This is a genomic window from Micromonospora sp. BL1 (assembly GCF_003667485.1).
In the GTDB taxonomy this organism is placed as follows: domain Bacteria; phylum Actinomycetota; class Actinomycetes; order Mycobacteriales; family Micromonosporaceae; genus Micromonospora; species Micromonospora tulbaghiae.
This window is the reverse complement of the sequence record NZ_RCVK01000241.1, coordinates 57,672-114,747: the sequence shown is the minus strand read 5'-3', so window position 1 is coordinate 114,747 and position 57,076 is coordinate 57,672. Positions and strand designations below refer to the sequence as shown.

Annotated in this window: 54 protein-coding genes (2 of these 54 only partly in view); 20 read left to right on the top strand and 34 right to left on the bottom strand. The window is 71.3% G+C overall.

Annotation, left to right across the window (positions count from 1 at the left end):
- On the bottom strand, positions 1-523 hold the start of the coding sequence (locus EAD96_RS16295; protein WP_158614801.1) for a hypothetical protein. Its footprint begins 581 nt before the window's first position; the window shows 523 of its 1,104 coding nt (coding positions 1-523); its start codon is at positions 521-523; its stop codon lies beyond the left edge, outside the window.
- A 405-nt stretch (positions 524-928) separates the two neighbouring features.
- Here EAD96_RS16295 and EAD96_RS16290 point away from each other — a divergent pair, with 405 nt between their 5' ends.
- Both EAD96_RS16290 and EAD96_RS16285 read left to right on the top strand, forming a co-directional pair.
- The gene (locus EAD96_RS16290) at positions 929-2,974 is read left to right on the top strand and encodes a caspase family protein (protein WP_158614800.1); all 2,046 of its coding nucleotides are present in this window, start codon (positions 929-931) and stop codon (positions 2,972-2,974) included.
- 187 nt (positions 2,975-3,161) lie between these two features.
- Complete coding sequence (locus EAD96_RS16285; RefSeq protein WP_121684907.1) at positions 3,162-3,518, top strand: nuclear transport factor 2 family protein; 357 nt, start codon at positions 3,162-3,164, stop codon at positions 3,516-3,518.
- A gap of 27 nt (positions 3,519-3,545) precedes the next feature.
- On the opposite strand, the gene EAD96_RS16280 is transcribed toward EAD96_RS16285, so the two are convergent.
- Entirely contained in the window at positions 3,546-3,917 is a 372-nt protein-coding gene (locus EAD96_RS16280) for a nuclear transport factor 2 family protein (protein WP_121684906.1), read from the bottom strand.
- Positions 3,918-4,119: 202 nt separating this feature from the next.
- Complete coding sequence (locus tag EAD96_RS16275; RefSeq protein ID WP_121684905.1) at positions 4,120-5,712, bottom strand: beta-1,3-glucanase family protein; 1,593 nt, start codon at positions 5,710-5,712, stop codon at positions 4,120-4,122.
- Positions 5,713-5,883: 171 nt separating this feature from the next.
- On the opposite strand from EAD96_RS16275, the gene EAD96_RS16270 reads away from it, so the two are divergent.
- On the top strand, positions 5,884-6,324 hold the full coding sequence (locus tag EAD96_RS16270; RefSeq protein ID WP_120569386.1) for a hypothetical protein: 441 nt from the start codon (positions 5,884-5,886) through the stop codon (positions 6,322-6,324).
- A 34-nt stretch (positions 6,325-6,358) separates the two neighbouring features.
- Here EAD96_RS16270 and EAD96_RS16265 read toward each other — a convergent pair whose 3' ends face one another.
- From EAD96_RS16265 to EAD96_RS16255, 3 genes are all read right to left on the bottom strand, one after another.
- Positions 6,359-8,074, bottom strand: coding sequence for a tetratricopeptide repeat protein (locus EAD96_RS16265; protein ID WP_233585869.1), 1,716 nt, complete (start codon positions 8,072-8,074; stop codon positions 6,359-6,361).
- A 243-nt stretch (positions 8,075-8,317) separates the two neighbouring features.
- Complete coding sequence (locus EAD96_RS16260; protein WP_121684903.1) at positions 8,318-8,848, bottom strand: hypothetical protein; 531 nt, start codon at positions 8,846-8,848, stop codon at positions 8,318-8,320.
- 121 nt (positions 8,849-8,969) lie between these two features.
- Positions 8,970-9,977 (bottom strand): acetylxylan esterase, encoded by a 1,008-nt coding sequence (locus EAD96_RS16255; RefSeq protein ID WP_121684902.1) that lies wholly within the window; start codon positions 9,975-9,977, stop codon positions 8,970-8,972.
- A 78-nt stretch (positions 9,978-10,055) separates the two neighbouring features.
- On the opposite strand from EAD96_RS16255, the gene EAD96_RS16250 reads away from it, so the two are divergent.
- Genes EAD96_RS16250 through EAD96_RS16225 form a run of 6 tightly spaced genes read left to right on the top strand, consistent with a single transcriptional unit; the run spans position 10,056 to position 17,940 of the window.
- Positions 10,056-10,991, top strand: coding sequence for a sugar ABC transporter permease (locus EAD96_RS16250; RefSeq protein WP_233585868.1), 936 nt, complete (start codon positions 10,056-10,058; stop codon positions 10,989-10,991).
- Entirely contained in the window at positions 10,988-11,926 is a 939-nt protein-coding gene (locus EAD96_RS16245; RefSeq protein ID WP_233585866.1) for a carbohydrate ABC transporter permease, read from the top strand. The genes EAD96_RS16250 and EAD96_RS16245 overlap by 4 nt, the downstream gene beginning before the upstream one ends.
- A gap of 37 nt (positions 11,927-11,963) precedes the next feature.
- Positions 11,964-13,607, top strand: coding sequence for an extracellular solute-binding protein (locus EAD96_RS16240; RefSeq protein ID WP_121684900.1), 1,644 nt, complete (start codon positions 11,964-11,966; stop codon positions 13,605-13,607).
- Positions 13,608-13,613: 6 nt separating this feature from the next.
- On the top strand, positions 13,614-15,140 hold the full coding sequence (locus EAD96_RS16235) for a xylan 1,4-beta-xylosidase (RefSeq protein WP_121684899.1): 1,527 nt from the start codon (positions 13,614-13,616) through the stop codon (positions 15,138-15,140).
- Positions 15,137-15,829 carry a hypothetical protein gene (locus tag EAD96_RS16230; RefSeq protein ID WP_121684898.1) on the top strand — a complete coding sequence of 231 codons (693 nt, stop codon included), beginning with the start codon at positions 15,137-15,139 and terminating at the stop codon, positions 15,827-15,829. The genes EAD96_RS16235 and EAD96_RS16230 overlap by 4 nt, the downstream gene beginning before the upstream one ends.
- Entirely contained in the window at positions 15,826-17,940 is a 2,115-nt protein-coding gene (locus EAD96_RS16225; RefSeq protein ID WP_121684897.1) for an alpha-glucuronidase, read from the top strand. The genes EAD96_RS16230 and EAD96_RS16225 overlap by 4 nt, the downstream gene beginning before the upstream one ends.
- 10 nt (positions 17,941-17,950) lie before the next feature.
- On the opposite strand, the gene manD is transcribed toward EAD96_RS16225, so the two are convergent.
- The 6 genes from manD to EAD96_RS16200 all read right to left on the bottom strand — a co-directional run bounded on the left by manD (position 17,951) and on the right by EAD96_RS16200 (position 23,027).
- On the bottom strand, positions 17,951-19,159 hold the full coding sequence (gene manD, locus EAD96_RS16220; protein ID WP_121684896.1) for a D-mannonate dehydratase ManD: 1,209 nt from the start codon (positions 19,157-19,159) through the stop codon (positions 17,951-17,953).
- Between the two features lie 88 nt (positions 19,160-19,247).
- Entirely contained in the window at positions 19,248-19,418 is a 171-nt protein-coding gene (locus EAD96_RS31205) for a hypothetical protein (RefSeq protein ID WP_013287071.1), read from the bottom strand.
- The gene (locus EAD96_RS16215; protein ID WP_233585865.1) at positions 19,415-19,669 is read right to left on the bottom strand and encodes a hypothetical protein; all 255 of its coding nucleotides are present in this window, start codon (positions 19,667-19,669) and stop codon (positions 19,415-19,417) included. The genes EAD96_RS31205 and EAD96_RS16215 overlap by 4 nt, the downstream gene beginning before the upstream one ends.
- A gap of 191 nt (positions 19,670-19,860) precedes the next feature.
- Positions 19,861-21,021 (bottom strand): alkaline phosphatase PhoX, encoded by a 1,161-nt coding sequence (locus EAD96_RS16210; RefSeq protein WP_121684895.1) that lies wholly within the window; start codon positions 21,019-21,021, stop codon positions 19,861-19,863.
- A 108-nt stretch (positions 21,022-21,129) separates the two neighbouring features.
- Positions 21,130-21,981, bottom strand: coding sequence for an SgcJ/EcaC family oxidoreductase (locus EAD96_RS16205; RefSeq protein ID WP_121684894.1), 852 nt, complete (start codon positions 21,979-21,981; stop codon positions 21,130-21,132).
- A gap of 38 nt (positions 21,982-22,019) precedes the next feature.
- Positions 22,020-23,027, bottom strand: a complete 1,008-nt coding sequence (locus tag EAD96_RS16200; protein WP_121684923.1) for a sigma-70 family RNA polymerase sigma factor — start codon at positions 23,025-23,027, stop codon at positions 22,020-22,022.
- A gap of 454 nt (positions 23,028-23,481) precedes the next feature.
- Here EAD96_RS16200 and EAD96_RS16195 point away from each other — a divergent pair, with 454 nt between their 5' ends.
- On the top strand, positions 23,482-24,921 hold the full coding sequence (locus tag EAD96_RS16195; protein WP_233585863.1) for an RICIN domain-containing protein: 1,440 nt from the start codon (positions 23,482-23,484) through the stop codon (positions 24,919-24,921).
- A gap of 102 nt (positions 24,922-25,023) precedes the next feature.
- Here the strand turns inward: EAD96_RS16195 and EAD96_RS16190 are convergent, their stop codons facing one another.
- A complete protein-coding gene (locus tag EAD96_RS16190; protein ID WP_120569375.1) occupies positions 25,024-25,923 on the bottom strand; it encodes a LysR family transcriptional regulator in 900 nt (299 codons plus the stop codon).
- An 81-nt stretch (positions 25,924-26,004) separates the two neighbouring features.
- On the opposite strand from EAD96_RS16190, the gene EAD96_RS16185 reads away from it, so the two are divergent.
- Entirely contained in the window at positions 26,005-27,003 is a 999-nt protein-coding gene (locus EAD96_RS16185) for a DMT family transporter (protein WP_121684892.1), read from the top strand.
- A gap of 99 nt (positions 27,004-27,102) precedes the next feature.
- On the opposite strand, the gene EAD96_RS16180 is transcribed toward EAD96_RS16185, so the two are convergent.
- The 8 genes from EAD96_RS16180 to EAD96_RS16145 all read right to left on the bottom strand — a co-directional run bounded on the left by EAD96_RS16180 (position 27,103) and on the right by EAD96_RS16145 (position 35,342).
- The gene (locus EAD96_RS16180) at positions 27,103-27,684 is read right to left on the bottom strand and encodes a hypothetical protein (RefSeq protein WP_121684891.1); all 582 of its coding nucleotides are present in this window, start codon (positions 27,682-27,684) and stop codon (positions 27,103-27,105) included.
- Between the two features lie 122 nt (positions 27,685-27,806).
- The gene (locus EAD96_RS16175; protein WP_121684890.1) at positions 27,807-28,814 is read right to left on the bottom strand and encodes a lytic polysaccharide monooxygenase; all 1,008 of its coding nucleotides are present in this window, start codon (positions 28,812-28,814) and stop codon (positions 27,807-27,809) included.
- A gap of 185 nt (positions 28,815-28,999) precedes the next feature.
- Positions 29,000-29,692, bottom strand: coding sequence for an urea ABC transporter ATP-binding subunit UrtE (gene urtE, locus EAD96_RS16170; protein WP_121684889.1), 693 nt, complete (start codon positions 29,690-29,692; stop codon positions 29,000-29,002).
- A complete protein-coding gene (urtD, locus tag EAD96_RS16165) occupies positions 29,692-30,468 on the bottom strand; it encodes an urea ABC transporter ATP-binding protein UrtD (protein ID WP_121684888.1) in 777 nt (258 codons plus the stop codon). Before urtD ends, urtE begins: the two co-directional genes overlap by 1 nt.
- Positions 30,465-31,649: an urea ABC transporter permease subunit UrtC gene (gene urtC / locus EAD96_RS16160; protein ID WP_121684887.1), complete on the bottom strand. Its 1,185-nt coding sequence runs from the start codon at positions 31,647-31,649 to the stop codon at positions 30,465-30,467. The genes urtD and urtC overlap by 4 nt, the downstream gene beginning before the upstream one ends.
- The gene (gene urtB, locus EAD96_RS16155; protein WP_121684922.1) at positions 31,646-32,533 is read right to left on the bottom strand and encodes an urea ABC transporter permease subunit UrtB; all 888 of its coding nucleotides are present in this window, start codon (positions 32,531-32,533) and stop codon (positions 31,646-31,648) included. The genes urtC and urtB overlap by 4 nt, the downstream gene beginning before the upstream one ends.
- A 77-nt stretch (positions 32,534-32,610) precedes the next feature.
- Positions 32,611-33,855: an urea ABC transporter substrate-binding protein gene (gene urtA, locus EAD96_RS16150; protein WP_121684886.1), complete on the bottom strand. Its 1,245-nt coding sequence runs from the start codon at positions 33,853-33,855 to the stop codon at positions 32,611-32,613.
- Between the two features lie 404 nt (positions 33,856-34,259).
- Positions 34,260-35,342: a substrate-binding domain-containing protein gene (locus EAD96_RS16145; protein ID WP_121684885.1), complete on the bottom strand. Its 1,083-nt coding sequence runs from the start codon at positions 35,340-35,342 to the stop codon at positions 34,260-34,262.
- 96 nt (positions 35,343-35,438) lie between these two features.
- On the opposite strand from EAD96_RS16145, the gene EAD96_RS16140 reads away from it, so the two are divergent.
- The gene (locus EAD96_RS16140) at positions 35,439-35,903 is read left to right on the top strand and encodes a MarR family winged helix-turn-helix transcriptional regulator (protein WP_121684884.1); all 465 of its coding nucleotides are present in this window, start codon (positions 35,439-35,441) and stop codon (positions 35,901-35,903) included.
- Between the two features lie 8 nt (positions 35,904-35,911).
- Here EAD96_RS16140 and EAD96_RS16135 read toward each other — a convergent pair whose 3' ends face one another.
- The 7 genes from EAD96_RS16135 to EAD96_RS31010 all read right to left on the bottom strand — a co-directional run bounded on the left by EAD96_RS16135 (position 35,912) and on the right by EAD96_RS31010 (position 40,742).
- Positions 35,912-36,652 carry an urease accessory protein UreD gene (locus tag EAD96_RS16135; protein ID WP_121684883.1) on the bottom strand — a complete coding sequence of 247 codons (741 nt, stop codon included), beginning with the start codon at positions 36,650-36,652 and terminating at the stop codon, positions 35,912-35,914.
- Positions 36,652-37,410, bottom strand: coding sequence for an urease accessory protein UreG (ureG, locus tag EAD96_RS16130; protein ID WP_121684882.1), 759 nt, complete (start codon positions 37,408-37,410; stop codon positions 36,652-36,654). The genes EAD96_RS16135 and ureG overlap by 1 nt, the downstream gene beginning before the upstream one ends.
- Positions 37,400-38,092, bottom strand: a complete 693-nt coding sequence (locus tag EAD96_RS16125) for an urease accessory protein UreF (protein ID WP_121684881.1) — start codon at positions 38,090-38,092, stop codon at positions 37,400-37,402. The genes ureG and EAD96_RS16125 overlap by 11 nt, the downstream gene beginning before the upstream one ends.
- The gene (locus EAD96_RS16120) at positions 38,092-39,795 is read right to left on the bottom strand and encodes an urease subunit alpha (protein WP_121684880.1); all 1,704 of its coding nucleotides are present in this window, start codon (positions 39,793-39,795) and stop codon (positions 38,092-38,094) included. Before EAD96_RS16120 ends, EAD96_RS16125 begins: the two co-directional genes overlap by 1 nt.
- Positions 39,792-40,187: an urease subunit beta gene (locus tag EAD96_RS16115; RefSeq protein WP_121684879.1), complete on the bottom strand. Its 396-nt coding sequence runs from the start codon at positions 40,185-40,187 to the stop codon at positions 39,792-39,794. Before EAD96_RS16115 ends, EAD96_RS16120 begins: the two co-directional genes overlap by 4 nt.
- A complete protein-coding gene (locus tag EAD96_RS16110) occupies positions 40,184-40,486 on the bottom strand; it encodes an urease subunit gamma (protein ID WP_091427589.1) in 303 nt (100 codons plus the stop codon). The genes EAD96_RS16115 and EAD96_RS16110 overlap by 4 nt, the downstream gene beginning before the upstream one ends.
- Positions 40,487-40,577: 91 nt before the next feature.
- Positions 40,578-40,742 carry a hypothetical protein gene (locus tag EAD96_RS31010; RefSeq protein ID WP_158614799.1) on the bottom strand — a complete coding sequence of 55 codons (165 nt, stop codon included), beginning with the start codon at positions 40,740-40,742 and terminating at the stop codon, positions 40,578-40,580.
- A gap of 87 nt (positions 40,743-40,829) precedes the next feature.
- Here EAD96_RS31010 and EAD96_RS16105 point away from each other — a divergent pair, with 87 nt between their 5' ends.
- The 3 genes from EAD96_RS16105 to EAD96_RS16095 all read left to right on the top strand — a co-directional run bounded on the left by EAD96_RS16105 (position 40,830) and on the right by EAD96_RS16095 (position 43,366).
- Positions 40,830-42,077, top strand: a complete 1,248-nt coding sequence (locus tag EAD96_RS16105; protein ID WP_199733193.1) for a hypothetical protein — start codon at positions 40,830-40,832, stop codon at positions 42,075-42,077.
- A 65-nt stretch (positions 42,078-42,142) separates the two neighbouring features.
- On the top strand, positions 42,143-42,661 hold the full coding sequence (locus tag EAD96_RS16100) for a hypothetical protein (RefSeq protein WP_121684877.1): 519 nt from the start codon (positions 42,143-42,145) through the stop codon (positions 42,659-42,661).
- A 195-nt stretch (positions 42,662-42,856) separates the two neighbouring features.
- Entirely contained in the window at positions 42,857-43,366 is a 510-nt protein-coding gene (locus tag EAD96_RS16095; RefSeq protein WP_233585859.1) for a hypothetical protein, read from the top strand.
- A 169-nt stretch (positions 43,367-43,535) separates the two neighbouring features.
- Here EAD96_RS16095 and EAD96_RS16090 read toward each other — a convergent pair whose 3' ends face one another.
- Positions 43,536-43,949 (bottom strand): hypothetical protein, encoded by a 414-nt coding sequence (locus EAD96_RS16090; RefSeq protein WP_121684875.1) that lies wholly within the window; start codon positions 43,947-43,949, stop codon positions 43,536-43,538.
- Positions 43,950-44,046: 97 nt separating this feature from the next.
- Between EAD96_RS16090 and EAD96_RS16085 the strand changes: the two genes are divergently transcribed.
- Positions 44,047-46,731, top strand: a complete 2,685-nt coding sequence (locus EAD96_RS16085; protein WP_233585844.1) for a LuxR family transcriptional regulator — start codon at positions 44,047-44,049, stop codon at positions 46,729-46,731.
- Positions 46,732-47,093: 362 nt separating this feature from the next.
- Here EAD96_RS16085 and EAD96_RS16080 read toward each other — a convergent pair whose 3' ends face one another.
- Positions 47,094-48,167 carry a LacI family DNA-binding transcriptional regulator gene (locus tag EAD96_RS16080; RefSeq protein WP_233585837.1) on the bottom strand — a complete coding sequence of 358 codons (1,074 nt, stop codon included), beginning with the start codon at positions 48,165-48,167 and terminating at the stop codon, positions 47,094-47,096.
- A gap of 207 nt (positions 48,168-48,374) precedes the next feature.
- On the opposite strand from EAD96_RS16080, the gene EAD96_RS16075 reads away from it, so the two are divergent.
- From EAD96_RS16075 to EAD96_RS16060, 4 genes are all read left to right on the top strand, one after another.
- Positions 48,375-49,646 carry an ABC transporter substrate-binding protein gene (locus tag EAD96_RS16075; RefSeq protein ID WP_121684872.1) on the top strand — a complete coding sequence of 424 codons (1,272 nt, stop codon included), beginning with the start codon at positions 48,375-48,377 and terminating at the stop codon, positions 49,644-49,646.
- A gap of 64 nt (positions 49,647-49,710) precedes the next feature.
- Positions 49,711-50,643, top strand: coding sequence for a carbohydrate ABC transporter permease (locus EAD96_RS16070; RefSeq protein WP_030500465.1), 933 nt, complete (start codon positions 49,711-49,713; stop codon positions 50,641-50,643).
- 130 nt (positions 50,644-50,773) lie between these two features.
- On the top strand, positions 50,774-51,553 hold the full coding sequence (locus EAD96_RS16065) for a carbohydrate ABC transporter permease (protein ID WP_199733195.1): 780 nt from the start codon (positions 50,774-50,776) through the stop codon (positions 51,551-51,553).
- Positions 51,554-51,597: 44 nt separating this feature from the next.
- Entirely contained in the window at positions 51,598-52,992 is a 1,395-nt protein-coding gene (locus tag EAD96_RS16060; protein WP_121684921.1) for a GH1 family beta-glucosidase, read from the top strand.
- Positions 52,993-53,448: 456 nt separating this feature from the next.
- On the opposite strand, the gene EAD96_RS16055 is transcribed toward EAD96_RS16060, so the two are convergent.
- The 4 genes in view from EAD96_RS16055 to EAD96_RS16040 are tightly spaced (at most 43 nt apart) and all read right to left on the bottom strand, a layout consistent with a single transcriptional unit that may run on beyond the window.
- Positions 53,449-55,434, bottom strand: coding sequence for a discoidin domain-containing protein (locus EAD96_RS16055; RefSeq protein WP_158614798.1), 1,986 nt, complete (start codon positions 55,432-55,434; stop codon positions 53,449-53,451).
- 43 nt (positions 55,435-55,477) lie between these two features.
- Positions 55,478-55,660 (bottom strand): hypothetical protein, encoded by a 183-nt coding sequence (locus EAD96_RS16050; protein ID WP_121684869.1) that lies wholly within the window; start codon positions 55,658-55,660, stop codon positions 55,478-55,480.
- Between the two features lie 19 nt (positions 55,661-55,679).
- Complete coding sequence (locus EAD96_RS16045) at positions 55,680-56,546, bottom strand: carbohydrate ABC transporter permease (protein ID WP_121684868.1); 867 nt, start codon at positions 56,544-56,546, stop codon at positions 55,680-55,682.
- 11 nt (positions 56,547-56,557) lie between these two features.
- Positions 56,558-57,076: the 3' portion of a carbohydrate ABC transporter permease gene (locus tag EAD96_RS16040; protein WP_233585827.1), read on the bottom strand. It continues 453 nt past the right edge of the window; only the last 519 of its 972 coding nucleotides appear in the window; its start codon lies off the right edge, out of view — the gene reads right to left on this strand; the stop codon is at positions 56,558-56,560.

Genomic DNA, 57,076 nt, shown 5'->3' with positions numbered 1-57,076 from the left:
TGAGCCAGCGGTCCCGGCCCAGTTCGTCGGCCAGCCATCCGGGTATCCGGGGGCGTTGCAGCGCACCGCGGCGCCCGCGCCGTCGGCGGTGGCCGTCGACCGTCGCCGCGTTGAGGCGCCCGGCGATCCAGGCCTCCAGGTTGTGGACCGGCCGGTCGGCGTGGGTCAACAGGTCCTCGACCACTGCCTCGACGTCGTCGTGGAACCGGTCGAGGCACTCGTCGGCGAGGCGTTCGACCGAGACGGAGCAGCCGGCATGGCCCCGGCGGCGCTCGAACCGGCGTGTCACGCGGGCGAACACGATCGGCCAGACGAGGTCGTACGCCGCCCGGACGATCACTCGACGCTCCGTCCCCTCGGCGGTCGCCGCCGCGGCGGCGAGGGTGCCCTCGCGGGCCAGCGCCGTCAGCGCCGGCACGCCGGGATCGACGGCCTGCCGCGTCTCACCCGGCGCGGCGGCCCGGCGGACGGCGGGCATCCGGGCCGCGTCCCGTTGCTGGGACTGCACTGCCGAAGCACCCACTGCGGCTCCTTCCAGAGCGGATTCGTCAGGGATGGTCTCCGATCGCGCCGGGACCGGCGGGATCGGACGGACACAGCCTGCCCCCGGCGCGGGGCGCCGCGCGACCACGCCACGGCACCGAGGGACCCGAGGCGCCACATTCGGTCTCTTCAGTGGATCGATCCACATCGGATGGACCTGAGGGCGAGGGCCAGCCCGCGTTGTCGGAGAGTCGTCCGGTGGCGAGCCGTGAACCAACTCGGCCAACCCCCCTCCGACGTCCTCCTGTCCCCGATGTGGGGTCTTGCGCAACTGGTCGATCTGTGCCGTGAGATCGACGGCGGTGATCGAGGCGGGCGGTCCGTCAGATACCGGTGTCACCTCCGACGAACCATCCGCCGGATCCAGGGAAGAGGCAGGCAACCCGTGTCGTCGCTGTACGCACTGCTGGTGGGCATCAATTCGTACCGGGCACCTGACCTGCGCCGCCTCCGCGGGTGCCGCAACGACGTCGGGCGGGTGGAACAGCTCCTCGGAGCCCGGAACGGATCCGGCCCGACGGCGCGTGTCCGGACACTGCTCGACGAGCAGGCGACCCGGGCGGCGGTCATCGCGGCGTTCCGCGAACACCTCGGCCAGGCAGGCCCCGGCGACACCGCGCTGTTCTGGTTCAGCGGGCACGGCTCGCTCTCGCCGCTGCCGCCGGAGCTGTGGCACCGGGAACCCAGCGGCTGGTGCCAGACACTCGTCTGCCACGACAGCCGGGCCGGCGGGACCGGGACGCCCGACCTCCTCGACTGTGAACTCCGGGTGCTGATATCGGAGGTCGCGTCCCGCGGCGTGCACGTCGCCGTCGTCCTCGACAGTTGCCACTCGGCCGGTGCCACGAGGACCGGTCCCAGCATGGACCCGCAGACCGGCGAGGTGATCCGGCTCGCGCCGGTGGCCCCGCGCTGGGTCGAGCCCGCCACCCGGCCGCCCGCGCTGGAGTCGTTGCTGCCGGAACTCGTCGGTGCCGCCGCTCTCGGCGACAGCCGCGCCGCCGGTGCCCGCGACGTCGGCCCGGACCCGGCCGACGCCGACCACGTGGCGCTCACGGCGTGTCGCGACGACCAGCAGGCGTACGAGACCGGGCCGTGGAACCGGCGCAACGGCATCTTCACCGTCGGCCTGCTCGACGCCGTCGAGCGGTTGGGCCCGGGCGCCACCTACCGCGAGCTGATGGTCGCGGCCCGGTGCGCCGTCGAGAACGCCAGGGACCACCAGGTGCCGACGCTGTACCCGGCTGACCGCGACATCGTCGACCAGCCCTTTCTCGGTGGCGCGTTCCGGACGCCGGCGAGCGCGCTCGTCATGCGGTACCACCGTGGCAGTTGGGAGATCAACGCCGGGTCGATCCACGGGATCAGGGCTGCGGCGGGCGACGACGTCCGCGTCGCCATACACCTCGAGAGCCCGGTGCGCGAAGCCCGAGTGGTCCGGGTGCGCACCGACCTGAGCGTCGTCGAGCCCCTCGGATGGACACCCGACACCGGCCGCCAGTACGACGTGGTGCTCTCCCGGGTGCCCATGCCCGCGGTCTCGGTGGCGGTCGGGGGGACGAGCCGGGACGACCCGGAGACCGCCCGGGCCGTGATCGAGGCGGTGCAGAACGCGGGGCCCGACAACTCTCCCTCACCGCACCTGCGGGTGGTCGCGCTCGACGACACGGAGACGATGCCGGACCTGCGGGTCTCCACGAACGGCGGCCGCATCCGCGTGCTGTCCTTCGACGGCACGCCGTTGACGGACGACCTGACCCGAGCCGAGGTGTACACGGCCGTGGACCGGCTGGAGCACATAGCCCGCTGGCGCACCGTCCGGAACCTGGCCAACCCGGTCTCCCGGCTCGCCAACGCCGTCAAGATCGAGGTGGTCGCGGCGGAACCCGGCGAGGACAGCGCACCGCGGGACCGGGCGCCGTACCAGCCCGGCGACGACGGCACCGTCCTGTTGACGTACACCCGTTCCGACGACCAGTGGATGCCGCCCCTGGTCTTCATCCGGCTGCGAAACACCAGTTCCCGGTCCCTCTACTGCGTGCTGCTCGACCTGACCGACCGGCACGCCATCCACCCACACCTGTACCCGGGCCGGATCATCGCGCCCGGGAACTGCGGTGCGGCCTTCGACGGTGGCCTGGTCGCCTTCCAACTGCCGGACGACCGCGCCGTCGAGCCCGGCGCCGAAGCGCGTGACTACCTGCAGTTGTTCGTGTCGGAGGAGGAGTTCCCGACCACGCCGTTCCACCTCGGCCCACTGGGCACCCCGGGGGCCGCCGACGCGAACCGGAGTCGCTCGGTGTCGTTCACCGGCATCCTCGACCGGCTGGGGATGACCGCCCTTCACCGCGAGGCGGTCCGCCCGCCCTCTGCGGCACCGGACTGGGCGAGCAGCATCCTGACGGTGCGCACCCTGGTCCCGGAGGTCTAGTGGGCGATGAATGGAAACGGCGCGCGCATGCGCGGGTCTTGCCGCGCTCCGTTGGACTCCTCTGAGGTGGCCGGCCGGGTCATGCTGACGTTCGGTTGTGCCGCGGACACCGTACTGGTCCGGCATTGCCGTTCTGCCGCGAGCTAACCCGCTTGTCGTGGTGCGGGGCGCCGGAGAGGATCGGTGAATGGATCTTCGTGCTGCGGAACGGCGGCTCCAGGCCGCTCAGCGTGCCGCCGATGTCGAGTCCCTCGACGCGCTTCTGCACCCCCGGGTCGTGGGTGCCGGACCGGACGGCACGGTCTTCACCAAGGAGGATGATCTGGAGAGCTACCGCTCGGGGGCCCTGCGGATCACCGGCCTGGTGGAGGAGTCGCTCGACGTCCAGGACGACGGTGAGACCGGGGTGACCCGCACGGTCGCTGCGGTGGAAGCGGTTCAGGGCGGGGCCGTCGTGTCCGCGCGGTTGCGCTACACCCGGCTGTGGGTGCGTGAGGACGGCAACTGGCGGGTGTTGGCCGCCACCTTCGTCCCGGTCCAGTGAGCGCTCCGCCCGCGGCCGGTCGAACGCTCAGGCTCCGGCGGTCGGTTCCACCGTGTAGTGGATGGTCTGCGCGACGATCCAGCCGTCCTCGATGACGTACGAGTCGGCGCCGTCGCGGACCCGCGCGCCCGGTGCGTCAGCGGTCCACTCCAGGAACCCGATCCGATCCTCGATCAGCACCGTCGTGTAGGTGAAGTGGGCGCCCGGAAGCTCCGCGCTCAGCCACTGCGCCAGTTTCCGCACCCCGTCGTGTCCCCGGAACACTCCCCTGCGATCGAGGACGACGCAGTCCGGCGACACGTTGCGCTCGATGTCCTCGGCGAACCGGCCCTCGTTCGACAGGCGCAGATGCTCGTCGAGCACCTCGCGCGCCGGGCGCGCCCGCAATTGCTCGGTCATTCACCGAAGCCTCTCGTGCATGGACGACTCACGCCATCATCCAACGCCGGGCGGGCGCCGCGTCGCCGATCGCGGATCCTCGCCGCGCGGTCGCAGGGAGCAGGCGGTGCCCGCGCCGGCTCGCCGGGTGGTCGACGCAATCGTCACCCTGCCGGCGGCGGGGACGACTCGCGGTCGGCCCCCGCCGCCGTCGCACGGCCGGTCAGCCCTTGCGCCATTTCTGGTTGGCAGTGCCCCCACAGTCCCAGAGCTGGAGCCTCGCGCCGTCGCCACTGTTCCAGTCCTTGATGTCGACGCACTTGCCGGCCTGCAGATTGACCAGGTCGCCGGCCGCGTTCAGGGTGAACTGCTGGGCCCCGGTGCCGTTACAGGTGTAGAGCTGCACCACCGCCCCGTTCGCGGTGGACCCGGCGTCGATGTCCATGCACTTGTTGTTCTGGCTCTTCAGCGCCGTGCCGCTGAACGTCCACTTCTGCGCGCCGGTGTTGTTGCAGTTCCACATCTGCAGCGGCGCGCGGTCGGCGAAGTTGGAGCTCGGTACGTCGATGCACTTGTTGTTCCAGGTGCTGACCACGGGCACCCCGGTGGTCGGGGTGCCGCCGCCACCGCCGGTGAACGGGCTGAGGATCAGTCCGGCCGCACGGGGGTCGCCGTCGTGCACCAGCGACTCGAATCCGCCGACGTCGTCGAAGGCGAACGCGTACGCCCGGCCGTCGGTCATGTTGGCGTGGATCAGGCGGGCGTACTGGTTGGTGGGGTTGTTGCGGTAGAAGCCGGCGGCGTCGGTGCTGGGCTGGGTGTCGACGGTGCCGAGCGTGCCCCGGTTGAGGGCGGCGCAGAGCGTACGCGAGATCGGGCCGACAACCTGGTCGTTCGGCGCGGGCAGGTCGCCGTCGCAGCCCCACACGCTGGCCGACGAGGGCCGGTTGAAGGAGGCCACCACCTGGCCGCTGCCGTTGGTGAAGGTCATGGTGTTGCCCGAGGTCCGGCCGTAGTACCGGATGGCCGGCTGGTCGGCGAACGGCGCCACGGTCAGCGTCTTCGTGGTGTACGCGTTCCACGCGGAGGCGATGTAGGAGTCCAGGTAGGTGGCGCTGAGCAGGCCGGCCCCGGCCGCCTTGCCCGGAGCCAGCACGCGCAGCACGGTCCCGTCCGAGCGGGTGTGGACGGTGCCGGCCCAGCCCGGCTGTGCGCGGATGCCGTCGATGACCGCGTTGCGCCCGTTGGCCACCACGTCGCCGGTGCGCTTGGTGACGCCGTTGGCGCCGGTCACGGTGACCGCGTGCGGGATCGCGAACATGTCGACCTGGGAGCTGTTGAGCCACAGCCCGGAGTCGTTGTAGGTGAACTCGCTCCAGTCGAAGAGGATGTCGCGGTTCGCGTCACCGGCCGCCCAGGGCGCGGGCTGCACCAGCCCGTCCGGGGTGAGGAAGAACTTCAGTTTCTGCCCGAGCGCGAAGTAGGCCCGGCCGGAGAAGCCGCGGGGGAACTGGATCGTGGTGCTGCCGCCGTTGCCGGGGCCCGGTATGGAGACGTCCGGCGCGGGCAACGGCGGGATCTGCCCGCCGGTCCACGGCACGAAGGCGCCGCCGGAGGTGACGTAGCCGAGCCGGCCGGAGAACAGTTGGACGCCGATGACATACAGGTAGACCGGGTCGCTGCGGCCGGTGGTGTTGGTGACGGTGACCGGCAGCAACGCCGGTCCGACCGCGTGGGCGGGCGTGGCGACGACGGCGCCCGCGAGCCCGGCGAGCATGGCGGACGCGGCGGCGAGCAGCCTTCTTCGGAGACGCATGGCGACACCTCGCTGGAGACTGGGGGACGGGAGAGCGCTCTCTCAGCAGGGTCCAATTGTTAATATTGTTTGTCAATAGGCGGTTGCCTATGGATCAGGGCCACGGCGAAGGTCACCGGTTGATTAAGATCCACTCCGGAACAGTCGACTGTGGATTGGGTGGGTAGGTTCATGAAGCGCGTACTTTCGATGCTGACGGCGCTGGTGACAGTCGGGGCGGGCCTGACGGTCGGCGCCCCCGCCGCCCAGGCGGCCGGCTCCTGCTCGGGGACCATCACCTACAGCCAGGTGCAGTCGTCCGGGCTCGGTGAACTGGTGATCTACTACAACAGCAGCAACGGCGGCACCAACAGCGCCTGCTTCTACCACCGCGGCGCGGCGTACGGGAAGTCGGCGCCCACCTTCGTGCAGATCTACCGCTGCGCGGAGCGGTCGGGCGAGGGCGCGCACTGCACCCGTTCGGGCGGCACGGACACCAACTCCGGTGACTTCAGCTACTACGCCGGCCCGGTCGCCGTCACCGGTACGGCGAACTACTGCGTCGAGGCGGTCGGCTACATCGGATGGGCCGGTCAGCGCCACCAGATCTACAGCCGCCGCCAGGGCTGCTGACTCCGCTCCCACCCGCACCCGGCCCGCGGCCGGGTCAGTCGGCCGGCGCTCGGCGGCAACGGGCGAGTTCGGCGCGCAGGTCGCGGCGCAGGGCACGGTCCAGCCCGGGCTGGGCGAGCGCCTCGGTGAAGTCGCGGGCCGCCTCGTCCCACCGGCCCAGCCGGGCCAGGGCCGTGCCCCGGTTGTATCGCGGCACGGGGGCGGCCGACAGCGCCACCGCCCGGTCCAGGTCGGCGAGCGCGGCGGCCACGTCGCCGCGCTCGAACCGGACGGCGGCCCGGTTCGTCCACGCCTCCACCAGCTCCGGGTCCCCACTCAGAGCACTGGTGAACAGCTCGTCGGCCTCGGCGGGCCGGCCGCGCTCGGCGCGGACCAGGCCCAGGGTGCACAGCAGCGCGGGCTCCTGCGGCACGTCGGCCAGCCCGGCCCGCGCGGCGGCCTCGGCGGCGTCGAGCGCGCCGCGCTCCACGTGCAGGTTGACCAGGGTGATCCGGGCGTCGAGGTGGCCGGGCTCGATGGCGAGCACCCGCTCCAGGTCGGCGCGCGCCCGCTCGGGGCGGCCCCGCTCCTGGTGGAGCACGGCCCGGTTGTAGTACGCCTCGGGCAGGTGCGGTCCCAGCCGGATGGCGGCGTCGTAGTCCCGGATCGCGGCTCGGGTCCGGCCCGCCACCCGGTACAGGGCGGCGCGGTCCACGTAGTACTCACAGTTGCCGGGGTCCTGGGCGATCACGGTGTCCAGATCGGCCAGCGCCCGCGCCGGGTCGCCCAGCGCGAGGTGAACCTGCGCCCGGTTGTGGCGCAGCCGGGCCAGGTCCTGCGGGCGCTCGCCGGGGCCGAGCGCGGCCGTCAGCCGGGCCAGCCCGTCGTCGACCAGCCGTAGCGCCCGGGCGGGCCGGCCCGCCCGGCTGTCCAGCAGCGCCAGGCCCTGCTCGTAGAAGACCGTCGACAGCAGCCGCCGGCGGGGGTCGGCCAGCCCGGCGGCGAGGCGCAGCGCCCGTTCCAGCCAGAGCCGGGCCTGTGCCGGGTCCTGGTCGGCCGCCGGCAGGTGCCGGGCGTACAGCATGGCTGTGGCGTACGCCGCCGACATGGTGATCTTCGGGTCGTCGGTGGCGGTCCGCGCCTCGTCGTAGAGGTCAAGCGCCTCGGCGGCCCGGTTCAGGGCAGCCAGTGCGGTGGCCAGGCCGGTGGTGAACGCCCACCAGTGCCTCAGGTCGCGGTCGGGGGTGACCGCCGCCCGCCCGCGCCGGGCGACCCGGGCCGCGTGGTGGTAGTAGCCGGCGGCCAGGCTGTCGCCCAGGGTCCGCCGCAACGCCTGCGGGGTGCGCTCGTCGGGCGCCGGGTCGGGGGCCCCGTCATCGCGGAGGTCGAGGCGAACCGGGGTCGGCCCGAGCCGGCGGGCCAGCGCGTCCAGCAGCTCGGCGGTCGTCTCGTCGGCGGAGGCGACATGGTCGAATCGGACGGTCACGGGCCGCCGGAGTGTGCCGGCCCAGGCCGCCACCAGCTCCGCCGCGCCGTAGGCCAGGCAGGCGGTCCGGCGGGCGGGGTGGAAGCGGATCGGCTCCTCCTCGGCGGCCGGCCGGGCCGCCGGATCGAGTCGGGGAGCAATCGCCCGCAGCTCGACCGCGTGCCGCGCCGCCAGGCGGGGCCGGTCGGCGGCGACCCGGCCGAGGAAGGCCGAGACACCGGCGTACGGCCCGTGGTCGCGGTGGCAGTCGTAGCGCTCCGGCCCGCCGCTCACCGCCGGACCCACCGCCGCAGGGGCGGGCGCCCGGGAGCGCCCGCCGTGCCGGCAGCTACCAGCACCACTCGATCCACAGCCGGCGTGCGCCGGACACCAGGCGGAGCGCAGTCGTGCGACGGACGGTCATCTTCCTCACAAGAACCTCCGATGTGATCCACCTCAGGGCTGGCCCAGAGCTTAATACTCATCGATGAAAATAAGAAAGGTGTTCGCGATTCGCGGCGGACCTCCACCAACCGCCAGGCAGTGCGCCTAGGTGAGCGCGTGCACCAGCGCGGTCGCCGCTCCGATCAGGAGGGTCACGCCGGTGCCGGCACCGACGACGGCGCTGAGGGTGAGGTCGTACCGCCGGGCGACGGCGACGCCGGCGACCGCGACCAGGGTGACGAGCACGGCCCAGATCGCGAGGGCCGGATACCCGAGCAGTGGCGCCAGGGGGAAGAAGTGCAGGCCGACGATCAGGGCGACCCACGCCGGAACCAGGGACGCGCGGCCGGTCCGCTGGAGCCAGATCGCGCCGGCGGCGCAGAGGACCACCTCGATCAGGACGATCACCCCGAAGACCGGCCCCGTCCTGTCGTCCACGGAGCTGCCCTCGTCCCAGGTGCGTACGGCGACGACGCCGCCGGCGATCGCTGCCGCCAGGGACAACACCGAGCCGACGCCGAGCCACGGACGCCACGCCTTCGGCGGCGCCTCCTGCGCCCAGCCGAACCAGGCCATCCCGAAGACTCCGAAGATCGCGGCGGTGGCGGCGGCGTTGGCCGTGAACTCAGCATCCATCGGCGCAGTCTATGGGCGGACGACAAGTCGCTCCGGAGAGTGCCGGCGCAGGCGTCACGACGCCTGGTCCGGGACGCCGGCCCAGGTCCAGGCGCTGCGCTGCCCGCATCCGGTGAGGCCGTCAGCCGGCCGCCGTCCCGGCGGGACGGATCACCGCGTCGAGCCAGCGCAGCTGCCGCCGGACGTGGACGGCCTCCCCACCCTCGTGGCCGTTGAACGGGTACGTGTGCATCTCCCGTGGCGGAGTGGCCGACGCGGCGGCGGCGTACTGGTTGTAGGCGGCGAAGCCGGTGCTCGGCGGGCAGACCTCGTCCCGCAGGCCGATCCCGAAGTGCGCCGGAGCGGTGGCCCGCCGGGCGAAGGTGACGCCGTCGACATAGGACAGCGTGTGCCGGACCTGCTCCTCCGCCTCGCGGTGCACCGCCAGGTAGCGGGCGATCTCGCCGTAGGGGGAAGCCTCGGTGAGCTCGATGGCGCGCTGGATGTCGCACAGGAACGGGGCGGTGACCAGGAGCGCGGCGAGGCCGTCGACGAGGCCCGCCGCCGCGAGCGCGAGTCCACCACCCTGGCTGTTGCCCACCGCGGCGACGCGGGCCGGGTCCACCCCGGGCAGTTCGCGGACGGCGTCGATCGCGCGGACCGCGTCGGTGATCAGGCGGCGGTAGTGGTAGTCGTCCGGGGCCAGGATTCCCCGGGTGGCGGGGCTGGGCCCGCCGGGCGCGTCGTGCGGGTCCGGGGTGTCCCCGCGGCTGAACAGTCCGGCCTGTCCCCGGTTGTCCACCAGCAGGTGGGCGTAACCGGCCACCGGCCAGGTGAGCCGCTCGCCCGGCAGGCCCCGGCCGCGTCCGTAGCCGGGGTACTCCACCACGGCCGGCAGTGGCGCCTGCACGCCCGCGGGACGGGTGTACCAGGCCCGGACCGGTTCGCCGGCGAAGCCGGCGAACGTCACGTCCCACATGTCGACCAGCCGCAGGTCGGTGGGTTCGGGACGGACGCGGACGAGCGGCGGGGTGGCCGCGGCGGCGGTGAGGGTGGCGCGCCAGAACCGGTCGAAGTCGGCGGGCTCGACGACGGCCGGCGTGTAGCGACGGAGCTGGTCGAGGGAGTTGTCAATCGACGCTCTTGACACGTGATAACGATACCCATAAATTTCCGAAAGGCTTACGGCGTATTACCGGAAAGTTCCGGTCGATGGTCAGGCGGGAGGATGAGCTTGGCATCCCCGATCCCGCGCGGTCGCCGTACGCCCTGGCGGCGGGCCCTGCGCCGGGACTGGCAGCTCTATTCGCTGGCCGTCCTGCCGCTGCTGTTCTTCCTGACGTTCCGCTACCTGCCGATGCTGGGCAACGTGATCGCGTTCCGGCGCTTCCAGCCGGGCGGCAGTCTGTTCGGCGAGTACTGGACCGGGCTGCGGTACTTCCGGCTGTTCTTCACCGACCCCACCTTCTGGAACGTGTTCACCAACACGCTCGTGCTGGGCGCGCTGACCCTGGTGTTCTGCTTCCCGCTGCCGATCGTGCTCGCACTGCTGCTCAACGAGGTGCGCAACCGGGCCCTCAAGCGGTTCGTGCAGTCGGTGTCCTACCTGCCGCACTTCCTGTCGATCGTGATCGTGGCGGCCATGGTCCTCCAGCTGCTGTCGGTGGACGGCGCGGTGAACCAGATGCTGCGGGTCGTGGGCGGCGAGCCGGTCCCGTTCATGCAGCAGGCGGGATGGTTCCGGACGATCTACGTCTCCTCGGAGGTCTGGCAGACGGTCGGCTGGGGCACCATCCTCTACCTCGCCGCGCTCACCACCGTCGACGGCGACCTGTACGAGGCGGCCCGCATCGACGGCGCCAACCGGTGGCGGCAGACGTGGCACGTGACGCTGCCGGGGATCCGGCCGACGATGGTGACCCTGCTGATCCTCAACATCGGCACCTTCATGGCCGTCGGCTTCGAGAAGATCCTGCTGCTGTACAACCCGCTCACCTACCCGACGGCGGACGTGATCTCGACCTACCTGTACCGGGTGGGCATCGTCTCCGGGAACCTCAGCTACGCCGCCGCGATCGGCCTGTTCGAGTCCGTGATCGGGCTGACGCTGGTGCTGTCGGCGAACGCGATCTCCCGGCGCACGGTGGGGACGAGCCTGTGGTGAGCACGCAGGACCGTACCCGGACCCCTACGCGGGAACCGGCGGCCCGGCCGCGTGGCCCCCGGCCGACCCGGGGCTACCGGGTCTTCCAGGTGGTGAACGCCGTCGTGCTGACCGGCGTCGTGGTGGTGACGCTGTACCCGTTCCTCACCATCGTGGCCCGCTCGCTCAGCGACAACGCGTACATCGTCGCGGGCGAGGTGAACCTCGTGCCGCGGGGGTTCAACCTCACCGCGTACCGGGTGGTGACGTCCGACCCGACGTTCTGGGTCAGCTACCGCAACACCGTCTTCTACACGGTGGTCGCCACGCTCATCTCCGTCGTGCTGACCACCTGCTACGCGTACGTGCTGTCCAAGCGGCACCTGCGGGGCCGGACCGCGCTGGTCGGGATCGCCGTGTTCACCATGTTCTTCACCGGCGGCCTGATCCCCAACTACGTCCTGGTCACCAGCCTGGGGTTGAAGAACACCGTGTGGGCGATCGCCCTGCCCAACGCCATCAACGTGTTCAACCTGCTGGTGATGAAGGCGTTCTTCGAGAGCCTGCCGGTCGAGCTGGAGGAGGCCGCCGCCGTCGACGGCCTGAACACGTACGGCACGCTGCTGCGGATCGTGCTGCCGCTGTCGAAGGCCATGGTCGCCACGATGGTGCTGTTCTACGCCGTCTCGTTCTGGAACTCCTGGTTCGCCGCGTTCCTCTACATGGACCGTCAGGACCTGCTCCCGGTGACCGTCTATCTGCGCAACCTCATCGCGGGCGCGACCGACGCCACGCAGACCGGCGGTGGCCTCGGCAGCGCCGGCGACGTCGTGCAGTCCGCCGCCACCATCCAGTCCGTGACGATCGTGCTGACGATCCTGCCGATCCTCGCGGTCTATCCCTTCATCCAGCGCTACTTCGTCTCCGGAGTCATGCTCGGCGCCGTGAAGGGATAGCCGCCCACGCACCCCCCACCACCGGAAGGAAGAACTCATGGCCCAGCTGTCCCGGCGCCAGGTGCTGCTCGCCACCGGCGCGGCCGCCGTCGTCTCCCTGGCGGGTTGCGGCGACGACACCCCCGACAAGAAGGACCTCGACCGCAACCGTGCCGGCGCGATGGAGAAGTACGGTGTCGGGGACCAGTTCAAGGCCACCGAGCCGGTCACGTTCTCGATCCTCTACAACAACCACCCGAACTACCCGCTCAAGCCGGAGTGGCTGTTCTGGACCGAGCTGGCCGGGCGGACGAACGTCAAGCTGGACCCGGTAGCCGTGCCGCTGAGCGACTACGAGCAGAAGCGCAGCGTGCTGGTCGGCTCCGGCGACGCCCCGCTGATCATCCCGAAGACCTACCACCCGCAGGAGAACTCGTACGTCTCCTCCGGCGCGATCCTGCCGGTCAGCGACTACCTCGACCTGATGCCGCACTTCAAGGACAAGATCGAGCGGTGGAAGCTCCAGCCGGAGATGGACACGCTCCGGCAGGAGGACGGCAAGTTCTACCTGCTGCCCGGGCTGCACGAGAAGCCCTGGCAGGACTACACCCTCGCGGTCCGCACCGACGTGCTGGAGCAGCTGAAGATCCCGTCCCCCACCACATGGGACGAGGTGTACGCCATGCTCAAGGCGATGAAGGCGGCCCACCCGGACGTCATCCCGTTCTCCGACCGCTTCGGCAAGCCCAACCCGGCCGGCAACCTGCTGAACATGCTCGCCCTGGCACACGGCCTGCCCGGCGCCGGCTGGAACTACCAGCCGACGGCCTGGGACGCCGGGGCCGGGAAGTACGTCTTCACCGGCGCCTCGGACGGCTACCGGCAGGTGGTGGAGTACCTGCACAAGCTGGTCGCCGAAGGGCTGCTCGACCCGGAGACGTTCACCCAGACCGACGACCAGGCCCGGCAGAAGCTCGCCAGCGGCAAGTCCTTCGTGATCAGCACGAACGCGCAGACGCTGGTGAACGACTACCGCCCAGACATCGCGAAGATCAACCCCAACGCACGGCTCGGCAAGATCCTCTTCCCGGTCGGACCGGCCGGCCCGGTCAACGCGGCGAGCCGGCTGGAGAACGGCGTGATGATCTCCAGCAAGGCCCGCGAGGGCAAGAACTTCGTGGCCATGATGCAGTTCGTCGACTGGCTCTGGTACTCCGACGCCGGCCAGGAGTTCGCCAAGTGGGGCGTCGAGGGCACCACGTACACCAGGGACGCCTCGGGCAAGCGCACCCTCGCCCCGGACGTCAACGTCATCGGGCTCAACCCCAAGGGAACCAAGCATCTGCAGAAGGACTTCGGCTTCTACAACGGCGTCTTCGCGTACGGCGGCAAGCTCGACCTGGTGCAGTCGTTCTTCTCGCCCGAGGAACTGGAGTTCCAGAAGGAGATGAACGCCCGCAAGGCCGCGCCCTGGGTGACTCCGCCACCCGCGCCGCTCAGCGACGAGGAGCGGGAGCAGACGACGCTCTGGGCGACCGCGCTGAAGGACCACGTCACCCAGAACACGCTGAAGTTCGCCCTCGGCCAGCGGCCGCTGAGCGAGTGGGACGCCTACGTCTCGGAGCTGAAGGGCAAGAACGCGCAGGCCTACATCGACCTGGTCAACAAGGCGTACGAGCGGTACCGCAAGAGCCACGGCTGAGCGGCGATGCGCGGCACCGTTCCCGAGCGGCCCGTCGGCCGGCTGACCGACGCCTGGCGTACCTGCGTCGGCACCGGCCGGTTCGACCTGGCCCTGCGACGCGACTATCAGGACTCGCTGGCGCTGGTGCAGCGGGACATCGGTTTCCGGCACATCCGCGGGCACGGGCTGCTCAGCGACGGCGTCGGGGTGCACCGCCCCTACGACTATCGGGGCGAGCGCCGGGTGCGGCACGCCTTCACCTACGTCGACCAGGTCGTCGACGCCTACCTCGAAATGGGCATCCGGCCCTTCGTGGAGCTGGGGTTCATGCCCTCGGCGCTCGCCTCCGGCGACCGGACGGTGTTCTGGTGGCGAGGCAACGTCACGCCTCCCCGGTCGTACACCGAATGGGGTGACCTGGTCCGCGCCACGGTGGCCCACCTGGTCGACCGGTACGGCCTCGACGAGGTGCGCGGCTGGCCCGTCGAGGTGTGGAACGAGCCCAACCTGCCGGCGTTCTGGGCGCGCGCCGACCAGGACGCCTACCACCGCCTGTACGAGGTGTCGGCGCACGCCGTCAAGGACGTCGACGCGGCGCTCCAGGTCGGTGGCCCGGCGCTGTCCCCCGGTGCCGACGAGTGGCTGAAGCCCTTCGCCGAGTTCGTCACCGACCGGGACGTGCCGGTCGACTTCGTCAGCCGGCACGCCTACACCTCCGGCCCGGCCCGGCACCTGCCGTTCGGCACCCGGCAGACCCTGGCCCCGGCCGCGGACCTGCTGGAGCAGTTCGCCGCGCCCCGCCGGCACCTGGCCGGCACCGCGCTGGCCGACCTCCCGGTGCACATCACCGAGTTCAACTCCTCCTACCGGCCGGACAACCCGATCCACGACACGGCCTTCCACGCCGCCTACCTCGCTCCGGTGCTGGCCGGCGGCGGGGACCTGGTCGACTCCTTCTCCTACTGGACCTTCAGCGACGTGTTCGAGGAGGAGGGGGTGCCGACCGCGCCGCTGCACGGCGGCTTCGGCCTGCTCACCCACCGGCAGATCAAGAAACCCACCTACCACCTGTACGCGTTCATGGCCCGGCTCGGCGACGAGGTGCTCGCGCGCGGGCCGGACCACCTCGTCACCCGGCACCCCGACGGCCGGGTCGCGGTGCTGGCCTGGGCCCCTGTCGACGTCACCGGCCGGGAGCCGGCACCAGAGGGGCACACCGTGTCGCTGTCGGTGCCGATCGGCACGCCGGGCACCGCGTCGGCGTTCCTGCTCCGCTCCTCGGTGAGCGAGGACGCCGGCAACGCCTGGGCGGCCTGGCGGGAGATGGGCAGCCCGCACTCGCCCCGGCCCCGGCAGCTCGACGCGTTGCGGGAGGCCGCCGAGCCGGCCCGTACCCATCAGGCCCTGCCGGTCGCGGGCGGGCGGGCGGACCTCGACCTCTTCCTCGCCCGGCACGAGGTGACCCTCGCCGAGCTGACTGCGGTGGTGGACGAGACCCCGCCGTGGTGGGACGACGACCGGTTGCTCGACCCACCCGGGGAGCGATCATGAGCGCCAGCCCGGCCGGCGGGCTGCGGGAGTTCGGCGACGGGCCGCTGTCGCGGGCCGCCGCGACGGTCCACATCCTGCTCGTGGTCGAACTGCTGCTCCTGGTGAGCATGCTGCCCGGCCTGGCCGTGCTCATGCTGCTCGAACGCGACAGCAGCAACCTCCCGCTGGTCGCCGCCGCCGCGCTGCCGGTCGGTCCGGCGGTCTCGGCCGCCCTGTACACGCTGCGGCACCAACGCCCCGACCTGACCGATCTGCGTCCCGCGGCCGCGTTCCGCCGGGCCTACCGGGCCAATCTGCCGGGCGTGCTGCGCGTCTGGGCGCCCACGCTGCTGTGGCTCGCAGTCATCGCGGTCAACCTGGCGAACCTGCCCGCCGCCGCCGTCCCCGGCTGGTGGGCGGTGCCGCTCGTGGCGGTCGGTGCGGGGGTGGTCCTGGTCGGCCTCAACGCGCTGGTGATCGTCTCGTTGTTCACCTTCCGCACCCGCGACGTGCTCCGGCTCGCCGTCTACTACGTGGCGCGCAAGCCCGGCGTCACGTTCGGCAACGTCGTGCTGCTGGCCGCCGCCGCCGGTGTCACAGCGGTGTTCTCCGAGGCGGTGCTCGCCCTGCTGGCCGCGCTCCTGGTGCTGGGGCTGCTGCGGGTCGGCGGCCCGATGATCGACGACATCCGGGCGGAGTTCACCGCATGAGCGTTCCGGTCACCGGCCGGGCGTCGGCCGCCGCCGCCGGCGAGTCGACCTGGCACGCCGCCTGGCTGCCGCCCGCGGCGTTCCGCGAACTCGGCTCCCGGCCGGTGCTGGTGCACGGCGACGGCCTGCTGGTCGACACGGTCCTCGACGAGGTGAGCCGGGCCTGCGCCCGGTACGGCGGGCGGGTCTGGCACGGTCCACCGTGGCAGGTGGACGCCGACCTGGTGCTGGCCCTGCGCGAGGCCGGCCCGGTGCCGAACGCGGCTGCGGAGGCGGCCCGGCTCGGTGCGACACCGGCGGTGAACGGCTCCGGCGACGGCGGCCTCGGCGACGAGGGGTACCTGCTGGCGCGGACGAACGGCGTGACCGTGGTGCTGGCCGACGCGCCGGCCGGCCTGCTGTACGGGATGTTCCACGTGGTCCGGCTCGGCGCGGCGGCCTTCGACGACGACCTTCCGGCGCGCCGGCACCGGCCGGCGCTGGACCGGCGGATGCTCGACCACTGGGACAACGTGGCCGTACACCCGGTGTCGGGCCAGGTCGAGCGGGGCTACGCCGGCGGCTCCCTGTTCTGGCGCGACGGCGCCGCCCGGCGCGAGCCCGCCCGGCTCCGGGACTACGCCCGTCTGCTCGCCGCCTGCGGCGTCAACGCGGTCTCGGTGAACAACGTCAACGTGCACGACACCGAGGCACTGCTGCTGACCGACCGGCTCGGCGACGTCGCGGAGATCGCCGAGGTGCTCCGCCCGTACGGCATCCGGGTGCATCTGTCGGTGACCTTCGCCGCCCCGGTGGTCCTCGGCGGCCTGCCCACCGCCGACCCGCTGGACGACCGGGTCCGGGCCTGGTGGATCGACGCCACCCGGCGGGTCTACCAGCGGATCCCCGACTTCGGCGGCTATCTGGTGAAGGCCGACTCCGAGGGCCGGCCCGGCCCGTTCGCGTACGGGCGTGACCACGCCGACGGCGCGAACCTGCTCGCCGAGGCGCTCGCCCCCCACGGCGGCGTGGTGCGCTGGCGGGCGTTCGTCTACGACCACCACCAGGACTGGCGGGACCGGTCGACCGACCGGGCCCGGGCCGCCCACGACCATTTCGCGCCGCTGGACGGACGATTCGCCGACAACGTGATCCTCCAGGTGAAGTTCGGCCCGATCGACTTCCAGCCACGCGAACCGGTGTCCCCGGTGCTCGCCGCGATGCCGGCCACCCGGTTGGCGGTGGAGGTGCAGGCGACGCAGGAGTACACCGGCCAGCAGCGGCACGTCTGCTACCTCGGGCCCTGGTGGAGCGAGGTGCTGCGGTTCCGCCCCCGGGGCGAGGCCGGCGGCACGATCGCCGACGTGGCGGCCGGGCGGGCGGGCGCCGGTGGCGGTCTGGCCGCCGTGGCCAACGTGGGCGACGACCCGTTCTGGACCGGGCATCCGCTGGCGCAGGCGAACCTGTACGCCTTCGGCCGGCTCGCCTGGGATCCGCTGCTGGATCCCGGCGCGATCCTCGACGAGTGGATCGACCTGACCTGGCTGCCGGTCACCACGGGCGATCCGGAAGCGGTGCGGCGGACGATGCACGCGATCATGGACGATTCCTGGCGCACCTACGAGCGCTACACCGCCCCGCTCGGCGTGGGCTTCATGGTGCGGCCCGGACACCACTACGGCCCGGACGTGGACGGGTACGAGTACACCCCGTGGGGCACGTACCACTTCGCCGACCGCGACGGCGTCGGGGTGGACCGGACCCGGGCGACCGGCACCGGCTTCACCGGCCAGTACCCGCCGCCGTGGTCGGAGGTGTACGAGTCACGGGAGCGCTGCCCCGACGAGCTGCTGCTGTTCTTCCATCACGTCCCGTACGGGCACGTGCTGCACAGCGGCCGCACCGTCATCCAGCACATCTACGACACGCACTTCGCCGGGGTCGAGGAGGTGGCGGCGATGCGGGAGCGGTGGCGGCTCCTCGCCGGGGCGGTCGACCCGGCCGTCCACGACCGGGTGGCCGAGCGCCTCGACGAACAGCTCCGCAGCGCCGTCGAGTGGCGGGACCAGATCAACACGTACTTCTTCCGCAAGTCCGGGGTGCCGGACGCGCACGGTCGCCGCATCCACTGAACCGGCACGTTCACCAGGGGTGCACGGTGCCGTCCGCCAGCCGGTTCACCGGCAGGTAGGCCGGCGCGTACGGGTAGCGGGCCGCGGCCTGTTCGTCGATGTCCACCCCGAGCCCCGGGGTCTCGGCCGGGTGCAGGTATCCGCCGTCATAGTGGTAGCCGTGCGGGAACACCTCGTCCGTCTGCTCGGTGTGCCGCATGTACTCCTGGAGGCCGAAGTTGGGGATGGCGATGTCCAGGTGCAGCGCGGCGGCCATGCAGACCGGCGAGAGGTCGGTGGCGCCGTGCGAGCCGCTGCGGACGTGGTGCAACGCGGCGAGGTCGAAGATGCGCCGCAGGTGGGTGATCCCGCCGGCGTGGACCACAGTGGTGCGGACGTAGTCGATGAGCTGTTCCCGGATGAGCTGGGCGGCGTCCCAGATGCTGCTGAAGACCTCGCCGACGGCGATCGGCGTGGTGGTGTGCGAGCGGATGAGCCGGAACCCCTCCTGGAGGTCCGCCGGGACGGGGTCCTCCATCCAGGTCAACGCGTACGGCTCCAGGCTCCTGCCGAGCCGCGCCGCCTCGATCGGGGTGAGCCGGTGGTGCACGTCGTGCAGCAGTCGGAGGGTGGGGCCGAACTCCTCGCGGACCCGGGCGAACACGCCCGGCACGTGGGCCAGGTACGCCTCCGTCGACCAGGTCGTCTCGGTCGGCAGCGCGGCGTCGGCGGGCTCGTAGAACATCTTGTCGGCGCTGACGCCGTACGTCCGGGGCAGGCCGGGCACGCCGCACTGCACCCGCACCGCGCGGTAGCCGAGGTCGACGAAGCGGGCGACCTCGGTCAGCACCTCGTCGGCGGTCTCGCCGTTGGCGTGGCCGTACACGGTCACGCCGTCGCGGGACCGGCCGCCGAGCAACTGGTAGACCGGCAGCCCGGCGACCTTGCCCTTGATGTCCCACAGCGCGGTGTCCACGGCGGCGACGGCGCTCATCGTGACCGGCCCGCGCCGCCAGTACGACCCCTGGTAGAGGTACTGCCAGGTGTCCTCGATCCGGGCCGGGTCCCGCCCGATCAGCAGCGGCACGACGTGGTCGCGCAGATAGGACGCGACTGCGAGTTCCCGGCCGTTGAGGGTGGCGTCGCCGACGCCGGTGACTCCCTCGTCGGTGACGACCTTCAGCGTCACGAAGTTGCGGCCGGGACAGGTCACGATGACCCGGGCATCGACGATTCTCATCCGGTCTCCCCTGCGGTCGGCACGCCGGTCACCACAGGATTATCCATCATCGTCGATCGACGAGGGGGCCGGTGCGGGGCCGGACCGGTCAGGCCGGTTCGGGTACGCCCCCGGGCTCCCCGTCGTCGGGCATCGGCTCGACCGGCGCCTCGGGCAGCTCGCCGGGCGTGTCCGGGAGGAGTTCGCCGGGGTCGTCCGGCACGTCCTCACGCGGGTCGATCGGCGGGTACACCTCGGGATCGAGGTCGGGGTTGGTCATCGGCCCAGTATCCGACGCCACCGCCCGGACCGCCCGCCGAGCGCACTCGCCGGCGTCTCCCCGGGTGACGCGTCCGCCCGCTTGCGCAACCACAGCCACACCCCCGCCGACAGGCACGCCGCGCCCCCGATCGCGACCGCCGTCTCGGCCGGTTCGGAGAGATCGTCGAGGAACGGGAAGGTGCGGGTGGCCGCCATCGCCAGCAGCCCGATCAGCAACAGGAGGCCGGCGGCAACGCGCTGGATAATCATGTGCTTCATTGGATCATGACCTCGCCACAGCCGCAGGCGCCGTCGCCCCGGTCGTTGCCGCGCCACCGCGAGCAGGCCGCCGTCCCGGCGTCCGCCGGACACCGGGCCGGCCGGGCGGAGAACGTGCGAGCCCGGCGGTGACCGGGCTCGCGCGCAGGTGATCGACGGCGGTCAGCGAGGGCGGGAGCCGGTCAGCGGCGGAACGGCCCGGTGACGCAGTAGGTGACGCCGCCGGAGGACGAGCCGGTCGTGCCGCGCTGCGACGAGAAGTACAGCCGGTCCCCCGCCGGGGTGAACGCCGGCCCGGTGATCTCCGAACCGCTCTGTCCGGTGATCCGCAGGAAGACGGAGATCTTGTCGTCCGGCGTGATCATGCAGATCTCCATGTTGCCGCCGTCCTCGGCGACGTAGAGGTCACCGGCCGTGGACCCGGTGATGTTGTCGACGCCGGTCAGCGGAGCGGTGCCGGGGCTGACCAGGTTGTCGTCGTAGGCGAGTTCGTACGTGCCGGCGGCCAGGTTGACCTGCCACACGCGGTTGTCGCCCTTCGTGGTGAACCAGACGGTGTCGTCCGCGTAGTGGCAGCCCTCGCCACCGTTGAACGTCTTCGCGCCGGACACCTGCTGCCGGGTCGGGGTGGGCGAGCCGTCCGGGTCGGGCACCGTGGCCCAGGTGAACGTGCCGGAGGTGGCCGTACCGGCGCGGAAGACCTGGAGGGTTCCGGCGGACAGGTCGCCCCAGGTGGCCGGCACGAAGCGGTAGAACTTGCCGTCGGTCTCGTCCTCGGTCAGGTAGACGACCCGGCGGACCGGGTCGGCCGCGGCCGCCTCGTGCTTGAACCGGCCCATCGCGGGACGCGCCACGGCGGTCCCGCCGAGGGGGTACGTCTCGAAGACCCGGCCCAGGGACACCTCCTCGCAGGAGAGCCAGGTGTTCCACGGCGTCTTCCCCCCGGCGCAGTTGCTGTTGGTGCCGGAGAGGATCCGCGACGCCCCGACCACGGCACCGCTGGAGTTGAAGACCAGACGTGAGGCGCCGCCGCCCGCGCCGGCCGCCACCTCGGAGTTCGACACGTAGATCCAGCCGGAGCCGTTGGGGAACACGGCGCCGCCGTCCGGAGCGTCGTGCCAGGTGTACGACGTCCCCGGCACCGTCCGGCGGGAACGCGCGACGATCGAGCTGGTGAACCCGGCCGGCAGCTGGATGCCGTTGGCGTCGGCGGCCTGGAGCCCACCGTAGGGCCCCGCCGCGTTCTGCGCCGGGGCTCCGTACGCGGCCGACCACGCCGTGAACGGCAGGGCGACAGCGCCCGCACCGAGAACAGTGGCCCGCAACATCGCTCGACGATCCATGGAACCTCCTCCGTAGGTTCCCCAGATCCGACCGTGCGGAGCTTACGCACACCGATCCGTTGGATGAACGTCGATGGGCGGCTCGGTGTGCGACGTCGTGCCGCGCCGCTACGGACGCAGATCCGTCAGTGCCGCCCCGGTCGAGGGGTCGTACGGGTAGGAGAGGTGCTGGTGGGTCATCAGCCATGCCCCGTCGCGCCGCTGGAAGACCCGGGTGCCCCGGGACCAGCTCTCGATCGGCGGACCACCGCTCGGGCGTACCGAGACGCGGTTGAGGCCCCACGCGACGGCGAGGTCGCCGTCGACCACGATCGTCAGGTCGGGCACGTCCCAGGCGACTGATCCGTCACCCGACGCCGCCAGACCCGCCGCGCAGACCTCGCGGACCGCGTTCACGCCGACGTATCGCAGCGGCTGGTCGTGCTCGTACGAGACCACGTCGTCGGCTACGGCATCCATCAGGGCATCGAGATCCTTGGCCGCGGTGCCCTCGAACCAGCGCTGGTGGAGCCGGCGTACCTCCGCCTCGGCGGCTGCCGCGTCCGGGGCCGGCTCGGCGGCGGGATCGGCCAGCGGGAAGGAGTGGTGTTCGTGAGTGACGACCCACCGGCCCTCCCGCCTGCGCAGGCCCAGGGTCAGCCGCAGGCGGTTCTCCGGACGTGCGGCGAAGTCGGCCGCCGTGCCGCAGCGCAGGAGCGCGTACGCGAAGGCCACGTCCTCGCCGGCTTCGACGTCCAGCGACTCGACCTCGAACGACGCGCCCTGCGCCTGCCACCTGAAGAACGGCGGCCAGATCTCCCGGTAGGCGTCCAACCCGCGCACGCCCTCGTACGGCGGCGGCACGTCGAACATCACCATGTCCTCGGCGTGGTCGGCCAGGACGCCGGCGAGGTTCCCGTCATGAACCGCGGCGGCCCAGCGCTCGACCAGGGCCCGGATCTGTTCTTCGTTGCTCGGCATGTCGGCTCTGCCCTTCGTGGCCGGTGAACCCGTCGGGACTACAACCCCGGCCGGACCGCGAACTCATCGCCTCCGCGCGAACTTTCCGGCAGCCGATCCGGTAGGTCGAAGGCAGGCAGGCGCGCGTCGAGGAACGAGACGACCTCGGCCACCCGGCGCCCCCGCAGCACGAGCAGGTCCAGCCCCGCCGGCAGGTAGGCGGCGGCCGCGTCGTTCCACAGGTACGTCCCGTACGCGAGCTGCCCGTTGGCACTCGTCGGCAGGAACCGCCACCTCCGCCCTCCCGTCACCTCGGCCAGGAAACCGCGGATCCGCTCATGGCCCTCGTACCAGGCGGTCAGCGGCGGCATCGAGTACCGCGCGTCCTCCGTCAGCATCGCCACGATCGTCTCGACGTCCCCGGACTCCCACGCCGCGGCGTACCGCCCGGCCACCTCCCGCTGCCCCGCGTCGCCCAGGTCGGCGAGGATCCGCTGCTGACTGTCCGACGGCGTCAGCCCGGCGACGATCCGGCGGGCGCGCTGCATCGCGCTGTTGACCGCCGCGACGGTGGTGACCAGCATCCGGGCGGTCTCCTCGGCGGAGTAACCGAGGACGTCACGCAGCAGCAGAACGGCACGTTGCCGCGGCGGCAGATGCTGCAACGCGGCGACGAACGCGAGTTCCATGGTCTCCCTCGCGATGGCGCGGGTCTCCGGATCCGGTTGAACGGACGGGGCAAGGCGGTCCGGATACGGTTCGAGCCAGGTCACCTCGGCCCGGGACACGCCCGGAGCGGTGAAATCGGTCGGCAGTTCACGCCGCCCGCGCGAGTGGAGGAGAGACAGCGCGCGGTTGGTGGCAATCCGGTAGAGCCACGGCCGGACCGACCCATGACCCTCGAACCGGTCGACTGCCCGCCACGCCCGGTCCAGGGTGTCCTGGACCGCGTCCTCCGCGTCGTGGAAGGAACCGAGCATCCGGTAGCAGTGCGCCCGCAGCTCGTCCCGCAGCGGTGCGACCAGACGGCTGAAGGCCGCGCCGTCGCCAGCACGCGCCGCCGCCAGCAGCGTCGCCGTCACGTCCTCGCCCGACGGACCGGCCTCCGCCGATGGTTCGCCCCGGCTCACCCGCCTCAATCTAGTGCGGGGCACCGTCCCGGGTGCCCGGTCTCTGCGCCCGCCCGGCACAGGCCGGGTGGGCCGGGGCAAATAGGGAACGACCTTGATCGATGCCTTGACTCTCCAGATGAGACCGCTAACACTTGTCTGCAACACGCACTTAACAATGAGCACACATCTGCCCGCCTCGTCGTGACTGGCTTGAGCGTGATCCGGCGATGTTAGCGCTAACAAACTCGGACCCGGGGCAGCAGCGGCTTCGGCGATCAGCCTGATGCCCGAACCCAGAGAGGCCAGATCGGTGACTCACCACTTCCTGACGCGGACCACGTCGTCGCGGGGCCACACCGCCGGACCACCACGGAGCACCCGGTCGTTTCGCCGGCTGCTGATCGTGCTGGTGACCGCGACGACGGCGATGGCCGGCGGCATCGTCATCTCGTCGCCGGCCATCGCCGCCACCAACCAGTTCCGAGGCATGAACTGGGCCGTGCTGGGTGACAACTTCAGCACCGGCCCCCTCGTCGTGCAGGGCCTGAGCACCTCCGACAGCAACGCGACGGTGCGGGCCAAGGCCAACGCCCTCTATGACGACATGGCTTCCACCATGGGGGTCAACACCGTCCGGCTGCCCATCAACACCCACACGGTGGGGACGGCGTGGTGGGAGGCCTACCGAGGTGCCGTCGACGCCGCCACCGCCCGCGGGTTCAAGGTCATCCTCGCCTACTGGGAGGACGGCGCCGCCTCCGGCGGCCGGATCACGAACCTCGCCGCGTGGAACGCGATGTGGTCCACGGTGACCAACACTTACGGCTCGAACCCCGACGTCTACTTCGAACCGATGAACGAGCCCCACGGTTACAGCTCGACGGAGTGGCGCAACGTCGCGGCCGACTGGCTCAGCTACCACTACTCGGCGGTGCCCAGCCGGGTGCTCATCGGGGGCACCGGGTTCAGCCAGGACCTGCGCGACATCTGCAACGACACCCGCTTCGCCTCGACGCTGCTGTCCTTCCACCACTACGCCTTCTTCTACGGCGAGATGACCTACGACGCCTTCCGGAGCCACATCCAGACCCGCCTCGGCAACTGCGCGTCGCGGGCGGTCGCCACCGAGTTCGGCGCACCCATGAACGACGGCCGCAACTACGCCGACGCGAACAGCACCGACAACTTCGTGCGCCACATCCGCGCCATGGCCCAGGTCATGCGCGACAACCGGATGGGCGGCACGTACTGGCCCGCGCTCGGCGGCAAGCCCGGCACCATCGGCTACGACTGGTACTCGATGTACTCGCTCAGCGGTAGCGGCACCGACCTCAGCCTGACCGTCCGCAACACCTCCGGCGCCGACCAGATCCGGTACGCGTGGGGCGACACCATCGGGGGCGGCCCCACGACGCCCCCGCCGTCGACGGGAACGTTCTACCGGATCACCGTGCGGCACAGCGGCAAGGCCATGGACGTCCAGCAACCGAACACCGACAACGGCGCGCGCGTCGGCCAGTACACGTACAACGGCAACACGTGGCAGCAGTGGCAGTTCCAGGACGCCGGCAGCGGCTACTGGCGGCTCGTCAGCCGCAACAGCGGGAAGTGCCTCGACGTGGTGAGCGCGTCCACCGCCGACGGCGCCGAGCTGATCCAGTACACCTGCGGCAGTGGCGCCAACCAGCAGTTCCAGATGGTCACGGGCGGCAGTTACTTCCAGCTCCGGGCACGGCACAGCGGCAAGTGCGTGGACGTACCGGCCGCATCGACCGCGGACGGTGTGGTCCTCAAGCAGTACACGTGCAACACCGGTGCCAACCAGCAGTGGTCGCGTACGACCGTCTGACGGGCCCGCCGGCTGTCGATGGCCTTCCGCGATGTCAGATCGCCTGCGGCAGCGGGCGGTGGCGGGTCCGCGGCTGCCGGTGAGGCGTAGCCTCCCCCGGTCCTACCGCCCGCTCGCGGCGCCGGCCGACTCCCACAGCGCGGCAACCGCCGTCCGTACCGCCGGGGTGTGCTCGACCGCGTCGTGCACCACTACGTGTATCGACCGGATCGGCGTCGGGCGGACCACCCGGACGCGGGTCACGTCGTCGGGCAGGTGTACTGCCCCGAGCGCAGGGAGCACCGTGAGGCCGATGCCGGCCGCCACGAAGGCGAGCGCGGTCGGGTAGTCGTGCGCCTCGACGCGGAAGGCGGGGCTGAACCCGGCGGCGGTGCAGGCCTCGATGAGGTTGGCGCGACACCAGCCGCGGGCGAAGTCGTTGTCGATCCAGCGCTCGTCGGCGAGGTCGGCCAGGTCCACTTCCTCCTGCCCGGCGAGGCGGTGCCCGGCAGGAAGGACGGCCACGTAGGGGTCGTCGAGGAGGTGACGAGTGGTGAAACCCGAGCCGGGGTCGAAGCCGTTGCCTGCCACGACCACCTGGACGTCAGCGCGTTCCTCGCGGCTGTCCGGAATGTGTTCGCGCAACTGCAGGTCGAGCCGGACTCCGGGGAGCTCGGTGAGGATGCGCCGCACCACGAAAGGCATCCAGGCGCCGCCCACTGACGCGAAGTACGCGATGGACAGCGCGCCGGTGCGTCCGGTGCGCAGGTCGGCGATCAGCGACTCGGCCGCTCCGATCCGAGCGAGCACCCGGTCTGCTTCGGCGGCGAGGGCATGCCCGGCGGCCGTCGGTCGCAGGCCGCGTCCCACTCGGGCGAGGAGGGTCAGGCCTGTCTCGCGTTGGAGTGCGGTGAGGTGCTGGCTGATCGCGGAGGGGGTGTAGCCCAGGTTGGCGGCGGCGGCCTGGACGGACCCGGAGGCCACGACGGAGCGGAAGACGCGGAGGCGGTGGACGTCGAGCACCTCACGACAGTAAAGCCCCACTGAATGGTTGTGAAGAAATAGTCGCTGGTGCTCAACATTCGGGCGCATGAGGATCGTGACATGAGGAGTGCACCGCTGACCGCCGCCCCGAGCCGGCCGACTGCCACCGAGAGCGACCACGCCGGCACGGCGTACCCCCGGTCCTGGCCGACGGTCGGTGCCGCCGGTGTCACCGTGATCCTGTGGGCATCGGCGTTCGTCGGCATCCGCATCGCCGGGCACGACCACTCCCCCGGCGCCATGGCGTTGGGCCGCATGGCAGCGGCGTCCGTCGCGCTGAGCGCGTTCATGGCGGTAAACGCCGGCGTCCGACGCCGCAGCACGCGACCGCAGCACGCTCAGCCCGGGCCGGACGCCACGGCTCCCCGCCGGACGGCTCTGCCCCGTGGCGGAACCCTCGCGCTGATCGCGGTCTGGGGCGCGGCCTGGTTCGGCGGATACAACGTGGCGCTCAACGCCGCCGAGCGGCTGGTGGACGCCGGGACGGCGGCACTGCTGGTGGCGGTCGCGCCCATTCTCGTCGCGGTCGCCGCGGTCCTCGTTCTCAACGAGCGGCTCAGCGGCCGGCTCGGCGTCGGGGTGGCGATCGCTTTCGCCGGCGTCGCCCTGATCGCGGCCGGCGGCTTCACCGGACACGCCGACAAGGCCGGCGTCGCCCTGGCGGTGCTCTCCGCCCTCCTGTACGCCTTCGGCGTACTGCTCCAGAAGCGCCTACTGGCGCGGGTGGACGCCGTGACGATGACCTGGCTCGGCGCGCTGGCCGGGACCGCGGCCCTGCTGCCGTTCGCCCCCACGCTCCTGGCAGAACTCGCCACGGCCCCACCGGCGGCCACCCTGGGCATGCTGTACCTGGGCGTGTTCCCGACCGCTGTCGGCTTCCTCACCTGGGGCTACGTCCTGTCCCGCTGGACCGCGGGTCGCACCACCGCCGCGACCTACCTGGTGCCCCCGGTGACCGTCCTGCTGTCGTGGACGCTGCTCGGCGAGGTGCCGGCACCGCTAGCACTGGCCGGCGGCGCGCTGTGCCTGAGCGGCGTGGTCCTCGCCACGCGCCGCTGACGTCGATGCTCTCGCGCCGATCGGCGGCTGTCGGGAGGCGCCGGCGGGTGCCGTACTGCAGATCGCGTCCCGGAATCGGTGACCCGGCGGTCGGCGTGGTCAGAGGCCGGCGGCGGCGTCGTACCGGCGCCGCAGGTCGGCCATCTCCGATGCGGGCAACGCTTCCCTGAGTGCCAGTTCCTCGTACTTGTCGGGGAACATCTCCCGCAGCCGGTCGACGAACCTGACGTCGGCGGTCGCCTCGACCACCTCGATGCCGGGAGGCTGGGTGGTCATGTCCATGATCAGCGGGCCGACGAGTTTGACCGCCCCGTCCCACTGGCGCTTCTGCTCGGCGACGCCGCAGAGGTGGAAGCCGTAGACCGTCCGGACGTCGGCCAGTGTGGCGGCCCCGGCGGGCTCGTGGCCGTAGACGTGGACTCCGCAGACGACCTTCGGCGCGGCCTGCTCTCCGGCCGGCGCCTGTGGGGCGGTGTGCCCGGCGTGACCGTGATGTGTCGGGTCCGCCTGCTCGAGGGTCGTACGCATCCGGGCCAGGATCTCCTGGCGGAGAGCTGCCGGGTCCGTCTTCGGGGTGGTCGAGGTGACCACGGCGGCCACGCCGATCGACGCGGCCAGCAGGCACACCTCGATCCACACGAACGCGCTCCGGTACCAGCCGCTGAGTACCCGGGGAATCATTGTCGTTCCTCACCTCGTCGCGGTTCCTGATGGTGGCGGAGGGCAGCGGCCGACACACTGCCGGCACGGCGATGCCCCGACGGTGGGGTGGCGCAATTCGCGCCACCCCACCGCAGACGCTGTTACCGGACGGTGCAGGTGAGGGTGGGTGTGGAGTTGGTGCCGTTCCAGGAGGCGTTGAAGCCGAAGCTGGTGGTGGCGTTGGCGCTCAGGGAACCGTTGTAGGCGACGTTGGACGCGGTGACCGACGAACCGCTGGAGGTGACCGTCGCGTTCCAGGAGTTCGTGATGCTCTGGCCGTTGGGCCAGGTCCATGCCACAGTCCATCCGGAGATGGCGGCGTTGCCGGCCCGGACGGTGACCTCGGCACCGAATCCACCGGACCACTCGTTCGTCTTGCGGAAGGTGGCGGTGCAGGCACCGTTTCCGGCCGGCGGCGGGGTCGTCGGCGGCGGGTTGCCGCCGCCGCCGAAGATCACGTCACTGCACAGGTAGTACGGCTGGTCGAGGTGGGACGCCTGCCAGATGGTGTAGACGACGTGCCGTCCGGTGCGGCTGCCCGCGTTCACCTGTGCCTCGTAGAGCCCGGTGGTCGGGTAGCTGCCGGTGCGGAGTACCAGTTCGAGGCTGTTCCAGGTGAGGGGCTGCGTGGTCGGGTCGAAACCCTGCTTGGTGATGTAGATCAACATGTAGTCGGCGCCGTGCTTGGCGCCGTCGGTCAGCGTCAGCGTGAAGTTGTTCGGCATCGGCTTCGCGGTCCACGCGCCGACCGCGTCGAGCGAGGCGTACAGGCCACCCTGGGTGCGGCCGCCGCTGCACAGCTGTCCGTCGGGCACGGCGGCCTGGTGGTTGCCGCCGACGTTCTCGCGGTACAGGCCGTTCCAGTTCCACATGGTGTTCGGGTTGGCCTGCCACGCCTGCCAGCACATCGGGTCGGTCTGGGCCATCGTGGGGTTGAGGTGGTCGGAACCCCAGCGCTCGTAACATCCGTAGTTGCGTGACGGCGGGTTGGTGACCGATCCGTGCGCCGAGGCCGGACCGGCCTGGTTGACGGCGACCATCGTGAACGAGGCGACGAGAACTGCGACCGCGCCCAGTCCCAGACGGCGTACTGTCCGTGAGATTTTCATGATGCTCCAGTGGATGCGCCGGCGCCCAGTGGCCCTCGCTGGGTGCCCACCCCGGAGAAGGTGACGCCGATCGATTCAAGCCGTCCCAGGGGTGGACGGCACTGCTGCCCAGCAGCGCATGGCGACTCCCAGCCACGATGTTAGTAAAGACGGCTGTCAATGTAAATCGATACCGACGCACCGGATCAGACCGCGAGGGCCGCGCGCACCTCCCGCTCCGCCGTCACTCCCCCGTCGCCGTGCGAGGTGACCCGGCCGGATTCGAGGACGTGGTAGCGGTTCGCCACCCGCAGCGCGAACCCGAGGTGCTGCTCGACGAGCAGCACGCTGAAGCCGGACTGCCGGGTCAGCTCGACGATCCGCTCCTGGATCTCGGCGACCACCGACGGCTGGATGCCCTCGGTCGGCTCGTCGAGCATGAGCAGCCGCGGCCGGGTGATCAACGCGCGGGCGATGGCGAGTTGCTGACGCTGACCACCGGAGAGCAGCCCGGCCCGCCGCCGCAGCAGCGGACGCAGCGCCGGGAACAGGTCCAGCACCTCCGCCGTCGCCACCACTCCGTCGCGCCGGGCGTCCGCGACGAGGCGCAGGTTCTCCGCCGCCGTCAGGTGCGGGAAGCACTGCTGGCCCTGCGGGACGTACGCCATGCCGCGCGCCACCCGCTCGTGCGGCGCGAGGCGGGTGACGTCCTCGCCGTCCAGCTCGACGGTGCCGGCGGCCGGGCGCAGCAGGCCCGCCGCGACCCGCAGCAGGGTGCTCTTGCCGGCGCCGTTGTGCCCGAGCACCGCGGCCACCCCGTCGGGTGGGACGGCGAGGTCCACGCCGTGCAGCACCCGGGAACGCCCGTATCCGGCGTGCACCCCGCGCAGGGTAAGCATCATGCCTCCAGACCGCTGGGGACCGACCCGGCGTCGACCGGGTGGCCGAGGTAGACCTCCTGCACGCGCGGATCCGCCTGGACCTGCGCCACGGTGCCCTCGCTGAGCACCTTCCCCGCGTGCAGCACTGTGACGCTGCGCGCGAAGCGACGCAGGAAGTCCATGTCGTGCTCGATCACCACCACCGTGCGGTCCCGGCTCACCGTCTCCAGCAGGGTGCCCGTGGCGTCGCGCTCCTCGTGGCTCATCCCGGCGACCGGCTCGTCGAGCAGCAGCAGCCGCGCGTCCTGCACCAGCAGCATGCCGATCTCCAGCCACTGCTTCTGGCCGTGTGCGAGCGTGCCGGCGAGCCGGTCGGCCCGGCCGGTCAGCCCGATGGTCTCCAGCGCGGCGGCCACCTCGTCGGGGATCCGCCGTCGACGCCGGGCCAGGGTGGCCCAGCTCCGGCGGGCACCCGCGGCGATGTCGAGGTTCTGCACGACCGACAGCTCCTCGAAGATGGTCGACGTCTGGAACGTCCGGCCGATGCCGAGCCGGCTGATCCGGTGCACCGGGCGACCCAGCAGCTCCTGGTCGCCGAAGCACACCGAGCCGGTGGCCCGCACCAGACCGGTGATCGCGTCGACCAGGGTGGTCTTGCCGGCACCGTTCGGCCCGATCAGGAACCGGATGTCACCGGCCGGCACGTCCAGCGAGACGCCGTCGACGGCGGTGAAGCCGTCGAAGCTGACCCGCACGTCACGGACGGACAGCCCGGCCAGCCGGTCGCCGCTCACCGGTCCACCTCCGCCCGCTCGGCACGCCGTCGGCCCGGCGCCGGCCGGCCGCGCCGGCTCCGCTGCCCGCCGGCGTCGCGGCGGCGGGCCAGCGCCCACAGCGACGCCAGGCCGCCGGGAAGGAACGCCACCACCACCACGAAGAGCAGACCCTGCAGGTACGTCCAGGTGCCCGGGAAACGTTCGGAGAGGGCGGTACGCGCCCAGGCGACCGCCACCGCGCCGAGCACCGGCCCGAGCAGCGTGGCCCGGCCGCCCACCGCCACACCGATGACGAACTCGATCGACGGGACGATGCCGATGAGGGCGGGCGAGATGATGCCCACCGCCGGCACGAACAGCGCGCCGGCGAGGCCCGCCATACCCGCCGCCACCACGTAGGCGACGAGCTTGACCGACGCCGGGTCGTAGCCGAGGAAGCGGACCCGCTCCTCGCTGTCACGCACCGCCACCAGCAGATCCCCGTAGCGGCTGTGGACGATCTGGCGGGCCAGCGCGAGCAGCGCGAGCAGGACGCCGGCGATGATGAAGTAGACCATCCGCTGGTTGACCGGGTCGTCCAGGTCGTAGCCGAAGAAGCCCTGGATGTCGGTGAGCCCGTTGGTGCCACCAGTGGTCCCCTGCTGCCCGATCAACAGGATCACCATGGCGGCGGCGAGAGCCTGGCTGAGGATCGCGAAGTACGCGCCCCGTACCCGGCGGCGGAACACCAGCGAGCCGAGCCCGAAGGCGACGGCCATCGGCAGCAGCACCGTGGCCGGCAGCGCGAACCACGGGCTGGCGAACGGCCGCCACCAGACCGGTAGTTCGTCGAGCTGCCCGTACAGCTGCATGAAGTCGGGCATCCCGCCGGGACCCGCGTCGGCGAGCTTGAGGTGCATGGCCATCGCGTAGCCACCCAGGCCGAAGAAGACGCCCTGGCCGAGGGTGAGCATGCCGCCGCGCCCCCAGGCGATGCCGATGCCGACGGCCACCATGGCGACGCACAGGTACTTGGCGAGCAGGGCCAGCCGGAAGTCCGACAGCGCCAGCGGCGCGACGGCGAACAGCAGCGCCGCGCCGAACGCGAACCCCGCCGCAGCACGCAGCCGGGACCGGCCACCGGACCGGCTCGCAGGCGCGGTGCCGGCCGGGGCCGGTGCGTCGGCGGTGCTCGGTGGCGCGGGTGTCACGGCGGTCATGCGAGGCTCCTGGTCCGCAGGGTGAACAGGCCCTGTGGCCGCCACTGGAGGAACGCGACGATCGCCACGAAGACGATCACCTTGGCGACGCTGAGGGTCGTGAGGTACTCCCCGGTGGCCTGGAGGACCCCGAGGGCGAAGGCGACGATCACGCTGCCCTTGAGCTGACCGATCCCGCCGACCACGACGACCAGGAAGGCGTCGATGATCAGGTTGGTGCCCATGGTCGGGCCGATCGGGCCGAGCAGGGTGAGCGCCACCCCGGCGAGCCCGGCCAGGCCCGAGCCGAGAAAGAAGGTCGTGCGGTCGACCCGGGCGGTGGGGACGCCGGACACCGCGGCGAGGTCGCGGTTCTGCACGACCGCGCGGATCCGGCGCCCCAACGGGGTGAACCGCAGCGCCAGGGTGAGGGCGGCGACGGCGGCGAGGGCCAGGGCCAGGATGAACAGCCGGTTGTTGGCGACCGTCAGCCCGCCGGGCAGGGCCACGTTGCCGGTGAGCAGGTCGGGCGCGCGGGTCTGCACGTTCGGACTGCCGAAGACGTCCCGGGCGAGCTGTTGCAGCATCAGGGACACGCCCCAGGTGACCAGCAGTGTGTCCAGGGGGCGGGCGTAGAGCCGGCGGATCAGCAGGATCTCCAGCAGCACCCCCATCGTGCCGGCGACCACGAACGCCACCGGCAGCGCCACCAGCAGCGACAGGCCGGCGCCGGTGATGCTCTGTTGCAGCACGTACGTGGTGTAGGCGCCGGCCATGATGAACTCGCCGTGCGCCATGTTGATGACGTTCATCTGGCCGAAGGTCAGCGCCAGCCCGAGCGCGATGAGCAACAGCACCGCGCCGATGCTGATGCCGGTGAAGAGTTGACCGAAGAGGACTGTCACGGTGGGTACTCCCGTACTGCTGGTCGGGGTCCCGGGCGGGAGCGCGTCGTCGCGGTGCCCGCCCGGGGCCGGCGTCGTCAGCTCAGGGCGCTCGCCCACGGATAGGTCTTGAGGTACGGGTCCGGCGCGATCGGCTTGCCGGAGTTCCACACCTCGGTGATCAGGCCGTCCGCGCCGACCTTGCCGATGCGGGCGGTCTTGGCGATGTGCTGGGTCTTGCCGTCGACGGTGACCAGGCCCTCCGGCGCGTCGAAGGTGATTCCGTCGGAGGCGCCGCGGACCTTCTCGACGTCGAACGCGCCGGCCTTCTCGACCATCGCCTTCCACAGGTGGACGCTGACGTAGGCGGCCTCCATCGGGTCGCTCGTCGGCTTGTCCGCGCCGTACTTCGCCTTGTACGCGGCCACGAACTTGCCGTTCGCCGCGCCGGGCGTGGTCTGGTAGTAGTTCCAGGCGGTCAGCTGACCCTCCAGGTACTGGGTGCCGATGCTCTTGACCTCCTCCTCAGCGATGGACACCGACACCACAGGCATCGCGGTGGCGGTCAGCCCGGCCGACTTGTACTCCTTGAAGAACGCCACGTTGCTGTCGCCGTTGAGCGTGTTGAAGACCGCCTGCGCGCCGGACGACTTGACCTTGTTGACGATCGTGCCGAATTCGGTGGACCCGAGCGGCGCATAGTCCTCGCCGACCACTGTCATCCCGTTCGCCGCCGCGTACGCCTTGATGATTTTGTTGGCCGTCCGCGGGAAGACGTAGTCGCTGCCGACCAGGTAGACCGATTTCGTTCCCTGGGCCTTGAGGTAGTCGAGCCCGGGGACGATCTGCTGGTTGGTCGTCGCGCCCGTGTAGAAGATGTAGGGCGACTGTTCCAGACCCTCGTACTGCACCGGGTAGAACAGCAGCGCCTTGTTCTTCTCGAACACCGGCTTGACCGCCTTGCGGCTGGCCGACGTCCAGCAGCCGAAAACGGCTGCGACCCGGTCCTCGGAGATGAGCTTCTCGGCCTTCTCGGCGAAGGTGGGCCAGTCCGAGGCGCCGTCCTCCCCGACCGGCTGGATCTTCTTGCCGAGGACGCCGCCGGCGGCGTTGATCTCCTCGACGGCGAGCATGATGGAGTCGCGGACGGTGACCTCGCTGATCGCCATGGTGCCGGAGAGCGAGTTGAGCAGGCCCACCTTGACGGTGTCGCCGGAGACGTCGGCGGTGACTCCGGCCGTGCCGCCCTCGTCACTGGTCTTGCTGCCGCACGCGGTCATGACCGCCGCGGCGACGAGGGTCATGGCACCCGCCAGGATGCGGCGGCCCCAAAGAACTGACATCTAATCTCCCTGCGGTGCACTCAGGTAGCGAAAGGACGGTCGGTGCGGTCCGGTGGAGTTGGCGATGACGAGGTCGACGGGTGGACGTCGCGTGTGGTCATCGCATCGGTTACGGGCACGCAAAGCGTTGACCGACATGATTGCGCGGACGTTTCCCAGTCCTTAATTGACTGTTTCCCACACACCTGGAGAGAACGCACGAAGCAACGACTGACAGCGCCCCATGCGAGACGATTTCAGCCGTGCCCAATTCGCCGAAGAACAGCGCCACCACAATGGTCGGCGGACAGATTCCGCCGAGGGTGGACAGACGTTCGCGGTATCCGCCCCTGGGGCAGATACTTCACGCAGGAAGCATCTTATGACCGGGCCGGGTGGACGTGTCAAGGGTCTGCACCGGGCGGTCAGAGCTGGGCGAGCACTGTGAAGTCGAGACCGTCGGCCTCGGCGAGGTAGATCCGCTGGCGCACGTGCCGCCGACGCAGCTGGAGCCGGCCGCGCGGCCCGTGGTACGCCACCGTGTCGGCAGCCGTCTCGATCGCCCGCACGTCCAGGGTGCGGGCCTGCCCGATCAGGGCGGCGAGCAGCATCACGCCCTCGTAGCAGGACTCCCCCAGGCTGCCCAGCGGCGGCGCCTCCACCCCGAACCGGCGGGCGAACTCGCCGTGGAAGTCGAGGTTCTCCTGCGTCACCAGGCCGGCGAAGAAGCCAGCCGTGCTGTAGAGCCGCCGGGTCGCACCCGCCCCGCTGGCCAGCAGCATGTTCTCGTCCATCAGGGTGCTCAGCCGCAGGCGACGCTGGTCCATCGCGGCCCGCGCGAACGCCCGGTTGAACCGCACCGCGTCCGCGCCGACGAGCAGCATCACCACTGCGTCGGCCGCGCTGCGCTCGATCCGGCGCAACACGTCGTCGAAGTCGTGCGTCTCCAACGGCAGGAACGCCTGCCCCACCACGCGACCACCGCCGCTCAGCGCGTACCGCTGGGCCGCCCGCGCGGTGCGCCGGGGCCACACGTAGTCGTTGCCGACCACGAACCAGCGGCGCACGCCCTGCTCCCCCGCGAGCAGTCGCATCGCGGGCCACAGCTGGGCGTCCGGCGTCTCGCTGGTCAGATAGACCCCCTCGGTACGCTCACCGCCCTCGTACAGGGCGGTGTACACGTACGGCACGCGGTGCGCGACCCGGGGCGCGAGCGCCTGCCGCACCGAGGAGATGTGCCAGCCGGTCACGCCCTGCACGGCGCCCACCGACACCAGCGCCTCCACCTGGGCGGCCACCTCAGCCGGCGGGGCGCCACCGTCGACCGGCACCAGGCGCACCTCGCGGCCCAGCACCCCGCCACCGGCGTTGATCTCCTCGACCGCGAGCTGGGCGCAGAGTTCGCAGGTCGGGCCGAACATTCCCGCCGGCCCACGCATCGGGTACACCAGCGCGATGCCGACCACGGTCCGATCGACTGTGAGCCACGGCGGGGCCGGCGCGGACATGAGCCCATGATTGCCCGGCCGACGTGGGAAAACCACAGCTCTCCACGGACCGGGACGAGTCGCTACCATGACAGGGCCACCGGCCCAGGGAGTTCCATGTCAGACGTGCCCGGGGCGCCAGCCGATCTGCTGCGCTCGCTCACCCGCGCCGAACGGCTGCTCTCCCGCCGGATGGCCGCCGTTCTGGCCGACGACGACCTGACCACCGAGGCGTGGCGGGTGCTCTGCCTGCTCGCCGACGGTCAGGGCCATCCGATGAGCGAGGTGTCCGCCGAGGCGTCGCTGCCGCCGGGAACCCTCACGAAGCTGGTCGACCAGCTCGTCGACCGTAACCTGGTTTTCCGGCGGATCGACCCGCTGGACCGCCGGCGGATCCGGGCCTACCTGACCGCCCGGGGGCGCCGCGAGCACGCGCGCCTCGACGAGCGGGTCCGGACCAGCCTCGCCGAGGTGGGCGTACCGGGCGACACCGCCCTGCTCGACCACCTCGCCGACCTGATCGCCCGGCTCGACCCGGCGGGCCGCCGCGACCACGTCGAGGTGGCCGGCCTTCGGCGTTGACCCCTGCCTCACCCCACCTCGGTGAGCAGCGGCTTCCCTTCGAGGTGGGCGCGCAGCGTGTGCGCGTCGGGAGCGGTGGCGGTCCACAGTGTCGCCGGGCCGCCCGCCAGGGGCAGCCGGGCGACGGTGCCCTCGACCGTCGCGGTCTCGTGGGGAAGTGACGGGTCGACCACCAGCAGCGACCCGGTGGCCGGCGCGCCGCCGAGCACCGCGGGGCCGGCCCAGCCGGGCGCGCCCGGTCCCACCTTAAGCGACTGGCGCAGCAGCGGCCGGCCGTCGTAGTCGACCCGGGTGTGGACGACCGCGCCGCCCGGCGCCTCGCCGTACCGGCCGCAGATCACCTCGTCGCGCCAGGTCAGCCTCGCCCCGGCGGCCAGCTCGACCCGGGACTCGGCGAGGTGGGCGCAGCCGGCCGCCGCGACCAGTTGCTCGGGCAGCCAGTGCAGTGCGCCGCCGTCGTGCACCACGGCGCGGACCGCCATCCGGGACACGACGCCGGGCCGGCCGGGCAGGGCGACCGAGGCGGCGACGGTGTGTATCCGCACCGCCGCCCCCGGCCCCACGTCGATGTCCAGCCGCAGGTCGTCGCCGGCGAGCGGGCCGGCCGCTCCGCCGACGACGTACACGGTCACGCCACGGCCGCCGCCGGGCGTCTGCCGCAGCAACAGCGGCGTCTCACCACGCAGCTCGGCGAGGACCGTGCCGCCCCGGCCGTCGGCCCGGGCCACCAGCCGGGCGTACGCGCGCATCAGACCGGGCCGCCCCGCGCGGCGACCGGATGCGCTGCCGCGTGGTGGGCCAGTTCGTGGCGGATCCAGTCGGCGACCGGCCCCGCCGCCGTGTCGCCGACGATCGACAGGAACACGGTCGGCAGGTCACCGCGCCGGGCCCGCGCGTCCCGGTCCATGACGGAAAGGTCCGCGCCCACCATGGGGGCCAGGTCGGTCTTGTTGATCACGAGCAGGTCGGCGGACGTCACACCGGGTCCGCCCTTGCGCGGCACCTTGTCCCCGCCGGCCACGTCGACCACGAATATCTGCCGGTCCACCAGGCCCCGGCTGAACGTGGCGGTCAGGTTGTCCCCGCCGCTCTCGACCAGCACCAGGTCCAGCGGGCCGACCGCCTCGGCCAGCTCGTCCACGGCGTCGAGGTTGGCCCCGATGTCGTCCCGGATGGCTGTGTGCGGGCAGCACCCGGTCTCCACGGCGCGGATCCGGGCCGGGTCCAGCACGCCGGCCCGCTTGAGGAAGTCGGCGTCCTCGGTCGTGTAGATGTCGTTGGTGACCACGCCGAGTCGCAGCTCGCCGGCGAACGCCCGGCACAGCGCCGCCACCAGGGCGGTCTTACCGGACCCGACCGGCCCGCCGATGCCGACGCGCAGCGCCCGCCCGGCTTGCGCCAGGGGCGGATGCGGGTCCACCCCCGGTTCGGGGTGGGTGTGCGGAACGGTCTCGTCGTGCGGGGCGGGATTCCGGCCGGCATCGGGCGCAACGGTTTCAGGACGCAAAGAGACGCACCTCCCAGGTGGCATGAGCTTCGGCATGGATGTCGGCAAGGGGGGCGGCTGCCGCGGGCAGCCGCTCGGGTGGATCGTCGGCGGCCCGGGCCGCGGCGGCGGCGGTGCCGTCGCACAAGTCGGCGAGACCGACCAGCAGGGCCTGGACCTGGTACGGGTCGAGGCCGAGCAGGCGTACGGCCGCACTGGCCGCACCGGTCACCGTTGCGTGGACGGCGACCGTGGCGGTCTCGGCGCGGCTCAGGCCGGCGGCGGCGCAGAGCAGCCCGAGCACCAACGGCTGGTGCGCTCCGCCAGGTGTGGAGGGCAGGTCGTCGAAGGAAGCCTCCGGCCAGATGGCCCGGCCCGCGCGCAGCAGGGCCCGTCCCTGGCGACGGGACACCGTGCGCAGCGCCGGTGCCGCCGTCCGGGCGTCCAGCTCCGCGTCGAGCAACGCCAGCGCGGACCCGCGTACGGCGGAACCGGCCGAGGTCACCGCCCGGTGCGCCGCCGCCGCGAACGCCGCACCGACCAGCCCGGCGGTGGCCAGCCGGCCGGTCAGGAACGCCTCCAACGTGGCCAGGTCGGTGACCCGGCCGGCGGCGACGGCGGCTTCCAGGCCGCCCGAGTGGGCGTGCGCGCCGGCCGGGAAGCGGCCGTCGGCCAGCAGCAGGAGCAGACTCGACGTCGCCATCAGAACAGGAAGTACCGCTGGGCCATCGGCAGGCGTGTCACCGGGTCCGGCTCCACCACCTGACCGTCGATCCGCACCGTGAAGGTGTCCGGATCCACCTCGATCCGGGGCATCGCGTCGTTCTCCGGCAGGTCCGCCTTGCCCCGCGAGCGCACGTCGGCGACGGGCACCACCCGTCGCCGCACGTCGAGGCGCAGCCCGGCATCGAGGGCGGCCGGCGCGACGAACGCCAGGCTGGTGGCCGACGCCGCGGCGCCGTACGCGCCGAACATCGGGCGCGGCAGCATCGGCTGCGGCGTCGGGATGGACGCGTTGGCGTCACCCATCTGGGCGTACGCGATCATGCCGCCCTTGAGCACCAGGTGCGGTCGTACGCCGAAGAACGCCGGATCCCACAGCACCAGGTCGGCCAGCTTGCCCGGCTCGACCGAGCCGATCTCCCGGTCCAGCCCGTTCGCCATCGCCGCGCAGATGGTGTACTTCGCCACGTACCGGCGGGCCCGGTGGTTGTCGGCCGCGCCGTCGCCGGGCAGCGCGCCGACGCGCTCCTTCATGACGTGCGCGCTCTGCCAGGTTCGCAGGATCACCTCGCCCACCCGGCCCATCGCCTGCGCGTCGGAGCCGATGATGGAGATCGCGCCGAGGTCGTGCAGCAGGTCCTCGGCGGCCATCGTGGACGGCCGGATGCGGCTCTCGGCGAAGGCCAGGTCCTCCGGCACGGACGGGTTGAGATGGTGGCAGACCATCAGCATGTCCAGGTGCTCGGCGAGGGTGTTGGCGGTGTACGGCCGGGTCGGGTTGGTCGACGACGGCAACACGTTGGGCTCGCCGGCCACCGTGATGATGTCCGGCGCGTGCCCGCCTCCCGCGCCCTCGGTGTGGTACGAGTGGATGGCCCGGCCGGCGATCGCCCGCAGCGTGTCGGCCACGAAACCGGCCTCGTTGAGGGTGTCGGTGTGGATGGACACCTGCACCCCGGAGGCGTCCGCCACCCGCAGGCAGGCGTCGATCGCCGCCGGTGTGGTGCCCCAGTCCTCGTGCAGCTTGAAACCGCCCGCGCCGGCGCGCAACTGCTCCCACAGCGCCTCCGGCGAGACGGTGTTGCCCTTGCCGAGCAGCAGCACGTTGACCGGCAGCGTGTCCAGCGCCTCGTGCATGCGGGCCAGGTGCCAGGCGTTCGGGGTGACAGTGGTGGCCCGGGTGCCCTCGGCCGGGCCCGTGCCGCCGCCGACGAGCGTGGTGATGCCACTGGCCAGCGCCTCGGTGACGATCTCCGGGCAGATGAAGTGCACGTGGGTGTCGACGGCGCCGGCGGTGAGGATCCGGCCGTTGCCGGCGATGACCTCGGTGGCCGGGCCGATGACCAGCTCGGGGTGGACGCCGGGCATGGTGTCCGGGTTGCCGGCCCGGCCCAGCGCCACGATCCGCCCGTCGCGCAGACCCACGTCGGCCTTGACCACGCCCCAGTGGTCGAGCACCACCGCACCGGTGACGACGGTGTCGAGCGCGCCCTCGGCGCGGGTCGCCCGCGACTGGCCCATCGACTCGCGGATCACCTTCCCGCCGCCGAAGACCGCCTCGTCGCCGCCCACGCAGTGGTCGGTCTCCACCTCGATCAGCAGGCTCGTGTCGGCCAGCCGGATGCGGTCGCCGGTGGTCGGCCCGTACAGGTCGATGTAGCGGTCCCGCCGGACGGCGCTCACCGCGCCGGCCCGTCGGTCGTCGGCGCCCCGCTCGCCGGCGCCCCGTTCGTCGGCGCGTCTGTTTCCGGCGTGGTCGGTGGCGCTTCGTCCAGCGGCCCGGCGCACTCGCCGCGGAGACCTGGCACGACGCGTGCGCCGCCTAGCGGGACCAGCTCGACGACGCGGCTCACTCCCGGCTCGAACCGGACCGAGGTACCCGCCGCAACGGCGAGACGCTGACCCCAGGCCGCGGCCCGGTCGAACATCAGGGCCGGGTTGGCCTCGGCGAAGTGGTAGTGCGAGCCGACCTGCACCGGACGGTCGGCGGTGTTGACCACGACCACTGTGGTCACCGGCCGACCCACGTTGATCTCGACCGGGCCGGCCGCCGGCAGGATCTCCCCGGGGATCACGGGATCGGGTGGTGCACCGTCACGAGCTTGGTACCGTCCGGGAACGTCGCCTCCACCTGCACCTCCCTCAGCAGCTCGGGGATGCCGTCCTGGACGTCCTCGCGGCCGAGCACCGTCCGGCCGGCGGACATGAGGTCGACCACCGACCGTCCGTCGCGGGCCCCTTCCAGCAGGAAGGCGACGATGATCGCGACGGCTTCGGGATAGTTGAGGCGCAGGCCGCGTTCGCGGCGGCGGCGAGCGACGTCGGCCGCGACGTGGACGAGCAGGCGGTCCTGCTCGTGCGGGCTGAGGAACACGGGATTCTCCGGTGGGGATCGGCGTGGCCCGCTCGCCGTCGGCTCCGCGCGGAGCCGCGCCGGGCAGCACCACCCGGAGTACGAGCTGGAGTCACACGACCGCCGCGTCGACCGCCGACGGGGTGGCCCGGGACTCCACCATCCCGGCCCGCGCGACGGGCACCCGGCGGTGTCGGTCGGATGCGGACCGCACCGCCCACCGCTTGAGCCGACCGTAGAGGATCGCCACCGGCGGGGGCAACAGTGTGCTCGGCATGAGGGATCGAGCCGCGGCCTGTTGGATCAGCCGCCGGGCGGCCTCGCTTGCTGCGCCGGAGAACATCGGTGCCGCTAGGGTGTGCCGGTGCAAACCTTGGCGAGGATGCGCTGCGGAGCGACGCTCGGGCGGTTGCTGTGCCACCCCACGCTGCCGTTGGTCGCCGGGTGGGACACCGACCGTCCGACGATCAGGATCTGGGAGTACACGGTCGGGCAGCTACGCGAGATCGGCGCCTTCGGTACGGGTGCGGCTGGCTACGACGCCAGCGGCTACGACCGCGCCGAGCGGACACCCTCTGCCGCCTGGCATCCGACTGAACCGCAGCTGGTCATCGCAGACGACACCAGCACGGTCTGCTGGACTCCATCGGGAACCGCCCCGATCGACGGCGTACCGCCGGCCGAGTACTCACGAGAGGTGGCGTTCAGTCCGGACGGTCGGACGCTCTGGCTGTCGCCCAACGACGGCGAGAACGGCTGGGAGTCGTCCATCGCGCTCGACCTCGCCTCCGGCACGACCTCGACCGGACCGCGCTGGGACACCGGAGTCGCGGCGCACCCCGGTGGGGGCCTGGTCGCCACCCTGCAAAGCGACCAAGGCGCCACGCTGGTGCGCTTTTCGCAAGACACCCAGCCTGTGCTGCGGCCATTGCGACGCGCGTTGATCCTCGACTGCGACGGCTACCAAACTCCGATCTTCAGCCCGGACGGACGGCACTTCGCGATACGGGGCAACGCCTACGACAACTCGCTGGAAGTCTTCGATTTCCCGTCCCTGCGCCGGCTTCTCGGCCTGACACTCGGGGATCCCTGTCCCGGGTACCCGTACCCCGAGGAATGGCTCGAGAGCATGAACGCCTGGTCGCGCCACAACGTCGCGTTCGGCCCGTCCCCGGGCGTCCTCTGGATCGGCACACCGGAAGGTGCCCTCATCGAGTTGGAAATCGACGGGCGACAGGTGACCGAGCACGAGGTTCTGCCCGGAACCCCGGTGACCGCTCTGACAGCCGCCGCCACCGGCGAACTGATCGTCGCCGGCGACGGCACCCTCGTCGTGCTCTCGGGAGGACCGGCCACCACAGCGGAGGGAGCAACCGACGCAGTCCGCACCTTCCTCACCGGCACCGCCGAGTCCTCAGCCACCGACATCGACGAACTCGATCTCACCGACGGAACCCGCACCTGGCAGCCCGGCGAACTGAGAACGATCACCGAGGCGTCCGACAGCGACCCCTCGTGGCTGAAGATCGGAGCAACCATGAACGGGCTCAAGGCGGATCACCCGGCCGCATCACCGCAGGGCAAGCCACTCCCCTCCGCGCAGGCTCGGTGAGCGCTTCGGCCGGGTGGCAGGCATGCCTGTGTGACGCCGACGGAGCGGTGCGCGACGATCAACCGATGCAGCGTTTCGACAGCCTCGGCGGTGACCTGGTGGTGGGCGCCGCCGTCCGAGCGACCATCGTCAGCCATGAGCGTTGGGGAGTAATGACCGCTGTCCTCGGACATGAGACTGTGGGCTCGTCGGTCGACGCCGGCTTCATCGACAGCCCGTCAGGCACGTCTCGGGCGCTGCCCGAGGAATACCCGCCGATCGGCGAACAGGTCGACGCAGTCGTCCAGGAAATCAGCAGGTACCACCCGCCCCTCTGGGTACGCCTCACGATGCGTGCCTCGGATCTGCGGGAGTTCAGTTGGCCGTGCGGATGCTGCGGTGAGCTCACCGTACTCAGCCCCGGCGGCGACGGCGTCACCGTGGATGTGCGCAGCAGCGAGGGACCCGGATGCGCGTCGTTCGTCGCGCACCGGTCGTGTCTGGCTGACCGCCTCAACCCGGACTTCCACGGCGACCGGGCACGGGTCCAGGCCGTGGGGCGCGACCAACCGCCCGCCCCAGCGACCGAAGATCCACCACTCTGACAGCGGTGCCCGTTGACGGACCCATCCTGACGGACCCGCCAGATCAGACCACGCACGTCCAACGCCTTGCAGATCGCAGCCTGCCGAGGTAGGCACATCTCGGATGCCGTCGCCCGGCTGCGATGCCACACTGCGGCAGTGGAGCGCTTTCGGTGTGCGGGCTGTGGGAACACGCTGAGCGTCCCGGTCCGGTTGGTGGAGTTGCCGGCGGAGCCGCACTGGTCGCTCCTGGACTGCCACCACGTGAACCCGCCACTCCTGGACCCCGGCGCCTACGCGATCGACGATGCCGCCTACGGCCGTGATCAGGTCGCCGGCACCTTCGTCCTCTCACCCGGCGACGTACGCGGGACACGCTTCGTCCATGACCGTGTCCGCACGGGCTGCTGGTCGGTGGTGGGATGGATCCCCTGTGTCGCGTGTCGGGGCTGCGACGCCGTGGTCGCTTCGCGGGCAGATGACTGCAACGTGGCGCAGGAACTGCGCTTCCACCCAGCGATGGTTGTCCGGGAGCGATGTGACGATGAGCCGGACCGCGCCACCGATCCTTTCGGCCTGGTCGCTGACTGGGACCGCCCGGCGCCCGACACCAGACGACACCGCGGGGTGCCCGAGCCGACCCGTCCCCGTCCCGAACTCGTCGCCACCCGCTGGGGCGGTCGAGGTGTGAAGGAAGCCCTCTTCCGAGACGATCCCCCGGCCTGACCCAGCCGCGGGTGAATGCGTCGACTGCCGCAGGGTCACCAGGCGTCCGTGGTGGGCGCAGGCGGTTCGGGCGTGTCGGTCACTGAACGGGCGCCGACCGGATCGGCCGGCGGGCTGGATCCCCGGGTGCCCGCTCCGGCCCGGAACGGGCACCCGGGATCGGTACGAATCAGAAGGCCGTCCGTCGCAGGCCGATGATCTGGAGGGCGGCGAATCCGGCGACCACCACCGCCTGTGCGATCACGAGCGCGACGCCGAGGGTGGTCAACGGGAACCAGCCGGCGACGAGCACCTCGACGCTCGCGGCGACCCAGGCGATGTTGATGGCGATCACGACCGCCACGGCGGGTCGGCTCACCGTGGGCCTCGACGCGAGGAGGAGCAGGGTGGCCGCGAAGACGACCAGGAAGGCGCCAACGGGGTAGAGAAGACCGGCGGGAAGGCCGAACAGCCGGCCGAAGATCGCCGCGGCGGCGAGGTAGACGACGCCGTTGGCGCCGGAGCCGATCGCGTCCTGCTTGAGGGCGAAGCGGAGCAGCTTGGCGTCGTCGGCGGTCCGGACGGTACTGGCGATGGTGGCCATCTCGAAGTCCCTTCGTGGTGCTGACGTGCGTCTGATCACGAAGCTACGGAGCTGGTGGCCATGCCGAATCCGTCATCGTGACGGTAGGTTGCCAGTCGTGCTGTACGGGCGGGTCGAGGAACAGGCGCAGATCGACCGGCTGGTGGACGGCGCCCGGGAAGGTCGCAGCGGCGCCCTGGTTCTCCGGGGTCCGGCGGGAATCGGCAAGTCGGCGCTGCTGGAGTACGCCGCGCTGCGGGCGACCGGCATGCGGGTGGTGCACGGTGTCGGTATCGAGTCCGAGGCGGCGTTGCCGTTCGCCGCGCTGCACCTGCTCCTGCGAACCGGGCTCGACCGGATCCACGCGCTGCCCGACGGGCAGGCGAGGGCGCTCGGTGCCGCCTTGGGGCTGCGCGACGCGCCACCGGAGAGCCGGTTCCTGGTGGGCCTGGCCACCCTCAGCCTCCTGTCCGAGCTGGCCGGGGACGGCGGACTGCTCTGCCTCGTGGACGACGTGCAATGGTGCGACGAGGCGTCCGTCGACGCCCTGGTGTTCGCGGCGCGCCGGCTCGGCGCCGAGGGTGTCGCCATGATCTTCGCCGCCCGTCCGGACCTCCCGGTCACCGGCCTTCCCGAACACCGTCTCGCCGGGCTCGACGACACGGCCGCCACCGCCCTGCTCCCCGCCGATCTTCCGCCGCAGGTCCGGGAGCGCCTCGTCCAGGAGTCGGCCGGCAACCCGCTGGCGCTCATCGAGCTGCCGGCCGCGCTGACCCCCGAACAGCGGACCGGGCGGTTGTCGCCGGTGGGGGCGATGCCGGTGGCGGAGCGGATCCAGGAGGCCTTCCTCGCGCAGATGGCCGCGCTGCCCGAAGCCGCGCGCACCGCTCTCCTGGTCGCGGCAGCGGAAGGCTCGGGCGAACTCGCGACGCTGGTCGCCGCCGGCGCTCCGCTCGACGGTCTCGAAGCCGCCGAGCGGAGCCGGCTCATCGGGATCAACGGGACGGCCGTCGGTTTCCGTCATCCCCTCATCCGGGCTGCCGCATACCAGAGCGCGTCGGTGAGCCGCCGCCTCGCCGTACACCGCGCGCTCGCCGACGCGCTGAGCAGCTCGGCCTCGCCCGACGCCGCCGACCGGCGCATCTGGCACCTGGCCGCCGCCGCGCTCGGTCCCGATGAGGACGTCGCGCGGAAGCTGGAGGAGACGGCGGGCCGGGCCCGTACCCGGGGCGGTCACGCCGCGGTGGCGGCTGCCTACCAGCGGGCCGCCGAACTCACCGTCGATCCGGTACGCCGATCCGCTCGGCTGGCCGCGGCGGCGCTGGCCGCGAGCGACGCCGGTCTGACCGACCGCGCCGCCGCGCTCGCCGCAAACGCCACGCCCGACGTGGACGACCCGGCGATGATCGTGGCGTTGACCCAGGTCCGCGCCCACCGCGAGGTCGAGCTGGGGACGCCGCTGGCCGCCGGCCGGATCATCCTCGACGCCGCGCCCCGGGTGGCGGCGCGCGACCCCGAGCAGGCGACCTGGCTGCTGGTGGAGGCGGTTCGCTGCGCCTGGTTCGCCGGCGACGCGACGCTGGCCGAACAGGCGGCGACGGTGCTCCACGAGCTGCCGGCGACCAATTCGCCGCTGGTCGGCCAGGCGGTGGGGCTGACCCGGCTGCTCGTCGGCGACCTCGCGGGTGGGCTGCCGCTCACCGGCGGCGCGCTGGACCCGTCCGGGCTCGCCGGGCTGGGCGTTCCCGGACTGACCTTCACCGCCGGCGCCGCCCTCGCGACGGGCCGCGCGGCCCTCTGCGAGGAACTCACCAGGCGGGTCGTGGCGGACTGCCGGACGAGCGGGATGATCGGCTGGCTGGCGTTCGCCCTCCAGGACCAGGGGTTCGCGCAAGGGCTACAGGGCCGCTACGGGGAGGCGAGGGCGACCCTCGACGAAGGGCTGCGGCTGTCGACCGACCTGGGTCACGAGCACCGGGTCATCCACCTCACCTGCTGTCTCGCCTGGGTGCTCGCTCATCAGGAGGACGTGGCGGGGTGCCGCGCGAGGGCCGAGGACGGCGTCCGGCGGGCCGACGACCGCAACCTGGTCCTCGCGGCGACCCTCGGACGCTGGGCGCTCGGCCGGCTCGAACTCGGCCAGGGGAACGCGGACGCCGCTCTGGAGCAGTTGGAACGGATCCCGCCGACCGGGTTCGGGGCGCTCGCCGCCGCCGATCTCGTCGAGGCGGCGGTCCGCAGTGGCCGGCCGGAGCGGGCCGCCGAGCCGCTGGAGCGCTACGTGACCTGGGCACGGCATGTCCGTCAACCGGCCTCGGACGCGGTCGCCCTGCGCTGCCGGGCCCTGGTGGAGCAGGACGAGGCGCACTTCGTCGCCGCCGTTCGCGCCCACGACGGCGACGACCAGCCGTACGAGCAGGCGAGGACGCGACTCGCCTACGGCGAGTGGCTGCGGCGGGCCCGGAGGCGGGCGGATGCACGCACCCAGCTCCGCGCCGCGCTGGAGGTCTTCGACCGGCTGGGCGCGGAGTCGTGGGCCCGGCGGGCCCGCGCCGAGCTGCGCGCGACCGGGGACGTCCCGGCCGCGCCGCGCCGGGCCGGCGACCCGCTCAGCGTGCTCACGGCGCAGGAACGCGAGGTCGTGCGGCTGGCCGCCGCCGGCGCCTCCAACCGCGACATCGCCGCCCAACTCTTCCTCAGCCCACGGACCGTGGGCTACCACCTCTACAAGGCGTTCCCCAAGCTGGGCATCACGTCGCGGGCTCAGCTGGCGACACTGGTCGGGGTCGCGTCCACCGGGTGAGGACGGCCGCCCGCGGGAGGTCACACCGGATTCATCGCCCACATCACCGCAGGCCAAAGCCTTCCGTTATGCCCGGCCTCGGTGACCACTTCGGGCGGGCGACGAGACCCCGTCGCTCCATCGCCCGATGGCCGCCATCAAGACTTCGAACTGCGGGACCCGCTCCTCTGGCCTTCATCCTGCGCGCCGCATGGACCTGGCCCCGGATCATTCGAGCCACCGCCGGCCGCGACCTCGCCCAGGCACGGGTGTGACGCTCGAGGCAGGTCCGGTTGCGGGGTCGGTGACAGCGGCTCCGGCAACAGCGACCGCGAGCAGCAGCACGATCCAGAGCGGACGGCGCCGACGTCTCGCGGTTCGGGTCAGGTGGTGCCGCGGACGACCAGCGTCGTCGGCAACACGGTCGGCTTGGGCGGGTCGTCGCCACCGTGCAGCATGGCGACCAGCGCCTCGGCGGCGGCCGTGCCGAAGCCGGGCTTGTTCTGGGCGACGGTGCTGAGCCCGGGCGGGATCAGCGCGGCCACCTCGATGTCGTCGAAGCCGACAATCGCAATGTCGTCGGGGATCCGTAGGCCGGCCGCCTGGGCCGCCCGCATCGCGCCGACAGCCATCTCGTCACCGGCGACGAACACTGCGGTAGGGCGGTCGTCGAGGGCGAGCAGCCGGTCCATCGCGGCGTGACCGCCGTCGAGATAGAAGTCTGCCTCGACGACGTGGCCGTCGGCGAGCGGCAGGCCGGCCCCGGCCAGCGCGGCCCGGAAGCCGACGAGCCGTTCGGCTCCCGGCCAGGTTCGCAGCGGGCCGGTGATGGTGGCGATGCGCCGGTGGCCGCGTTCGACCAGGTGGCGCACGGCGAGCGCCGCGCCGCCGGCATTGTCCGAGGTGATGTAGGTCGACGTCGGGCCGTCGACCCGCAGGTCGAGAGCGACGCACGGCACCTGGGCTTCGACGAGGGCGAGCACGGCCGGGTCCCGGGTGCCGTTGTCGATGATGACCGCGCCGTCGAGGTTGTGCTGGCGGACGGCGCGCACGTATCGCTGCCCGTCGTCGGGCCCCGCCGCGTCGTGGCCGGCGAGCATGAGCAGGTTCAGCCCGTGCGCGCTGAGCGCCGTCTTGAGCGCGACGAGGATCTCCTGCAGGAATGGGTGGCGCCATCCAGGGCGGCGATGGTCGGTGTCCCACACCAGACCCACCATGTTGGATTTCTTCGTGGCGAGCGTCCGGGCCGACCCGTTCGGCAGGTAGCCGATCTCGGCGGCCAGGTCGAGGATGCGCTGGCGGGTGTGCTGGCTGACGACCTCGGGGGTGTTGAAGACGCGGGACACGGTGGCGACGGACACGCCGGAGCGGCGCGCCAACTCCCTGATAGTGGTCAATGCGGTGCCTTCTCTGTAACCGGTTTCACGACCATAGCGCCAGCGATGTCCGCCGGTCAAGCCGCATCGACCGTTACCGTTTCGTAGCTTGACACCCCCTAGCCGAACCCGTTCACACTTCTCAGGAAAGGCGCTCGTCGGATGCCACCCGCAACTCGGCCGACATCCGATCTTCATCCAACTCCACCCACCCCCACCACCATCGCTTCGCCGACAATGTAACCGGTTTCAGGTAACCGGTTACATCGCACGAAAGGGTTCCCTGGCATGCACCCAAACCGACTGTTGCGACTAGCGGCGGCCACCCTGGCCGCCGGAGTACTGCTGACCGCGTGTGGCACCGGCACTGAGGGAGGCTCCGGCGGCGGCGACGAAAAGATCACCCTGAACGTCAACCTGTTCGGCAACTTCGGGTACCAGGACCTGTACGCCGAGTACCAGAAGTCGCACCCGAACATCACGATCCAGGAGCGCACGGCCGCCTACAACGACCATCATCGCGACCTGATCACCCACCTGGCCACCGGCTCCGGCGCGGGCGACATCGAGGGCGTCGACACGGGCTTCATCGCTCAGATGCGCGAGCGGGGCAACCTCTTCGTCGACCTGGGCAAGGACCGCCAGTCCGAGTACCTCGACTGGAAGTGGGCGGCGTCGCTGGCCAAGGACGGCAAGCAGATCGGGTACGGCACCGACGTCGGCGGCCTGGCCATCTGCTACCGGCGTGACCTGTTCGAGAAGGCCGGCATGCCGTTCGACCGCGACCAGGTGTCGGCCGCCTGGGGCAGCGGCTGGGACCAGTACATCGAGTTCGGCAAGCGGTACGCGGCGAAGGCCCCGGCCGGCAGCGCCTTCTTCGATGGCGGAGGCCAACTGTTCAACGCCATCATCGGCCAGGCCCCGGTCGGGTACTACAACGAGGACAACGCCATCGTCGTGAGCAGCAACCCCGATGTCCGAAAGGCCTGGGACCTGACGGCGAAGGCGATCCAGAGCAACCTGTCGGCCAAGCTGATCGGCAGCTCGCAGGAGTGGAACAACGGCTTCGCGAAGGACCAGTTCGCCACCATCGCGTGCCCGGCCTGGATGATGACCAAGATCAAGGACCAGGCGAAGCACGCCGCCGGCAAGTGGGACGTGGCGAGCGTCCCGGGCGGCGGCGGCAACTGGGGCGGCTCGTACCTCACCGTTCCCAAGCAGGGCAAGCACATCGAGGAGGCCAAGAAGCTCGCGGCGTGGCTGACCGCCCCGGAGCAGCAGGCCAAGGTGTTCACCGCGCGGGGCAACCTGCCGTCCATCCCGGCTCTCTACGACAAGCCCGACATTGCCCAGTACAAGGACGCCTTCTTCAACAACGCCCCGGTGGGCCAGCTCTTCACCACCGCGGCGAAGCAACTCAAGCCCCAGCACCAGGGCCCGCGAGCCGGAGACGTGCAGACCACCATCCGCGACGCCCTCGTCCGCATCGAACAGGGCAAGCAAAGGCCCGACGAGTCCTGGAAGCAGATGGTCAGCGACGTCGAGCGCCTCGCCAGGTAACTCGACCCGCGCCGCCGGCGGTCACCCCTGACCGCCGGCGGCGCCCGGCGACGAAGGATCGACGATGGCCACCTACCTCCACCAGGCCCGGCGGGCCGGCCTGAGCCGGCTCGACACCAAGGGCTCGCCCTACCTCTACATCCTGCCGTTCTTCCTGCTGTTCGGCGCGTTCGGGCTGTTCCCGCTGCTGTACACGGCGTACGTCTCGTTCAATGACTGGGACCTGCTCGACTCCGGGTCGCACCGCTGGGTCGGCCTCGCGAACTACCGCGAGATGCTGCAGGACGCGTACTTCTGGAACGCCCTGGGCAACACACTCAGCATCTGGGTGCTGTCCACCGTGCCGCAACTGCTCGCCGCGCTCTGGATCGCCCACCTGCTCAACCACCGGCTGCGGGCCCGCACCGCGCTACGGATGGGCGTGCTGCTGCCCAACGTCACCTCGATCGTGGCGGTGACGATCGTCTTCACCCAGCTCTTCGGCCGCGACTTCGGCATGGTCAACTGGGCGCTCGGCCTCGTCGGCATCGGCCCGATCGACTGGCAGGCCAACACCTGGAGCTCCCACCTGGCCATCTCGTTCATCGTCGCCTGGCGGTGGACCGGCTACAACGCCCTCATCTACCTCGCCTCGATGCAGGCGATCCCGCACCACCTGTACGAGGCCGCCGACCTCGACGGCGCGTCGCAGGCTCAGCAGTTCAGGCGGATCACCGTCCCGATGCTGCGGCCGACGATCATCTTCACCACGGTGATCTCGACGATCGGCGGCCTGCAGATCATGGCCGAACCCCTGCTGTTCGCCAGCTCCCAGACGCCCACCGGCGGCTCCGACCGGCAGTTCCAGACCGTCGCCCTGTTCATGTACGAGCAGGGGTTCCGGGAGTTCCGCTTCGGCTACGCCTCGGCGGTCGCCTGGACGCTCTGTCTGGTCATCGCCATCTTCGCGATCATCAACTTCCTGCTCACCCGGCGCATCGCCAAGGACGAGGACTGAGGAGAACGCCGTGACCACCCTCGCGGACCCCGTACAGACCGGCACCACACCCTCGCCGCCGCAACGCCGGTCCCACCGGCGCCGGAGCTTCGGGTACCCACGCAAGGCCTCGGTCTGGAGCTACGGCGCCCTGCTGGCGGTCGTGGCCGGGTCGGTCTTCCCGCTCTACTGGTCCATCGTCGTGTCCTCGCAGACCAGCGACGCCGTCACGAAGGTGCCGCCGGCCCTGGTGCCCGGCGGGCACCTCTTCGACAACATCGCGCGCGTGTTCGACACGACCGACTTCGGCCGAGCCCTGGTGAACTCCTTCATCGTCAGCGGCTCGGTCACCGTCTCCGTGGTGTTCTTCTCGACCCTGGCCGGATTCGCCTTCGCCAAACTGCGGTTCCGAGGCCGAAAGGCGCTTCTCGTCGTGGCCATCGCGACCTCGATGGTGCCGCACCAGCTCGGCATCATCCCGCTGTACATCCTGATGGCCGACCTCGGCTGGACCGGGCGCCTCACCGCCGTGATCGTGCCCGGGCTGGTAACCGCGTTCGGCGTCTTCTTCATGACCCAGTACCTCGGCCGCGCCGTACCCGACGAACTGCTGGAGGCCGGCCGCGTCGACGGGTCCAGCACATTCGGCCTGTACTGGCACATCGTCCTGCCGGCGGCCCGCCCCGCCGCGGCGGTGCTCGGGCTGTTCACCTTCATGCAGGCGTGGAACGACTTCTTCTGGCCGCTGGTCGTGCTGCAGGACAACGCGACCGTGCAGGTGGCGCTCTCCGCACTGGCCAGCGGCTACACCACCGACTACACCCTGACGCTGACCGGCACGTTGCTCGCCACGCTGCCGATCCTCGTCGTCTTCATGCTCCTCGGCCGGCATCTCGTCGACGGCATCATGCAGGGGGCGGTGAAGGGGTGACCACCACATCCGAAGGCGCCGCCGCGGCCGCAACCCGACCGGACCTGCCCGAGCTGCCCGAGCTGCCGGACCTGCCGGCCGGCTTCAGCTGGGGCACGGCCACCGCGGCGTACCAGATCGAGGGGGCGGTCGACGAGGACGGCCGCGGGCCGTCGATCTGGGACACCTTCTGCCGCCGCCCCGGTGCCGTCGACGACGGCACCTCCGGCTCGGTCGCCTGTGACAGCTACCACCGCTGGCGGGAGGACGTGGACCTGCTGGCCGGCCTCGGCGTGGACGCCTACCGTTTCTCGGTCGCCTGGCCGCGGGTCATGCCGGCCGGGCGGGGCGCGGTGAACCGGCGGGGCCTCGACTACTACGACCGGCTCGTCGACGCCCTGTGCGGGCACGGCATCCGGCCGTTCGTCACGCTGTACCACTGGGATCTGCCCCAGGCGCTCGAGGACGAGGGTGGCTGGCGGGTGCGGGACACCGCCGAGTGGTTCGCCGAGTACGCCGCCGTGGTGGCGGGCGTCCTCGGTGACCGGGTCCAGGACTGGATCACGCTGAACGAGCCGTACTGCTCGTCGATGGTCGGCTACGCGGAGGGCCGGCACGCTCCCGGCACCGCCGAAGGACATGGTGCCCTGGCCGCCGCCCACCACCTGCTGCTCGGGCACGGCAGGGCGGTCGCCGCAGTCCGGTCCGCCGCCGGGCCGCGGTCGCGCGTCGGCATCACGCTCAACCTCTCCCCCGCCGTGCCGGCCGGCGATACCGAGGCCGACCGGGCGGCGGCGGATCGGCAGGATCTCATGCTCAACCGGCAGTTCACGGATCCGGTGCTGGGCGGCGCGTACCCGCCCGGGTTCGAGCGGCTCTACGCCGGGGTGAGCGATCTGTCGTTCCGCCGGGACGGTGACCTGGCGGTGATCTCCACGCCGCTGGACTTCCTCGGTGTCAACTACTACTACCGGGTGCACGTCGCCGACGCCCCGTACGAGCAGCCCGACCCGGCGCTGCGCAGCGCGTTCGACATCGGGGTCCGGCAGCTACGGCCGGACGGGTTGCCCACCACCGACCTGGGCTGGCCGGTGGAGCCGCAAGGGCTGTTCGACACCCTGACCGGGCTCGCGGACCGTTACCCGGGCCTGCCTGCCGTGTACGTGACGGAGAACGGCTGCGCCGACCTGCGGGACGGACCCGAGCCGGACCCGGAACGGATCTCGTTCGTGGCCGGGCACCTGGCGGCGGCGGCCCGTGCGGCCGCCGTCGACGACCGGCTCGATCTGCGGGGGTACTTCTACTGGTCGCTCATCGACAACTTCGAGTGGGCCCGCGGGTACGGGCCCCGCTTCGGTCTGGCCCACGTCGACTACCGCACCGGAATCCGTACGCCCAAGGCCAGCTACCACTGGCTGGGTGACCGCTTGCGGGCGTGGCGGGAACGCACCTCCACCTGAAGCGCCGCCCGCGGCTCGTGGCCGGAACAAGCTCATCGATCATGAAGGCGGGGCGTGGGCGCCGGGCTCGCCCGGCGGGGCGTCGAGGGCCAGCCTCCTCGGACCCCGTGGCGGGCATCCGCTGCTCAACGAGCTCACGGGCGTCATCGACATCTTCCACAAATTTCAGCGTAGGAGCCTTCGGTCACCCGAGGCAGTCGTGAACCCGATCCCTGCCAGATCAAGGATCCGACCTGTGCCGCCGCTCGGTGAAGACTGACCCCGGAAGTCGTCGGCTCTTCGGGAGTGCACCGTGTCATCCCTGTTCAGCGGACCGATACCTGGTGTTCGTATGCGTCTTTCGTCTGGCGCCGGGGCGCAGCCGGCTTGTAACGGCATGGGGTGCCCGCTCCGCGGCGGCCACCCCATGCCTTACCGTCCCGTGCGGTCGCTCCCCCAGGAACGCACGGACGAGCCTCAGTTGAGGGCGTAGATCTCCGCGGCCGACGTCCACGGGTTGCCGGCGATCTCACTCACGGCACGCAGCCGCAAGTACTGCCCGGTCTTCGCGGTGAACCGGACGTCCTTCTGGCTCGCGTCGTTGGCGAACGTGCCGGTGGCCACGGCCGTTCCCCAGTTGGTGCCGTCGGTGCTGACGTACACCTCGTACTGGCCGATGCGCCCGTTGGCCGCGCCGGAGCCGCCATCCTGCCGGGGCAGGTAACGCAGGCCCGAAACGGAGTAGCTCGCGCCCATGTTGATCTGGATCTCGTGCGGCGCCGGGTCACTGCCGCCGGTGTACTTCGTGTGCCAGATCGTGCTGATGTTGCCGTCGAACGCGTTGGTCGCCGCCCCGTTCTCGGCCACCGTCTCCTGGCTGTCGACGTACCGCACCGACCAGCCGGTGCGCGGGACGACGCCGCCACCGGGCGCGCAGGTGGTGGTCAGCTGGTGCGCGCCCCGGTCGGGACGGCATCCCGCGGTGACCGCTCCGCCGAAGAAGTCCCGGCTGCCCGGGTTCGTCATGACCTGGCCGCTGGCCAGGGCCGGCGAGCCGGCCCGCAGCCGGTACCCACCGGCGTTGCTGATCGAGGTGGCGGTGCCCGGACCGACCATCAACGGGTCCGCCGTGCTCTTGGCCGGGTCGGCGGGCTCGCCGGCCGGGTGCTGGCCGTAGAAGGTGTTCGAGTTCCACAGCAGCGAGCCGGCATTGACGTAGCTGGAGCCGGTGCTGGTCACGTAGAAGATGTTGTTGTAGAACTCGGCGTTGGCGCCGGTCGACCCGTTGGTGTTGTTGATGATTCTGGCGTTCTGACCGACGTAGAAGACGTTGTTGTAGATCTTCGTGTTGGTGATCTTCCCGCAGATGAGGTCGACCACGTCACCGCGGTCGTTCTGGCTGATGTTGTAGCGCACGATGTTGTCCTTGGTGGTCGACCCGCCGCCGTTGCACAGCAGGATGAAACCGCCTTCGTTGTCGTGGCTGTAGTTGTACTGGTAGATGGTGCGGATGTTGCCCTCGTCGAGGTCGAAGCCCTGCCCGTCGCAGGTGCTACGGCCGCCGCTGACCTCGTTGAACTGGAACAGGGTGTCGTTGACGTTCCAGCCCCAGACGCCGGCGGCGCAGTTGGTGTCGCGCATCCGGAAGCCGTCCACCCGGTTGCGTTCGACCAGTGCGCCCTGGGTGTGGTGTACGACGATCGCATCGCCACCGATGTCGGTGACGGTGTTGCCGCGCACCACGACCCTGGTCTGCGGGTGCCAGGCACCACAGGTCGAGCCGCAGTTGGGGTTGGCCAGTTCCGGCCGGGTCATCCACCGGGTCCAGAAGTGGATGCCGTAGCGGTCCACCGCCCGGACCGTGTTGTCGGCGATCACCACGTCGTCGAACTTCGTCTGCACGGAATTGCCGAGCACCTCGAAGAAGATGCCGGCGCTCGCGTTGTCGTCCTTCTTGTTCTGTACGCCGTTGATGTCGTGCACGTCGACGCCGGTGACCCGGTAATAGGTGCCGGTGCCGGAGTTCTCGCGGATGATGTGCACGCCCCGACGGGCTGCCGGCGCCGCACCCTGGTTGGAGATGTCGAGGTTCCGGATCTCCCAGTACTGCTGGTTGTAGAGCTTCACCACGTCGTCTACGGCCCCGTTGCCGGCCAGGATGGGCTTGGCGCCGGTGCCGTACGCGTCGACGATGTTGGGCGCGCCTGCGCTGCCCGAGCCCTTGGGCCACAGTTGCTGGCCCGCGCAGGTGGTGCCGCGCCGGATCAGGATCTGGTCACCGGAGGTGAACGTCCGGGAGTTCACCGGCGCGAAACTGTTCCAGGGGCTGGCCTGGGTGCCACTGCCCGCCGCGGTCGCGGAGCAGTCGACGTAGTAGGTGGTGTTCGCGGCCGCTGCCGGGGGCGCGGCGACCAGGACTGCGGCGGCTACCAGCGGTAGCGCGGTGAGGGTTGTTCGGAACATGCGCATCGACTGTCCTAACTGTGCGGGGGGACGACAGGAGCAATCAAGATCGGAACTTGCGGTTGTATCCGGCGAGTAGGAGCAGCAGGACGGCGAGCGCCCCGAGCATCACGGCGAGGTGTGCCCAGCCGACGGTGGGCCGGGCGACGACGACGGTGACGACGCACGCGAGCGCGAGCGCCGCCCGGCCGGCGATGAGCACCGCGCCGCGTGTCGAATCCTTCATGACAGTCCCTCCTCGAACCTCAGCCCTTGACGCCGCCGGCAGCCATGCCCTCGATGAGGCGGCGCTGGATCAGCGCGTAGACGAGCAGCACCGGCACGATGACGATGACCATGCCGGCGTAGAGCCGGCCGTAGTCGGCGGCCGCCTTCTGCGCGGTCATCAGGTTGAGCAGGCCGACCTGCAGCGTCTTGCCCTCGCCGGGCAGCAGGGTCAGCGCGATGATGAAGTCGTTCCAGTAGGCCAGGAAGTTGAAGAGGGTCACCGTGGTGACCGCCGGGCGGGCCATCGGCAGCATCACAAGTGTCATGATCCGGAACCGGGACGCGCCGTCCAGCAACGCCGCCTCCTCGTAGTCGCCCGGGATCGTCCGGAAGTACGAGGCGAGCAGATAGATGGTGAACGGGATCGAGGTGGCCGCGTAGACCAGCGCCAGCATGGCCGGGTTGTCGATGAAGAAGCCGTCTGGAAAGACGTCGAGCAACGCCCGGTCCCAGTCGACAAGCATGAGGAAGATCGGCACCACGATGTAGTTGACGTTGATGAACAGCCCGGCCATCAGCGCCGTCTCGACCAGGCGCTTGCCGCGGAACTCGTAGCGGGCCACCGCGTACGCGGCCGGCACCGAGACCGCCAGCACCAGGACCAGCCCGAGCAGCGTCACGAGCACCGAGGTGGCGAAGTACCCGCCCATACCGGCGGTGACGAAGGCGTCGACGTAGTTGCGCAGGTGCAGGCCCTCCGGCAGCGTCCACGGGCTGCCGAAGAACTCGCTCTTCCGCTTGACCGAGGCCACCAGCACCCAGCCGACCGGGATCACGATGAGCAGCGCGATCACGGTGAGCAGCAGGGTGGAGAAGGTCCGGCCGGACTTGCGGATGGTGGACATGGGACCGTCCTCTAGTACTGGAGGGGCTGACGCCGAGTCGCGCGGCTGACCAGCAGCGACACGAGGAACGAGAAGGCGAAGATGACCACGCCGATGGCCATGCCGTAGCCGTACGAGGAGTTCGTGTAGGCCTGCTGGTACATGTAGCTGAGCAGCACGTCGGAGGCACCGTCCGGTCCGCCGCCGGTCATCGCCCGGACCAGCACGAAGCTGAGGTTGACCGCGCTGAGGACGAAGAAGGTGAGTGTCGTGCGCAGGGTCTCCCAGATCAGCGGCAGCGTGATCGTGAAGAACTGCCGGCCGGTGCCGGCGCCGTCGAGCGCGGACGCCTCGTAGAGCTCCTCCGGGATGCTCGCCATGCTGGCCATGTAGATGACCATGTAGTAGCCGAGTGCCTGCCAGACCATCGCGATGGCGACCGACCAGAGAACCACACCCTGGTCACCGAGCCAGACCTGCTGCAGCCCGTCCAGCGACAGCAGCCGCAGCGTACCGTTGATCAAGCCGTTTTCCTGGTCGAAGACGGCCGA

Coding starts and splice junctions, on each gene's coding strand:
- EAD96_RS16045 (WP_121684868.1), bottom strand. CDS start 56,546: ATGTCCACCATCCGCAAGTCCGGCCGGACCTTCTCCACCCTGCTGCTC.
- EAD96_RS16135 (WP_121684883.1), bottom strand. CDS start 36,652: ATGCGCGCGTACGCCCGGCTGGTGGCCCGGGCCGACGGCCGGGGCGGC.
- EAD96_RS16280 (WP_121684906.1), bottom strand. CDS start 3,917: ATGACCGAGCAATTGCGGGCGCGCCCGGCGCGCGAGGTGCTCGACGAG.
- EAD96_RS16205 (WP_121684894.1), bottom strand. CDS start 21,981: ATGCCGAGCAACGAAGAACAGATCCGGGCCCTGGTCGAGCGCTGGGCC.
- EAD96_RS16240 (WP_121684900.1), top strand. CDS start 11,964: ATGGCCCAGCTGTCCCGGCGCCAGGTGCTGCTCGCCACCGGCGCGGCC.
- manD (WP_121684896.1), bottom strand. CDS start 19,159: ATGAGAATCGTCGATGCCCGGGTCATCGTGACCTGTCCCGGCCGCAAC.
- EAD96_RS16235 (WP_121684899.1), top strand. CDS start 13,614: ATGCGCGGCACCGTTCCCGAGCGGCCCGTCGGCCGGCTGACCGACGCC.
- EAD96_RS16230 (WP_121684898.1), top strand. CDS start 15,137: ATGAGCGCCAGCCCGGCCGGCGGGCTGCGGGAGTTCGGCGACGGGCCG.
- EAD96_RS16260 (WP_121684903.1), bottom strand. CDS start 8,848: ATGGATGCTGAGTTCACGGCCAACGCCGCCGCCACCGCCGCGATCTTC.
- urtE (WP_121684889.1), bottom strand. CDS start 29,692: ATGCTTACCCTGCGCGGGGTGCACGCCGGATACGGGCGTTCCCGGGTG.
- EAD96_RS16185 (WP_121684892.1), top strand. CDS start 26,005: ATGAGGAGTGCACCGCTGACCGCCGCCCCGAGCCGGCCGACTGCCACC.
- EAD96_RS16070 (WP_030500465.1), top strand. CDS start 49,711: ATGGCCACCTACCTCCACCAGGCCCGGCGGGCCGGCCTGAGCCGGCTC.
- urtA (WP_121684886.1), bottom strand. CDS start 33,855: ATGTCAGTTCTTTGGGGCCGCCGCATCCTGGCGGGTGCCATGACCCTC.
- EAD96_RS16175 (WP_121684890.1), bottom strand. CDS start 28,814: ATGAAAATCTCACGGACAGTACGCCGTCTGGGACTGGGCGCGGTCGCA.
- EAD96_RS16140 (WP_121684884.1), top strand. CDS start 35,439: ATGTCAGACGTGCCCGGGGCGCCAGCCGATCTGCTGCGCTCGCTCACC.
- EAD96_RS16210 (WP_121684895.1), bottom strand. CDS start 21,021: ATGGATCGTCGAGCGATGTTGCGGGCCACTGTTCTCGGTGCGGGCGCT.
- EAD96_RS16090 (WP_121684875.1), bottom strand. CDS start 43,949: ATGGCCACCATCGCCAGTACCGTCCGGACCGCCGACGACGCCAAGCTG.
- EAD96_RS16215 (WP_233585865.1), bottom strand. CDS start 19,669: ATGATTATCCAGCGCGTTGCCGCCGGCCTCCTGTTGCTGATCGGGCTG.
- EAD96_RS16275 (WP_121684905.1), bottom strand. CDS start 5,712: ATGCGTCTCCGAAGAAGGCTGCTCGCCGCCGCGTCCGCCATGCTCGCC.
- EAD96_RS16145 (WP_121684885.1), bottom strand. CDS start 35,342: ATGTCCGCGCCGGCCCCGCCGTGGCTCACAGTCGATCGGACCGTGGTC.
- EAD96_RS16285 (WP_121684907.1), top strand. CDS start 3,162: ATGGATCTTCGTGCTGCGGAACGGCGGCTCCAGGCCGCTCAGCGTGCC.
- EAD96_RS16225 (WP_121684897.1), top strand. CDS start 15,826: ATGAGCGTTCCGGTCACCGGCCGGGCGTCGGCCGCCGCCGCCGGCGAG.
- EAD96_RS16100 (WP_121684877.1), top strand. CDS start 42,143: ATGCAGCGTTTCGACAGCCTCGGCGGTGACCTGGTGGTGGGCGCCGCC.
- EAD96_RS16270 (WP_120569386.1), top strand. CDS start 5,884: ATGAAGCGCGTACTTTCGATGCTGACGGCGCTGGTGACAGTCGGGGCG.
- EAD96_RS16250 (WP_233585868.1), top strand. CDS start 10,056: ATGAGCTTGGCATCCCCGATCCCGCGCGGTCGCCGTACGCCCTGGCGG.
- EAD96_RS16125 (WP_121684881.1), bottom strand. CDS start 38,092: ATGGCGACGTCGAGTCTGCTCCTGCTGCTGGCCGACGGCCGCTTCCCG.
- EAD96_RS16075 (WP_121684872.1), top strand. CDS start 48,375: ATGCACCCAAACCGACTGTTGCGACTAGCGGCGGCCACCCTGGCCGCC.
- EAD96_RS16180 (WP_121684891.1), bottom strand. CDS start 27,684: ATGATTCCCCGGGTACTCAGCGGCTGGTACCGGAGCGCGTTCGTGTGG.
- EAD96_RS31205 (WP_013287071.1), bottom strand. CDS start 19,418: ATGACCAACCCCGACCTCGATCCCGAGGTGTACCCGCCGATCGACCCG.
- EAD96_RS31010 (WP_158614799.1), bottom strand. CDS start 40,742: ATGCCGAGCACACTGTTGCCCCCGCCGGTGGCGATCCTCTACGGTCGG.
- EAD96_RS16055 (WP_158614798.1), bottom strand. CDS start 55,434: ATGTTCCGAACAACCCTCACCGCGCTACCGCTGGTAGCCGCCGCAGTC.
- EAD96_RS16050 (WP_121684869.1), bottom strand. CDS start 55,660: ATGAAGGATTCGACACGCGGCGCGGTGCTCATCGCCGGCCGGGCGGCG.
- urtC (WP_121684887.1), bottom strand. CDS start 31,649: ATGACCGCCGTGACACCCGCGCCACCGAGCACCGCCGACGCACCGGCC.